At 70.2% G+C, this 56,790-nt stretch carries 48 protein-coding genes and 1 pseudogene (1 of these 49 only partly in view); 25 read left to right on the forward strand and 24 right to left on the reverse strand.

The window, feature by feature from the left end:
• Nucleotides 1-337 precede the first annotated feature (337 nt).
• Complete coding sequence (locus J7E87_RS24335) at nt 338-1,969, reverse strand: protein kinase (RefSeq protein WP_215096649.1); 1,632 nt, start codon at nt 1,967-1,969, stop codon at nt 338-340.
• 371 nt (nt 1,970-2,340) lie between these two features.
• Between J7E87_RS24335 and J7E87_RS24340 the strand changes: the two genes are divergently transcribed.
• Entirely contained in the window at nt 2,341-3,858 is a 1,518-nt protein-coding gene (locus tag J7E87_RS24340; protein ID WP_215096650.1) for a protein kinase, read from the forward strand.
• Between the two features lie 44 nt (nt 3,859-3,902).
• Here the strand turns inward: J7E87_RS24340 and J7E87_RS24345 are convergent, their stop codons facing one another.
• Nucleotides 3,903-4,910 carry a phosphotransferase gene (locus J7E87_RS24345; protein ID WP_215096651.1) on the reverse strand — a complete coding sequence of 336 codons (1,008 nt, stop codon included), beginning with the start codon at nt 4,908-4,910 and terminating at the stop codon, nt 3,903-3,905.
• Between the two features lie 490 nt (nt 4,911-5,400).
• Here J7E87_RS24345 and pdhA point away from each other — a divergent pair, with 490 nt between their 5' ends.
• From pdhA to J7E87_RS24360, 3 genes are read left to right on the forward strand one after another with little or no spacing between them, the layout of a single operon-like run.
• A complete protein-coding gene (gene pdhA / locus J7E87_RS24350; RefSeq protein ID WP_215096652.1) occupies nt 5,401-6,549 on the forward strand; it encodes a pyruvate dehydrogenase (acetyl-transferring) E1 component subunit alpha in 1,149 nt (382 codons plus the stop codon).
• 2 nt (nt 6,550-6,551) lie between these two features.
• Nucleotides 6,552-7,532 (forward strand): alpha-ketoacid dehydrogenase subunit beta, encoded by a 981-nt coding sequence (locus J7E87_RS24355; protein WP_215096653.1) that lies wholly within the window; start codon nt 6,552-6,554, stop codon nt 7,530-7,532.
• 14 nt (nt 7,533-7,546) lie between these two features.
• On the forward strand, nt 7,547-8,959 hold the full coding sequence (locus J7E87_RS24360) for a dihydrolipoamide acetyltransferase family protein (protein WP_215096654.1): 1,413 nt from the start codon (nt 7,547-7,549) through the stop codon (nt 8,957-8,959).
• 108 nt (nt 8,960-9,067) lie between these two features.
• On the opposite strand, the gene J7E87_RS24365 is transcribed toward J7E87_RS24360, so the two are convergent.
• On the reverse strand, nt 9,068-10,000 hold the full coding sequence (locus J7E87_RS24365) for a D-alanyl-D-alanine carboxypeptidase family protein (RefSeq protein ID WP_251017947.1): 933 nt from the start codon (nt 9,998-10,000) through the stop codon (nt 9,068-9,070).
• A 177-nt stretch (nt 10,001-10,177) separates the two neighbouring features.
• On the opposite strand from J7E87_RS24365, the gene J7E87_RS24370 reads away from it, so the two are divergent.
• On the forward strand, nt 10,178-10,819 hold the full coding sequence (locus J7E87_RS24370; RefSeq protein WP_215096655.1) for a GntR family transcriptional regulator: 642 nt from the start codon (nt 10,178-10,180) through the stop codon (nt 10,817-10,819).
• Nucleotides 10,816-12,117 carry a nitrate/nitrite transporter gene (locus J7E87_RS24375; protein WP_215096656.1) on the forward strand — a complete coding sequence of 434 codons (1,302 nt, stop codon included), beginning with the start codon at nt 10,816-10,818 and terminating at the stop codon, nt 12,115-12,117. Before J7E87_RS24370 ends, J7E87_RS24375 begins: the two co-directional genes overlap by 4 nt.
• Before the next feature lie 117 nt (nt 12,118-12,234).
• Here J7E87_RS24375 and J7E87_RS24380 read toward each other — a convergent pair whose 3' ends face one another.
• Entirely contained in the window at nt 12,235-13,059 is an 825-nt protein-coding gene (locus J7E87_RS24380; protein WP_215096657.1) for a maleylpyruvate isomerase family mycothiol-dependent enzyme, read from the reverse strand.
• Nucleotides 13,060-13,226: 167 nt separating this feature from the next.
• On the opposite strand from J7E87_RS24380, the gene J7E87_RS24385 reads away from it, so the two are divergent.
• Nucleotides 13,227-14,078 (forward strand): carbon-nitrogen family hydrolase, encoded by an 852-nt coding sequence (locus J7E87_RS24385; protein WP_215096658.1) that lies wholly within the window; start codon nt 13,227-13,229, stop codon nt 14,076-14,078.
• On the opposite strand, the gene J7E87_RS24390 is transcribed toward J7E87_RS24385, so the two are convergent.
• A complete protein-coding gene (locus J7E87_RS24390) occupies nt 14,075-14,572 on the reverse strand; it encodes an LURP-one-related/scramblase family protein (RefSeq protein ID WP_215096659.1) in 498 nt (165 codons plus the stop codon). The genes J7E87_RS24385 and J7E87_RS24390 overlap by 4 nt on opposite strands.
• Before the next feature lie 40 nt (nt 14,573-14,612).
• Between J7E87_RS24390 and J7E87_RS24395 the strand changes: the two genes are divergently transcribed.
• Nucleotides 14,613-16,385, forward strand: coding sequence for an NHL domain-containing thioredoxin family protein (locus tag J7E87_RS24395; protein ID WP_215096660.1), 1,773 nt, complete (start codon nt 14,613-14,615; stop codon nt 16,383-16,385).
• 119 nt (nt 16,386-16,504) lie between these two features.
• Here the strand turns inward: J7E87_RS24395 and J7E87_RS24400 are convergent, their stop codons facing one another.
• The gene (locus J7E87_RS24400; protein ID WP_215096661.1) at nt 16,505-17,797 is read right to left on the reverse strand and encodes a M18 family aminopeptidase; all 1,293 of its coding nucleotides are present in this window, start codon (nt 17,795-17,797) and stop codon (nt 16,505-16,507) included.
• 98 nt (nt 17,798-17,895) lie between these two features.
• Complete coding sequence (locus J7E87_RS24405; protein ID WP_215096836.1) at nt 17,896-19,722, reverse strand: acyl-CoA dehydrogenase; 1,827 nt, start codon at nt 19,720-19,722, stop codon at nt 17,896-17,898.
• 130 nt (nt 19,723-19,852) lie between these two features.
• Between J7E87_RS24405 and J7E87_RS24410 the strand changes: the two genes are divergently transcribed.
• Together J7E87_RS24410 and J7E87_RS24415 are read left to right on the forward strand one after the other, a co-directional pair.
• Nucleotides 19,853-20,305, forward strand: coding sequence for an SseB family protein (locus J7E87_RS24410; protein WP_215096662.1), 453 nt, complete (start codon nt 19,853-19,855; stop codon nt 20,303-20,305).
• 124 nt (nt 20,306-20,429) lie between these two features.
• Nucleotides 20,430-21,386 (forward strand): pirin family protein, encoded by a 957-nt coding sequence (locus tag J7E87_RS24415; protein WP_215096663.1) that lies wholly within the window; start codon nt 20,430-20,432, stop codon nt 21,384-21,386.
• 60 nt (nt 21,387-21,446) lie between these two features.
• On the opposite strand, the gene J7E87_RS24420 is transcribed toward J7E87_RS24415, so the two are convergent.
• Nucleotides 21,447-22,448, reverse strand: a complete 1,002-nt coding sequence (locus J7E87_RS24420; RefSeq protein WP_374195225.1) for an MASE1 domain-containing protein — start codon at nt 22,446-22,448, stop codon at nt 21,447-21,449.
• A gap of 83 nt (nt 22,449-22,531) precedes the next feature.
• Complete coding sequence (locus tag J7E87_RS24425) at nt 22,532-23,362, reverse strand: PP2C family protein-serine/threonine phosphatase (protein WP_215096664.1); 831 nt, start codon at nt 23,360-23,362, stop codon at nt 22,532-22,534.
• Between the two features lie 252 nt (nt 23,363-23,614).
• Between J7E87_RS24425 and J7E87_RS24430 the strand changes: the two genes are divergently transcribed.
• Nucleotides 23,615-24,637 (forward strand): AI-2E family transporter, encoded by a 1,023-nt coding sequence (locus J7E87_RS24430; protein WP_215096665.1) that lies wholly within the window; start codon nt 23,615-23,617, stop codon nt 24,635-24,637.
• Here the strand turns inward: J7E87_RS24430 and J7E87_RS24435 are convergent.
• Entirely contained in the window at nt 24,580-26,706 is a 2,127-nt protein-coding gene (locus J7E87_RS24435; RefSeq protein ID WP_215096666.1) for a SpoIIE family protein phosphatase, read from the reverse strand. The genes J7E87_RS24430 and J7E87_RS24435 overlap by 58 nt on opposite strands.
• A 139-nt stretch (nt 26,707-26,845) precedes the next feature.
• Between J7E87_RS24435 and aspS the strand changes: the two genes are divergently transcribed.
• On the forward strand, nt 26,846-28,627 hold the full coding sequence (gene aspS / locus J7E87_RS24440; RefSeq protein WP_215096667.1) for an aspartate--tRNA ligase: 1,782 nt from the start codon (nt 26,846-26,848) through the stop codon (nt 28,625-28,627).
• 476 nt (nt 28,628-29,103) lie between these two features.
• Entirely contained in the window at nt 29,104-29,871 is a 768-nt protein-coding gene (locus J7E87_RS24445; RefSeq protein WP_215096668.1) for a L,D-transpeptidase family protein, read from the forward strand.
• A 91-nt stretch (nt 29,872-29,962) separates the two neighbouring features.
• On the opposite strand, the gene metG is transcribed toward J7E87_RS24445, so the two are convergent.
• Nucleotides 29,963-31,573, reverse strand: coding sequence for a methionine--tRNA ligase (metG, locus tag J7E87_RS24450; RefSeq protein WP_215096669.1), 1,611 nt, complete (start codon nt 31,571-31,573; stop codon nt 29,963-29,965).
• A 151-nt stretch (nt 31,574-31,724) separates the two neighbouring features.
• Here metG and J7E87_RS35380 point away from each other — a divergent pair.
• Nucleotides 31,725-31,935, forward strand: a pseudogene (locus tag J7E87_RS35380) (response regulator); the annotation flags it as partial.
• Nucleotides 31,936-32,017: 82 nt separating this feature from the next.
• On the opposite strand, the gene J7E87_RS24455 reads toward J7E87_RS35380, so the two are convergent.
• A complete protein-coding gene (locus J7E87_RS24455) occupies nt 32,018-33,829 on the reverse strand; it encodes a VWA domain-containing protein (protein ID WP_215096670.1) in 1,812 nt (603 codons plus the stop codon).
• A gap of 273 nt (nt 33,830-34,102) precedes the next feature.
• Here J7E87_RS24455 and J7E87_RS24460 point away from each other — a divergent pair, with 273 nt between their 5' ends.
• A complete protein-coding gene (locus tag J7E87_RS24460) occupies nt 34,103-36,169 on the forward strand; it encodes a PhoX family phosphatase (RefSeq protein ID WP_215096671.1) in 2,067 nt (688 codons plus the stop codon).
• 9 nt (nt 36,170-36,178) lie between these two features.
• Here J7E87_RS24460 and J7E87_RS24465 read toward each other — a convergent pair whose 3' ends face one another.
• Both J7E87_RS24465 and J7E87_RS24470 read right to left on the reverse strand, forming a co-directional pair.
• Nucleotides 36,179-37,144, reverse strand: a complete 966-nt coding sequence (locus tag J7E87_RS24465; RefSeq protein WP_215096672.1) for a hypothetical protein — start codon at nt 37,142-37,144, stop codon at nt 36,179-36,181.
• Nucleotides 37,145-37,158: 14 nt separating this feature from the next.
• Nucleotides 37,159-38,634: an APC family permease gene (locus tag J7E87_RS24470; RefSeq protein ID WP_215096673.1), complete on the reverse strand. Its 1,476-nt coding sequence runs from the start codon at nt 38,632-38,634 to the stop codon at nt 37,159-37,161.
• A gap of 219 nt (nt 38,635-38,853) precedes the next feature.
• Here J7E87_RS24470 and J7E87_RS24475 point away from each other — a divergent pair, with 219 nt between their 5' ends.
• Together J7E87_RS24475 and J7E87_RS24480 are read left to right on the forward strand one after the other, a co-directional pair.
• On the forward strand, nt 38,854-39,261 hold the full coding sequence (locus J7E87_RS24475; protein ID WP_215096674.1) for an RNA-binding S4 domain-containing protein: 408 nt from the start codon (nt 38,854-38,856) through the stop codon (nt 39,259-39,261).
• A 148-nt stretch (nt 39,262-39,409) separates the two neighbouring features.
• Nucleotides 39,410-40,765, forward strand: coding sequence for an FAD-dependent oxidoreductase (locus J7E87_RS24480; protein ID WP_215096675.1), 1,356 nt, complete (start codon nt 39,410-39,412; stop codon nt 40,763-40,765).
• Between the two features lie 148 nt (nt 40,766-40,913).
• On the opposite strand, the gene J7E87_RS24485 is transcribed toward J7E87_RS24480, so the two are convergent.
• The 4 genes from J7E87_RS24485 to J7E87_RS24500 all read right to left on the reverse strand — a co-directional run bounded on the left by J7E87_RS24485 (nt 40,914) and on the right by J7E87_RS24500 (nt 45,395).
• Nucleotides 40,914-42,896: an FUSC family protein gene (locus tag J7E87_RS24485; RefSeq protein ID WP_215096676.1), complete on the reverse strand. Its 1,983-nt coding sequence runs from the start codon at nt 42,894-42,896 to the stop codon at nt 40,914-40,916.
• 66 nt (nt 42,897-42,962) lie between these two features.
• The gene (locus J7E87_RS24490; RefSeq protein WP_215096677.1) at nt 42,963-43,208 is read right to left on the reverse strand and encodes a DUF2630 family protein; all 246 of its coding nucleotides are present in this window, start codon (nt 43,206-43,208) and stop codon (nt 42,963-42,965) included.
• A 441-nt stretch (nt 43,209-43,649) separates the two neighbouring features.
• On the reverse strand, nt 43,650-44,669 hold the full coding sequence (locus tag J7E87_RS24495; RefSeq protein ID WP_215096678.1) for an endonuclease/exonuclease/phosphatase family protein: 1,020 nt from the start codon (nt 44,667-44,669) through the stop codon (nt 43,650-43,652).
• Between the two features lie 63 nt (nt 44,670-44,732).
• A complete protein-coding gene (locus tag J7E87_RS24500) occupies nt 44,733-45,395 on the reverse strand; it encodes a TetR/AcrR family transcriptional regulator C-terminal domain-containing protein (protein WP_251017948.1) in 663 nt (220 codons plus the stop codon).
• Nucleotides 45,396-45,533: 138 nt separating this feature from the next.
• Between J7E87_RS24500 and J7E87_RS24505 the strand changes: the two genes are divergently transcribed.
• A complete protein-coding gene (locus J7E87_RS24505; RefSeq protein ID WP_215096679.1) occupies nt 45,534-45,752 on the forward strand; it encodes a hypothetical protein in 219 nt (72 codons plus the stop codon).
• Nucleotides 45,753-45,764: 12 nt separating this feature from the next.
• Nucleotides 45,765-46,574, forward strand: coding sequence for an MBL fold metallo-hydrolase (locus J7E87_RS24510; protein ID WP_215096680.1), 810 nt, complete (start codon nt 45,765-45,767; stop codon nt 46,572-46,574).
• Here J7E87_RS24510 and J7E87_RS24515 read toward each other — a convergent pair.
• Nucleotides 46,543-47,472: a hypothetical protein gene (locus tag J7E87_RS24515; protein ID WP_308313060.1), complete on the reverse strand. Its 930-nt coding sequence runs from the start codon at nt 47,470-47,472 to the stop codon at nt 46,543-46,545. The two genes, J7E87_RS24510 and J7E87_RS24515, sit on opposite strands and share 32 nt — an antisense overlap.
• Before the next feature lie 143 nt (nt 47,473-47,615).
• On the opposite strand from J7E87_RS24515, the gene J7E87_RS24520 reads away from it, so the two are divergent.
• From J7E87_RS24520 to J7E87_RS24530, 3 genes are all read left to right on the forward strand, one after another.
• Nucleotides 47,616-47,996, forward strand: coding sequence for a hypothetical protein (locus tag J7E87_RS24520; RefSeq protein WP_215096681.1), 381 nt, complete (start codon nt 47,616-47,618; stop codon nt 47,994-47,996).
• A 189-nt stretch (nt 47,997-48,185) separates the two neighbouring features.
• Entirely contained in the window at nt 48,186-49,184 is a 999-nt protein-coding gene (locus J7E87_RS24525; protein ID WP_215096682.1) for an ATP-binding cassette domain-containing protein, read from the forward strand.
• The gene (locus J7E87_RS24530) at nt 49,181-50,047 is read left to right on the forward strand and encodes an ABC transporter permease (protein ID WP_215096683.1); all 867 of its coding nucleotides are present in this window, start codon (nt 49,181-49,183) and stop codon (nt 50,045-50,047) included. The genes J7E87_RS24525 and J7E87_RS24530 overlap by 4 nt, the downstream gene beginning before the upstream one ends.
• 124 nt (nt 50,048-50,171) lie before the next feature.
• On the opposite strand, the gene J7E87_RS24535 is transcribed toward J7E87_RS24530, so the two are convergent.
• The 4 genes from J7E87_RS24535 to J7E87_RS24550 form a co-directional block, all read right to left on the reverse strand.
• Entirely contained in the window at nt 50,172-50,804 is a 633-nt protein-coding gene (locus tag J7E87_RS24535; RefSeq protein WP_215096839.1) for an FMN reductase, read from the reverse strand.
• 2 nt (nt 50,805-50,806) lie between these two features.
• Entirely contained in the window at nt 50,807-51,889 is a 1,083-nt protein-coding gene (locus tag J7E87_RS24540; RefSeq protein WP_215096684.1) for an LLM class flavin-dependent oxidoreductase, read from the reverse strand.
• A gap of 165 nt (nt 51,890-52,054) precedes the next feature.
• A complete protein-coding gene (locus tag J7E87_RS24545) occupies nt 52,055-52,840 on the reverse strand; it encodes a DUF4239 domain-containing protein (RefSeq protein ID WP_215096685.1) in 786 nt (261 codons plus the stop codon).
• 45 nt (nt 52,841-52,885) lie between these two features.
• Complete coding sequence (locus J7E87_RS24550) at nt 52,886-53,074, reverse strand: hypothetical protein (RefSeq protein WP_215096686.1); 189 nt, start codon at nt 53,072-53,074, stop codon at nt 52,886-52,888.
• A 570-nt stretch (nt 53,075-53,644) separates the two neighbouring features.
• Between J7E87_RS24550 and J7E87_RS24555 the strand changes: the two genes are divergently transcribed.
• From J7E87_RS24555 to J7E87_RS24565, 3 genes are all read left to right on the forward strand, one after another.
• Complete coding sequence (locus J7E87_RS24555; RefSeq protein WP_215096687.1) at nt 53,645-55,672, forward strand: NADPH-dependent 2,4-dienoyl-CoA reductase; 2,028 nt, start codon at nt 53,645-53,647, stop codon at nt 55,670-55,672.
• Nucleotides 55,673-55,696: 24 nt separating this feature from the next.
• Nucleotides 55,697-56,236 (forward strand): PadR family transcriptional regulator, encoded by a 540-nt coding sequence (locus J7E87_RS24560; RefSeq protein WP_215096688.1) that lies wholly within the window; start codon nt 55,697-55,699, stop codon nt 56,234-56,236.
• Between the two features lie 211 nt (nt 56,237-56,447).
• Nucleotides 56,448-56,630 (forward strand): hypothetical protein, encoded by a 183-nt coding sequence (locus J7E87_RS24565; RefSeq protein ID WP_215096689.1) that lies wholly within the window; start codon nt 56,448-56,450, stop codon nt 56,628-56,630.
• A 74-nt stretch (nt 56,631-56,704) separates the two neighbouring features.
• On the opposite strand, the gene J7E87_RS24570 is transcribed toward J7E87_RS24565, so the two are convergent.
• Nucleotides 56,705-56,790, reverse strand: the 3' end of a protein-coding gene (locus J7E87_RS24570; protein WP_215096690.1) for a phosphoribosyltransferase family protein. The gene runs 1,288 nt beyond the window's last position; 86 of the gene's 1,374 nt are visible here — the last part of the coding sequence; its start codon lies beyond the right edge, outside the window; its stop codon occupies nt 56,705-56,707.

Consider the following 56,790-nt stretch of genomic DNA (forward strand, 5'->3'; position numbering starts at 1 on the left):
GGTGCGGCGGCCGGCGCGGCGGTACGCGCGGCGGCCGGGGTGCGGTCGGGGGCCGCGGACTCCTCGGACTCCTCGGCGTACGCATGAGGCGTGGCCAGCAGTAGGACCGAGGCGACCGCGATCGCGCCCTGTGTGCGGAGCCTTGGAGTCACGGGTGACCCCCTCCCGTGCCGAGTCGCCGAGATGCCGAGATGCCGAGATGCCGGCGAGAGTCGCCGATATCGGACTCAGCGTCACATGCCTTGACACTTCCGGCATCCCGGGAGAGCGGAATGGGGGACGGCCCGGCACGCGCAATGTGTGCCGGGCCGTCCCCGGGGCTGTAATGCGGCTCGCGTTATCCCGACTTGCCGGTGGAAATCTGCAGCTCGAACTCCTGGTTGTTCGGCACCACCGGCTGGCCCTGGCCGGGGTACTGCTCGACCACGGCGTCCTTGGGGTACTGAGGGTTGTCCACCTCGGTCACCTTCCAGGTCCACCCGGCGGCCCGCAGACACTCCTTCACGGACAGAAGGTCCTTGTAGAGGAGGTCGGGGGCCTGGACCTTCGCCGGGTCCGTGCCGTCCTCCGTGGCGTCCGAGCACTTCGTCTTCTCGATCGTCCGGGTGCGGTCCGGAGCCAGCCCCCCGCCCGAGTCGGCCGACTCGCTCGCACTCGGGTCGCCGCCTGTCTTGTCCCCGCCGCCCGGGTCCCTGTTCAGCGCGATCGCCGCGATCAGGCCGCCGACCGCCAGCAACGCCACCACTATCGCGCCCACGACGACCGGCATGTTCCGCTTGCCGCCACCGCCTCTGCCGCCCGAAACCCCCGGCTGGGGCGTCATGTTGTACGGCGGCGGCGTCGAGGCCATCGGCCCAGGGGTCTGGTAGGCGGGAGAGGGCGTGTGCGGGTACCCGTACTGCGGCGCCGGAGTCTGCGGGTGAGCCTGCATGGGCGCCCCGGTCGGCGGGCCGTAGGGACCAGGCTGGTACGGCGTCTGAACGTTCTGCGCCGACGGAGTCGGCTGATCCAGCGGCGGGAACACCGCCGAACCCACCCCCGCGCCGCTCGTCGCCGGAGCGCCGCCGATGATCACCGGCGCGCCCGTCTGCCCGGCGCTCGCCACCCGCGCGCACTCGTCCCGCATGGCGGCCGCGCTCGGAAAACGCTCGTTCGGGTTCTTCTTCAGTGCCCGCGCGACCAGCGCGTCCATCGCCGGAGTGACGGAGCGGTTGATCGTGGACGGCGCGACCGGCTCCTCCTGCACATGCGCGTAGGCGATCGCCAGCGGCGAATCCGCGTCGAACGGGATCCGCCCGGTCAGCAGTTGGAACAGCATGATGCCGACCGAGTACAGGTCGGACCGCGCGTCGACGCCGCGCCCCAGGGCCTGCTCGGGCGACAGATACTGCGGAGTGCCGACCACCATGCCGGTCTGCGTCATCGAGGTGACGCCCGACTGCATGGCGCGCGCAATGCCGAAGTCCATCACCTTGACGATGCCCCGCTTGGTCATCATCACGTTGCCGGGCTTGATGTCCCGGTGGACCAGGCCCATTTCATGGCTGGTCTCCAGCGCGGCCAGCACATCGGCCGTCACCTTCAGCGCCTTGTCGGCCGGCATCGCGCCGTACTGCTGAATGTCCGCCTGCAGTACGGATCCGAGCGGCCGGCCCTCGACGTACTCCATCACGATGTACGGCATCAGCGAGCCGTCGAGCTCGTCCTCACCGGTGTCGAAGACCGAGACGATGTTGGGGTGCGACAGCTTGGCGACCGCCTGCGCCTCGCGCCGGAACCGCTCGCGGAAGGACTGCTCCCGCCCCAGTTCCGTATGGAGTGTCTTGATGGCGACCTGGCGGTCGAGTGCCGAGTCGTACGCCAGATATACGGAGGCCATGCCGCCTTCGCCGAGCAGGTCGCGAAGCTGATACCGGCCGCCCGCTACGGAACCACCCGCATAGCGGCCCTGTGCGCCGTCCTGGCTCATGACTGTGCATCCCCCTCGGCGCGAAGGCCCGATGGCCCGCGTGATTCCCGTTGCTCTGTGTTGCTGTGAGTGTTCTGTGTCCGGATCCGTATTCCGTGATCCGTATTACGTCGCAAGTCTGCCCGAGGGGTCCGGCACGTCAAGCCAGGTGCCCGTTCCGTGACCGTACGCACAGGAAGCGTCTCGGAAGCGTTACAGGAAAAGCATGGAATTTGCGTGGCTGCGCGGGCAGCGGGTTTGATGACCGGTCCACATCGAAAACAGGCCACTCGCGCGAAGGCTGTAGCGTGACGTGGCAGGGGCACCCTGAGGACGACAGCGAACACCCGCAGGCACGGTACGCAGGCGGACAGAAACGACGGCGAGGACTGATGGCACCCGAACCCGAAGCAGGCGGCGGCGGAGTGCCGGATGCGGCGGACTCCTGGGGTATCGGCGGAGTGGTCGGCGACGGCCGCTACCGCCTGACGCACCGTCTTGGACGCGGCGGCATGGCCGAGGTTTTCGCGGCCGAGGACGTACGGCTCGGCCGCACGGTCGCCGTCAAGCTCCTGCGTTCCGACCTCGCCGAGGACCCGGTCTCCAAGGCCCGCTTCACGCGCGAGGCGCAGTCGGTCGCCGGCCTCAACCACCATGCGGTGGTCGCGGTCTACGACTCCGGCGAGGACACGGTGGGCGGCCAGACCGTCCCGTACATCGTGATGGAGCTGGTCGAGGGGCGCACGATCCGCGATCTGCTGCTCAACGCGGAGGCCCCGCCGCCCGAGCAGGCGCTGATCATCGTCTCCGGTGTGCTGGAGGCGCTCGCCTACTCGCACCAACACGGCATCGTGCACCGCGACATCAAGCCCGCGAACGTCATCATCACCAACTCCGGTGCGGTGAAGGTGATGGACTTCGGCATCGCGCGTGCTCTGCACGGCGCGCAGTCGACGATGACTCAGACCGGCATGGTCATGGGCACGCCGCAGTACCTCTCTCCGGAGCAGGCGCTGGGCAAGGCCGTCGACCACCGCTCCGATCTGTACGCCACGGGCTGTCTCCTCTACGAACTCCTCGCGCTGCGGCCCCCGTTCACCGGCGAGACCCCGCTCTCGGTGGTCTACCAGCATGTCCAGGACATCCCGGTGCCGCCGTCCGAGGTCGCGGACGTGGTGCCGCCGGAGCTCGACGGTCTGGTGATGCGCTCGCTGGCCAAGGACCCGGACGACCGGTTCCAGAGCGCGGAGGAGATGCGCGGTCTGGTCCAGTACGGGCTGCAGATGCTGCAGCAGCAGGGCAGCCACAACGGAACCTGGGGCACCGGACCCGTAGAGACGCACGACGGTTTCACCCCGGCGATGGGCATGACCGGGCCGACCGCCATGAACCACCCCGTGCACGGCGAGACCTCGCAGAGCCCGATCCTGCCGCCGATGAACCCGAACGACGGGGGATACGACGGCGGTCACCGGGACGGCCGGGGTGGCAATGGCGGCGGCCGCAAAAAGATGTGGCTGTTCGCCGTGCTCGCGGTGCTCGCGATCGCGGCGGGCGTCGCCTTCGCGGTGGACAGGGCGGGGAACACCGACAACAGCCCGAAGGACAACACCACGATCTCCCAGACCCCGTCGACGCCGGACTCCTCGCCGAGTCCGACCGACGAGGAGACGCAGCAGAGCGAGGAGCCGGCCCCCACGGGCGACGACCAGGAGCCTTCCTGGACACCGTCCGACAAACCCTCGTACACGCCGAGCGATCCGCAGACGCCGACGGACGAACCGACGACGTCGGATCCGACGGATCCGACCGGCGAGCCGACGGACGAACCGACCTCGGCCGATCCCACGCCGAGCGACCCCCCTTCGCAGTCGACGGATCTCCCGGTCGACCCGGGAGCCAACGGCTGACAGGGGCGCCGCGAGGGGGCCTCACGGGGAGAGCTCGCGAGGCCTCACCCCGTGAAGGCCTCGCACACCGCCTCGTACTCCCTCGTCCACCACACCGCCAGGGCCGACGCCGCAGGAAACTGCGGGTCGGCCCTTCGGTCGTGCAGCTGGTAGCGCCAGCGCAGGATCCAGAAGTCGTTGAGCCGCTCCCACCACACCCGGTGCACCGCCGCCGCCAGCTCCGCCGCGTCCGCTCCCGCCGCGCGCCGGTAGGCCCGTGCGTACGCCCGTACCTTCGTCAGCTCCAGCTCGCCGGCCGGCTGGACGAAGAAGATCGCCGCAGCACGTACCGCTTCCTCCGCGCGCGGGTGCACCCCCAGCCGGTCCCAGTCGACGATCGCGGCCGGCTCCGCCCCCCGGTAGAGCAGATTCAGCGGGTGGAAGTCGCCGTGCACCCAGCAGCCCGCGGAGGCCGGCGGCGGTCTGCGGTCGGCATGGCGCTCCAGCAGCTCGCGCCGATCGAGCAGCCGGTGCTCGGCGAGACCGTCGAAGGCGTCCCGGGGCCGCGCACCGCGCGCCAGCCCCAGCAGTTCGTCGATGAGCGCGAAGGTCTCCTCCGGGTCTGCGCTCTCGTACTCCCGGCGCGCCGTGGCATCCACCGCCATGACCCGTTCCAGACAGGTGTGCACGAGGCCGAGAAGTGAGCCGAGCCGCCGTGACTGGAGGGTGGTCAGCTGCGCCCCGTCGCGGTGCCGTCCCTCGACCCAGGGGTGCAGGGCGTAACACCGCCCGCCGATGACCGCGACCGTGTCGCCGTTCGCGTCCTCGACGGGCGGCGCGACCGGCACGCCGAGCGTCTGAAGCCGCTGGGTGGCCCGGTGCTGGCGGGCGATGGCCTCGCGGTCGCCGTCGAGATGGTGCTTGAGGAAGTACGCGCCACGGGTGGTCGCGAGCCGGTAGCCGCGATTGAGGAGCCCTTGAGTGACGGGCTCGCAGGAAACGGGTTCGCCCGGATCCGAATAGCGGCGCAGCAGCGCATCGACAGGTGGGGCAGTTGCAGATGAGCGCGGCACTCGCCAGATGTTAGATCACGCAGCGTGGCCGAGCGGAAGTTCCCGCAGATTACCGGCCCCCGGCCCCTCCGCGGCGATGACGTAGGTCCGGCCGGCGCCTTACGCCGGCCGGACGACCTAGTAGGTATCGAGTAGAAAAGCGCTGATTTTTCACCCTTCGCGCCCGAAAGAGGTCTCGCACATCTACTCTTCCCGTGTCCGGGGTGCCCGGGATAACGTGCCCGTGTTCCGGCGGCCTGCAAGGCTGTGACCAGTGGTTGTTCCCGAATTTCGCGATTTACTTGGAAATCCAAGCAAAATCGCAGGTCAAGTGGGGTTTCGCAGTAATGCGTCCCACTGGGTAACGTGCCTTTGGCAGGGCGCTCGCCGGGGCACCTGTCACGCCTGTTCCCGCCGAGAGGCACCCACCCCGTGCACGGGTGCGGGAAACAGGCGAGCCGCACTGGCCAACCGGCGAACCCGGGGGCCGGACCGACGGAGGAGCACGCACGTGACCGTGGAGAGCACTGCCGCGCGCAAACCGCGACGCAGCAGCAAGCGCGCCAGCGCCGCGAACAAGCCGCAGAGTTCCGAGCCCCAGCTCGTACAGCTGCTGACGCCCGAGGGAGAGCGCGTCGAGCACCCGGAGTACGAGATCGACCTGACCCCCGACGAGCTGCGCGGGCTGTACCGGGACATGGTCCTGACCCGCCGCTTCGACGCCGAGGCAACCTCACTGCAGCGGCAGGGCGAGCTGGGCCTGTGGGCGTCGCTGCTGGGCCAGGAGGCCGCACAGATCGGCTCGGCCCGCGCGCTGCGCGAGGACGACTATGTCTTCCCGACCTACCGCGAGCACGGCGTGGCCTGGTGCCGCGGCGTCGACCCGACCAATCTGCTCGGCATGTTCCGCGGTGTGAACCACGGCGGCTGGGACCCGAGCACCAACAACTTCCACCTGTACACGATCGTCATCGGCTCGCAGACGCTGCACGCCACCGGCTACGCGATGGGCGTGGCCAAGGACGGTGCCGACTCGGCCGTGATCGCGTACTTCGGCGACGGCGCGTCCAGCCAGGGCGATGTCGCCGAGTCGTTCACCTTCTCCGCGGTCTACAACGCCCCGGTCGTCTTCTTCTGCCAGAACAACCAGTGGGCGATCTCCGAGCCGACCGAGAAGCAGACCCGCGTGCCGCTCTACCAGCGCGCCCAGGGCTTCGGCTTCCCCGGCGTCCGCGTCGACGGCAATGACGTGCTCGCCTGCCTGGCCGTGACCCGCTCCGCGCTGGAGCGGGCCCGCCGCGGCGAGGGTCCGACGCTGGTCGAGGCGTTCACCTACCGGATGGGCGCGCACACCACCTCGGACGACCCGACGAAGTACCGGGCCGACGAGGAGCGCCAGGCGTGGGAGGCAAAGGACCCGATCCTGCGGCTCCGTACGTACCTGGAGAACGCGGGCCACGCCGACGAGGCCTTCTTCACCTCCCTCGAGGAGGAGAGCGAGACGCTCGGCAAGCGGGTGCGTGAGGCGGTGCGGGCCATGCCCGACCCGGACCATCTGGCGATCTTCGAGAATGTCTACGCCGACGGGCACGCCCTCGTCGACGAGGAGCGCGCCCAGTTCATCGCGTACCAGGCGTCCTTCGCCGAGGAGGGCAACTAACCATGGCCGTACAGAAGCTCCCCCTCGCCAAGGCGATCAACGAGTCCCTGCGCAAGGCCCTGGAGACCGACCCCAAAGTCCTGATCATGGGTGAGGACGTCGGCAAGCTCGGCGGCGTCTTCCGGGTCACCGACGGACTGCAGAAGGACTTCGGCGAGGAGCGGGTCATCGACACCCCCCTCGCCGAGTCCGGAATCGTCGGCACGGCGATCGGTCTCGCCCTGCGCGGCTACCGGCCCGTCGTGGAGATCCAGTTCGACGGCTTCGTCTTCCCGGCGTACGACCAGATCGTCACGCAGCTCGCGAAGATGCACGCCCGCGCTCTCGGCAAGATCAAGATGCCGGTCGTCATCCGCATTCCGTACGGCGGCGGCATCGGCGCGGTCGAGCACCACTCCGAGTCACCCGAGGCGCTCTTCGCGCATGTCGCGGGCCTCAAGGTGATCTCGCCGTCCAACTCGTCGGACGCGTACTGGATGATGCAGCAGGCCATCCAGAGCGACGACCCGGTCATCTTCTTCGAGCCCAAGCGCCGCTACTGGGACAAGAGCGAGGTCGACACCGAGGCGATCCCCGGCCCGCTCCACACCGCCCGGGTCGTGCAGCCCGGCACCGACCTCACCCTCGCCGCCTACGGCCCGATGGTGAAGGTCTGCGTGGAGGCCGCCGCGGCGGCGCTGGAGGAGGGCAAGTCGCTCGAGGTCCTGGACCTGCGCTCGATGTCGCCGATCGACTTCGACACCATCCAGACGTCGGTGGAGAAGACACGCCGGCTGGTCGTGGTGCACGAGGCCCCGGTCTTCTACGGTTCCGGCGCGGAGATCGCCGCCCGGATCACCGAGCGGTGCTTCTACCACCTGGAGGCCCCGGTGCTGAGGGTCGGCGGCTTCCACGCGCCGTACCCGCCGGCCAGGCTCGAGGAGGATTACCTCCCCGGTCTTGACCGGGTGCTGGACGCCGTCGACCGCTCGCTCGCGTACTGAGGAGTGCCGTGACCATGACTGACACTTCCACTCGCTTCCGTGAGTTCAAGATGCCCGATGTGGGCGAGGGACTCACCGAGGCCGAGATTCTCAAGTGGTACGTCCAGCCCGGTGACACGGTGACGGACGGCCAGGTCGTGTGCGAGGTCGAGACGGCGAAGGCCGCCGTCGAGCTGCCGATTCCGTACGACGGCGTGGTGCACGAGCTGCGCTTCGAGGAGGGCACGACCGTCGACGTCGGCATGTCGATCATCACGATCGATGTGGCGCCGGGCAGCGATGACGTACCGGCCGCGCCGGTGGCCCAGACGTCGGCCGCGCCCGTCGCTCCCGCCGTCGAGGAGGCCGCTCCGAAGGGCCGCCAGCCCGTCCTCGTCGGCTACGGCGTCGCCGAGTCCTCCACCAAGCGCCGCGCCCGCAAGGGGACGGCGGCGGCGCCCGAGCAGGCCGCCGCGGCAGCCGCGGTCCAGGCCGAGATGAACGGGCACGGCGGCACGGCCACGGCCACACCCGCCCGCCCGCTCGCCAAGCCGCCGGTCCGCAAGCTCGCCAAGGATCTGGGCATCGACCTGGCGACGGTCACCCCGACCGGTCCCGACGGCGTCATCACCCGGGAGGACGTCCACGCGGCGGCCGCCCCGGCGGCGGCTCCGGCGGCTGCGCCCGCTCCCGCCCCCCTCGCGCCACAGCCCGTGGCCGAGGCCCCGGCGCCTTTCGCGGCGGGTGCGCGCGAGACCCGTATCCCCATCAAGGGCGTACGGAAGGCCACCGCGGCGGCGATGGTCGGCAGCGCCTTCACCGCGCCGCACGTCACGGAGTTCATCACGCTCGACGTGACGCGGACGATGAAGCTCGTCGAGGAGCTCAAGGCCGACAAGGACATGGCGGGGCTGCGGGTCAATCCGCTGCTGCTGATCGCCAGGGCGCTGCTGGTCGCGATCAAGCGCAATCCGCAGGTCAACGCCGCCTGGGACGAGGCCAATCAGGAGATCGTGCTCAAGCAGTACGTCAACCTGGGCATCGCGGCCGCCACCCCACGCGGTTTGATCGTCCCGAACATCAAGGACGCGCAGGCCAAGACGCTGCCCGAACTCGCCGTGGCACTGGGCGAGTTGGTCTCCACCGCCCGGGAGGGCAAGACGACCCCGGCGGCGATGCAGGGCGGCACGGTGACCATCACCAACGTCGGCGTCTTCGGCGTCGACACCGGTACGCCGATCCTCAACCCCGGCGAGTCCGCGATCCTCGCGGTCGGCGCGATCAAGCTCCAGCCGTGGGTCCACAAGGGCAAGGTCAAGCCGCGCAAGGTCACCACGCTCGCGCTCTCCTTCGACCACCGGCTGGTCGACGGCGAGCTCGGCTCCAGGGTTCTCGCGGACGTCGCGGCGATCCTGGAACAGCCCAAGCGGCTGATCACCTGGGCCTGACCGGCCCGCGTCCGGCCTGAACGCAGCCGCCCCGTTCCGCAGTGCGGAACGGGGCGGTTTGCGTCAGTGCGCGGGTTTACCGCGCGGCTTGCGTCAGGGCGCGGCTGATCAGTCGCGCTCGGCGCCCTGCGGCAGGCTCCGCAGCTGCATCGTCTGCGCGGTGCTCGAACCGAACCCGAAGTCGAGCAGCTTCGCGGCGTCCTTGTAGCGGTCGGCCCCGTTCAGGGTGACCCCGACGAAGGTCTTGTCGCCGCGCGTGGCGGCGAAGACCAGGCAGGGGCCCGCGGCCGTGCCGGTGCCCGTCTTGATGCCGATCGCGCCCTTGTAGGAGCCGAGCAGCTGGTTGGTGTTGTACCAGGTGTACGTGCGCTTGCCGCCCGTGCTGGTCGTCGCGGAGGTCACGTACTTCGGCGCGGCGACGACGGCGCGGAAGTTGCCGTTCTTCATCGCGTAGCTTGCGATCTTGGCGAGGTCGCGCGGCGTCGTGTAGTTGTTGCCCGCCTTCGAAATGCCGTCGAAGGAGTCGAACTTGGTGTTCTTCAGGCCGAGCGAGGTGGCCGTCTGGTTCATCTTGGCGATGAACGACTGCGTGCGTGCGGCCTGGGTGGTGCCCTTGCCGAGGAGGTCGGCGAGGGCGTACGCGGCGTCGCAGCCGGAGGGCAGCATCGTGCCGTACAGCAGCTGACGGACGGTCACCTTGTCGCCGGTCTTCAGATCGGCGGTGCTGGCGCCCTGCCTGACCACGTAGTCGCGGTAAGACTGCTTGACGGTGACCACGTGGTTCAGGTTGATGCCCTTGGTGTGCACCACCACCGCGGCAGTCATGATCTTCGTCGTGCTGGCCATCTGCCGGCGGGTGTCCGGGGTCTTGGTGTAGACGGCTGTGCCGGTGGCGTTGTTGACAAGGATCGCGCCCTTGCTCGCGATCGGCGGTACGGGGACCGCATGAGCGGGCGCGGCCAGGGGCGAGACGGTCAGCAGCGCGCCGGTGGTGAGGACGACCACGGCGGCTTTGCGTACGCCCGGAAGGCTGGTTCTCAAGAATCGCTCCGAGTTCGCGAATGCATCGAAAAAGGTCGAAGTGGGACCCGAGTGGAACAAGGTCCCGATACAAGACTGTTGAGCGCCCCGAAGGATGTACGCGGCGGCCACATCAGTTCTGTTTTGCATCGTGGACGCGGCTTTCTGATGCACCTGTGTTGTATCTAAGCTGTGCGCATGCCCGCCGCCGCCCCAGCCGCCGAACGCGTCTACGCCCACATCAAGCAAGCCGTCCTCGACCGCCGCTACGAGGGCGGCACCCTCCTCACCGAGGGTGAACTGGCCGACGCCGTCGGCGTATCGCGCACCCCCGTCCGCGAGGCGCTCCTCAAACTCGAGGTCGAGGGGCTGATCAAGCTCTATCCGAAGAAGGGCGCGCTCGTCCTCGCCGTCTCCGCGCAGGAGATCGCCGATGTGGTGGAGACCCGTCTGCTCGTCGAGGAGCACGCCGCCCGCAAGGCCGTACCGGCGTCGCCGCAGCTCGTCGCCCGGCTCGAAGAGCTCCTCGAGCAGCAGAAGCGGCAGGGCGAGGCCGGCGACCTGGCGGCCGTCGCCGTCACCGACCGCTGCTTCCACGCCGAGATCGTGCGCAGCGGCGGCAATGCGATCCTCTCCCGCCTCTACGACCAACTCCGCGACCGGCAGCTGAGGATGGGTGTCGCCGTGATGCACGCCCACCCCGACCGGATCGCCAAGAACGTCGTCGAGCACAGCGAGATCCTTCAAGCCCTGCGCGCCGCGGACCCGGACGCGGCGGCCGCTCTCGTGCACCGGCACGTCGGCTGGTTCAGCAACCTGGCGCGGGGCGAGGTCCGATGAGCGCCACCGCCGTCGCCCTGCCGGGCGATCCACCCGGCGGACGGCGCGCCGCCGCGGTCTGGGGCATCGGCGTCGCCGTCTACTTCGTCGCCGTCATCTTCCGTACGTCGCTCGGGGTCGCCGGCCTCGACGCCGCCGACCGCTTCGACATCAACGCCTCTGCCCTGTCCACCTTCTCCATACTGCAGCTGCTGGTGTACGCGGGAATGCAGATACCCGTCGGCCTGATGGTCGACCGGCTCGGCACCAAGAAGATGCTCACCCTCGGCGTGGTCCTGTTCACCGTCGGGCAGCTGGGCTTCGCGTTCTCCCCCTCGTACGGCGCGGCCGTCGCCTCGCGGGCGCTGCTCGGGTGCGGCGACGCGATGACCTTCATCAGCGTGCTGCGGCTGGGTTCGCGCTGGTTCCCGGCCCGGCGCGGGCCGCTCATCGGGCAGGTCGCCGCGCTCTTCGGGATGGCGGGCAATCTCGTCTCGACCATATTCATCTCGCGGCTGCTGCACGGCGTCGGCTGGACCGCCACCTTCGCGGGCAGCGCGGCGGCCGGACTGGTCGTCCTCGTACTGCTGTCGCTCTTCCTGAAGGACCACCCCGAGGGCCACGAGCCCCCGCCCGCCCAGCACGCCGGATCGGCGTTCGTACGCAAGCAGATCGCCCGGTCCTGGCGGGAGCCCGGCACCCGGCTCGGGATGTGGGTGCACTTCACCACCCAGTTCCCCGCCATGGTGTTCCTGCTGCTGTGGGGGATGCCCTTCCTGGTCGAGGCGCAGGGACTGTCCCGGGAGACCGCGGGCTCGCTGCTGACGCTGGTGGTGCTCTCCAACATGGTGGTGGGGCTGGTGTACGGGCAGGTCATCGCCCGCCACCACGCGGCCCGGGTGCCGCTCGCCCTCGGCACGGTCGGGGCGACCGCGCTCCTGTGGGCGTCGACCATCGCCTACCCCGGGGACCAGGCACCGATGTGGCTGCTGATCACCATGTGCACGGTGCTCGGGGCGTGCGGTCCCGCGTCGATGATCGGCTTCGACTTCGCCCGCCCGGCCAACCCCCCGGAGCGGCAGGGGACGGCGTCGGGAATCGTCAATATGGGCGGTTTCGTGGCCTCGATGACGACACTGCTGGCCGTCGGGGTGCTGCTGGACGCGACCGGGGACAACTACCGGATCGCGTTCTCGTCGGTGTTCGTGCTGGAGGCGCTGGGGATCGCCCAGATCCTGCGGCTGCGGGCGCGCACGGTGCGGCGCGAGCGGGAACGGCTGGTGGCGAGCCGAGTGGAGGCCGTGCACGTACCGGCGTGAGGGCACGCTCCCGGTAGCCGCCGTCGAGCGCGGACGACGCCGAACGGCGGCGCGCCGGGGGACCCGCCGGGCCCACGGCGTGAATCGCTACGGCGTGAACCGCCACAGCGTGAACCGCTACGGCGTGACCGCGAACTCCCGCAGGATCGCCTCCGCCAGATCGGCGTCCCCGTCCACCTTCACCCGGTCGCGCACAGCCGCCGCCCGCACCCGGCCACACGCCAGCCGCAGGAACGTCTCCCAGTCCATGCCGAGGGTCACGATGGGCCCCAGCGAGGGCGCGCCGTCGACCGTGCCACGGCCGTCCGCGTCCACCCGGACCGTACGCAGGAACTCCACCGGACCGTGCACATCGAGGACGACCGCGGAATTCGCGGGTGCGCCCGCTTCCTTGGCGACCACCTTCGGCAGGGCTTCGAGCAGACAGTCCCGGGTGATGTACGCGCCGGGGGAGTCGAGGTTGCCGGGCTTGCCGAGCGCCACGCGCAGATCCTGCTCGTGCACCCAGGTGTCGAACGCGCGCATACGCATGGCCAGTTCCAGGGTCTGCTCGGCGCCGAGCGGGGCGCGGACCATGGTGTCGGGGGCGCGGGTCTCGTTGCGCAGCTGACGGGCCCGGCGGATGATCGTGTACTCCAGCTCGGAGGTCATCTCCGGCGCCGTGTGGTGCCGGCGCACATCGACCTGCATCTCCATATAGCGGGTGAACTCGCTCCGCACATGGTAAAGATCACGCGGCAGGCTGTGGATGGGCCGGGGATCGCCGAGCATCTCGCACTCCATGCCGATGACGTGCGAGACGACGTCACGCACGGACCAGCCAGGGCATGGCGTTCGCCGGTTCCACTCGCCCTCGACGAGCGGCTGCACCAGCTCGGCTATCGACTCGATGGAGTGGGTCCAGGCGTCGGCGTAGGTCTGGAGGCTGGGATGGACGGTCACGGGACCCCTCGGCGGTTCTGCGGTACGCGGGCTGGCTGGGCTGCTGACTGCTGGGCTGCGTGGGAGGCTCGGCAGTTAAGTTACGCTGCCGGGCGGCACCCCGGCAGTGCTTTCGTGTGACGATCGTAGGCCCGTGTAGAAGGCTCGAATGCCAGGACGGTGGTAGTGTGCGCGCCTCGCTCATCCAGATCGCAGTAGACCCGGACGAATCGGTCAATTCGCGCAGGCAGCGCGCTGCCGCACTCGTACGGGAGCAGCGGGGCGCCGATCTGGTGGTCCTCCCCGAACTGTGGCCCGTCGGAGCTTTCGCCTATCAGTCCTACGCCGAAGAGGCCGAATCACTGGACGGACCTACGTACGACGTCATGGCGAAGGCCGCGAGCGACGCGGGAGTCTGGCTGCACGCGGGCTCCATCGTCGAGAAGGCCGCCGGCAGCGGCTCCGCCGAAGGCTCCAGCACCCTCTACAACACCTCCCTCATTCTCTCCCCCGCGGGTGAACTGGTCAGCACCTACCGGAAGATCCACCGCTTCGGCTTCGACGAGGGCGAGGCGGTGATGATGGGCGCGGGCGACGAGCTCGTCACCGTCCCGCTGCCCGGGACCGTGACAGGGACCGGCGCCGGAGCCGGGTTCACTCTGGGCCTCGCCACCTGCTACGACCTGCGCTTCCCCGAGCTGTTCCGCGGCCTGGTGGACGCGGGCGCGCAGGCGTTCGTCGTCCCGGCCGGCTGGCCCGCCCGCCGCCGCGAACACTGGACACTGCTGGCCCGCGCCCGCGCCGTGGAGAACCAGGCGTACGTTCTGGCCTGCGGCACCGCGGGCACCCACGCCGGCGTCGAGCAGGCAGGCCACAGCATCGTGGTCGACCCCTGGGGCGAGGTGCTCGCCGAGGCGGGCCCGGACGAAGAGGTCCTGACGGTCGAGCTCGACCCGGCGAAGGTGGCGACGACTCGGGAGCAGTTCCCGGCCCTCAAGGACCGCCGCCTGGGCCTGGCCGACCCGCGCCGCGACTGCTAGTCGTCGCCGTCGCGCTCCTTCTCCGCCATCCGGATCACACAGACCGCGACCGCGATCATGAGCGCCGCATCCGCGTCCTCGCGTACGACATTCACGGCGTACGTCTCCCGTACCCGCAACCACTGCCGGGAGATGTGCGCCAGCAGCTCGCCGTCGTACTCGACCCCGAACTCCCGGTCCAGGATCCGGCCGCTGACATCGAGTTCCGTTCCCTCGGCGAGCGTCACGCGGTAGTGATTGCGCACCAGCGAAAGCCGCTTATTGCGGATGGTGGCGAGCGGCTCGCCGTCCCGCTCAATGGTCATCGCGTCCCGCAGGCTGAACATCTTCTTGCGCAGCGTGATCAGGACAAGCCCCGTCGGATCCTTGAACTCCAGGGTGTCGCGCAGCCGCAGCGCCTTTCCGTCCACGAGGAAGGCGCGACGCCCGTGCTCGTCCTCGATCCAGTAGTCGTCGCCGATCGCGAAGATTTTGTCGCGTACCAAATACTTCATGGCGGAATGCGTACCCGGATCGGTGAGGTTGGATGGAGGTATGGCTACACGTGCACGCGTTCGGGCCCCCGAGCTGATCGGCAAGGGCGGCTGGCTCAATACAGGCGACCACCAGTACACCCTCGCTGACCTGCGAGGACGCATCGTCATTCTCGACTTTTGGACATTTTGCTGTGTGAACTGTCTGCATGTCCTGGACGAGCTGCGCGAGCTCGAGGAGAAGCACCGCGACACCGTGGTGATCATCGGGGTCCATTCGCCGAAGTTCGTGCACGAGGCCGAGCACCAGGCCGTCGTCGACGCCGTCGAGCGCTACCAGGTGCACCACCCCGTGCTGGATGACCCCGAGCTCGCCACCTGGAAGCAGTACGCCGTACGGGCCTGGCCCACCCTCGTAGTCATCGATCCCGAGGGATACGTCGTCGCTCAGCACGCGGGCGAGGGGCATGCGCACGCCATCGAGCAGCTCGTCGGCGAGCTGGTGGCCGAGCATGCCGCGAAGGGCACACTGCGGCGTGGCGACGGCCCCTATGTCGCGCCCGAGCCCGTCGCCACCGATCTGCGCTTCCCCGGCAAGACCGTGCTGCTGCCGTCGGGGAACTTCCTCGTCTCCGACTCGACCCGCAACCAGCTCGTCGAGCTGGCGCCGGACGGCGAGAGCGTCGTACGGCGCATCGGCGACGGAGAGTTCAACGAGCCGCAGGGACTCGCGCTGCTGCCCGACGGCAGGATCGCCGTCGCCGACACCGTGAACCACGCCATCCGTGCGTACGACCCCGGGAGCGGCGCGATCGAGACGCTCGCCGGCACCGGCAAGCAGTGGTGGCAGGGATCGCCGACCAGCGGCCCGGCCCTCGACGTGTCCCTCTCCTCGCCGTGGGACGTGGCCTGGTGGGGCGAGCGGCTGTGGATCGCGATGGCGGGCGTCCACCAGCTGTGGACGTACGACCCGGCGACAGGGACGGTCGAGGTCGCGGCCGGGACCACCAACGAAGGGCTGGTCGACGGCCCCGCGGCCGAGGCGTGGTTCGCCCAGCCGTCCGGGCTCGCCGCCACCGAGGACCGGCTGTGGATCGCCGACTCCGAGACCTCCGCGGTGCGCTGGATCGACCGCGATCTGGTCGTGCACACGGCTGTGGGCACCGGGCTCTTCGACTTCGGGCACCGCGACGGGGCGGCCGGACAGGCCCTGCTCCAGCACCCGTTGGGCGTCACCGCGCTGCCCGACGGATCGGTGGCCATCAGCGACACGTACAACCACGCACTGCGCCGGTACGATCCGGCCGCCGGCCAAGTCACCACGTTGGCCACCGACTTGCGCGAACCCTCCGGCGCCGTCCTCGTCGGCGACGACATCGTGGTCGTCGAGTCGGCCAGGCACCGGCTGACCCGGCTGCGACTGCCGGAGGAGGCGGTACGGGTCGAGTCCGTCGCCCACCGGACACAGCGTGCCACAACCGAAGTCGCGGCGGGGAAGCTTCAGTTGGACGTGGTCTTCCAGGCCCCGGCCGGCCAGAAGCTCGACACCCGGTACGGGCCATCCACCCGGCTGCTCGTCTCCTCGACCCCGCCCGAGCTGCTGATCGGCGGGGACGGCGCGGGGACCGACCTCTCGCGCGAGCTGGAGATCGACCCGGCGGTCGGCGAGGGCGTGCTGCATGTCTCGGCGATGGCGGCGTCCTGCGACGACGACCCCGAGATCGAGTACCCGGCCTGTCACGTCCACCAGCAGGACTGGGGGGTTCCGGTGCGCGTGAGCGCGGACGGGGCCGCGCGGCTGCCGCTCGTACTGGCCGGGATGGATCAGGGGTGACAGCGGCGGACTGAAGAAGGCTGGTGCAGCAGCCCCTGCCGCTCGGGCGGCAGCCCTCCACAGGCCCGGGTTGTACGACGCCCAGATGTTTTCGCAACAGGCCGCCCGGTGAAGGGACTTCAGCCCTCCAGGAACGCCGTCATCGCGTTCGCCAGCAGATACGGGTCGTCCACACCGCACAGTTCACGCGCGCTGTGCATCGACAGGATCGCCACGCCGATGTCCACGGTCTGGATGCCGTGCCGGGCGGCGGTGATCGGGCCGATGGTCGTGCCGCACGGCATCGCGTTGTTCGACACGAACATCTGCCACGGCACCCCCGCCTTCTCGCAGGCCGCGGCGAACACCGCGCGTCCGCTGCCGTCGGTGGCGTACCGCTGGTTCACATTGACCTTGAGGATCGGGCCGCCGTTCACTCGCGGGTGGTGCGTCGGATCGTGCCGCTCCCCGTAGTTGGGATGCACGGCGTGACCGGTGTCCGAGGACAGACAGACCGTCCCGGCGAACGCGCGCGCCCGGTCCTCGTAACTGCCGCCGCGCGCGAACACCGAACGCTCCAGCACCGAGCCGAGCAACGGACCCTCCGCGCCGGTGTCCGACTGCGAGCCGTTCTCCTCGTGGTCGAAGGCGGCGAGCACCGGGATGTAGGGCAGATCCCGGCCGGCCACGGCCACCAGCGCCGCCGTCCCGGCGTGCACGGACAGCAGATTGTCCATCCGAGGTCCGGCCACCAGCTCCCTGTCCCGGCCCAGGTAAGCGGGCGGCTCGATGGAGTGCACCATCAGGTCCCAGCCGGTGACCTCGCCCTCCGCGATCCCCGCCTCCTCTTCCAGGAAACGGATCAGATCGCCCTCCACGACATCGCCGAGACCCCAGATCGGCTGCATGTGCTTCTGCCGGTCGAGCTTCAGACCGTCGTTGGCCTGCCGGTCGAGGTGGATGGCGAGCTGCGGCACGCGTAGCAGCGCCCGGTCCACATTCACCAGCCGGTGCGAACCGTCCCGCAGGCTGAGCCGCCCGGCCAGCCCCAGATCACGGTCGAGCCAGGTGTTGAGCAGCGTCCCGCCGTACACCTCGACGGCGATCTGCCGCCAGCCGTGCGAACCGGTGTCGGGCAGCGGCTTGACCCGCAGATTGGGCGAGTCGGTGTGCGCGCCGACGATCCGGAAGGGGGTGTGCGCGCGGGTGCCCTCGGGCACGTACCAGGCGATGATCGCCCCACCGCGCAGCACATACTTGCCGCCGGTCGTCCTGTCCCAGACATCGGTCTCCAGCACCTGCCGGAAGCCGGCTTTCTCCAGCCGCTCGGCTGCGGCGGCCACGGCGTGGTACGGAGAGGGCCCGGCCGCCAGGAAGGACATGAGGTCGTCGGTGTGTCCGCGATCGAAGCGGGCGGGTGTGCTGCTGCTCATGGGGTCACCCTAACGAGGGTCGTACGCAGGGGGCACAGACGGATGCGGCCCGCCCCCGGCGAGGGGGGCGGGCCGCATCCGTCGATGGTGCGGGGCGACTAGAAAGCCGCCTCGTCCAGGTCCATCAGCGAACTGTCCACGGTCTCGGCGAGCGCGCGCTCGGCCGAGACGCCCGGCAGGATGTTGGCGGCGAAGAACTTCGCGGCCGCGATCTTGCCCTGGTAGAACGGCACATCCTTGGCGGACGCGGTCTCGAGCTTCTCCGCCGCGACGGCCGCTCCGCGCAGGAGCAGGTAGCCGACGACCACATCGCCCGAGGCCATCAGCAGGCGGGTGGTGTTGAGGCCCACCTTGTAGATGTTCTTGACGTCCTCGCCGGTGGCTATGAGGTCGGTCGTCATCGTGCCGACGATCGCCTCCAGGTCGACCGCGGCCTTGGCGAGCGTGTCGCGGGCCGGGGCCAGCTCGTCGCCGCCGGTGCCGACCGCCAGGAACTTCTTGATCTCCTCGGAGAGGGTGTTCAGCGCCTGGCCCTGGTCGCGGACGATCTTCCGGAAGAAGTAGTCCTGACCCTGGATCGCCGTGGTGCCCTCGTAAAGGGTGTCGATCTTGGCGTCCCGGATGTACTGCTCGACCGGGTACTCCTGCAGATAGCCGGAGCCGCCGAAGGTCTGCAGCGACTGGGCGAGCTGCTCGTACGACTTCTCCGAGCCGTAGCCCTTCACGATCGGCAGCAGCAGGTCGTTCAGCGCGACGAGGGCCTTGGCTTCCTCGCCGGCGGTCTCCTTGACGGCGATTTCGTCCTGGACGGACGCCGTGTACAGCACGAGGGCGCGCATGCCCTCGGCGTACGCCTTCTGCGTCATCAGTGCGCGGCGCACGTCCGGGTGGTGCGTGATGGTGACCTTGGGTGCGGTCTTGTCCGCGAAGTTCACCAGGTCCTGGCCCTGGACGCGCTCCTTGGCGTACTCCAGCGCGTTGAGGTAGCCGGTCGACAGGGTCGCGATGGCCTTCGTGCCGACCATCATCCGGGCGAACTCGATGATCATGAACATCTGGCGGATGCCGTCGTGCTTGTCGCCGATCAGCCAGCCCTTGGCGGGGTGCTGGTCGCCGAAGGTCATCTCGCAGGTGTTGGAGGCCTTGAGGCCCATCTTGTGCTCGACGTTCGTGGCGTACACGCCGTTGCGCTCGCCCAGCTCGCCGGTCTCCCAGTCGAAGTGGAACTTCGGCACGAGGAAGAGCGACAGACCCTTGGTGCCGGGGCCGTTGCCCTCGGGGCGGGCCAGCACGTAGTGAAGGATGTTCTCCTCCATGTCGTGCTCACCGGAGGTGATGAAGCGCTTCACACCCTCGATGTGCCAGGAGCCGTCCTCCTGCTGCACGGCCTTGGTGCGGCCGGCGCCCACGTCCGAGCCGGCGTCCGGCTCGGTGAGGACCATGGTGGAGCCCCAGCGCTTCTCGACGGCGATCTCGGCGACCTTCTTCTGCGCCTCGTTGCCCTCCTCGAAGAGGATGCCGGCGAAGGCCGGGCCGGAGGAGTACATCCAGATGGCCGGGTTCGAGCCGAGCAGCAGCTCCGCGTAGGACCAGATGAGGGAGCGGGGCGAGGTGGTGCCGCCGATCTCCTCGGGCAGGCCGAGACGCCAGTACTCGGAGTCCATGAAGGCCTGGTAGCTCTTCTTGAAGGACGCCGGAACGGGCGCGGTGTTGGTGGCGGGGTCGAAAACCGGCGGGTTGCGGTCGGCATCCGCGAAGGATTCGGCCAGCTCGTTCTCGGCGAGGCGGGCGATCTCTTCGAGGATCGACTTGGCGGTGTCGACGTCCATCTCCGCGAACGGGCCGGTGCCGTACAGCTTGTCGCGCCCGAGGACCTCGAAGAGGTTGAACTCGATGTCGCGGAGATTCGACTTGTAGTGCCCCATGGCGACGGCTCCGTAAAGATCGGGAGGCGGATTTCTCATCCACGTACCAGTAAGTAGCTTCGATGATGCTACCCGTCGGTAATAAGATGCAACCCCCAAGGGGCATCTGTGACTCAGTACTCTTGCGGGCATGTACGGCTATGACCAGACCCCGGGCGCTCAGCAGCAGCAGTACGTGCCGCAGCAGCCTTCGTACGGCGAGCAGCCGCTGTATCCCGAGCCGTCGCCGCCCTCGCTCGCCGACGCGGTGCGGGCCTTCACCACCGCGTCCCTGTCCGCCGAGGACTTTCAGCAGGTCTTCGCGACGTCGAAGGTCTACTGCCCGCGCGGCGACAACCCCGGTTTCCTGGCGCTGCACAACACCCAGCAGCCCGTCATCCCGATGTTCACCACGCTCAAGGAGTTGCGCAGGTACGCGGGCAAGGAGTCCAAGTACTTCGTGATCACCGGGGCCGAGGTGATCGACCTGCTGCCGACCGGGTACGGCTTCGTCCTCGACATGGAGGGCGATCACCGGATGGTCTTCGACGCGAAGGCCGTGGAGCAGATGGTCGACTTCGCGATGCGGCGTATGTACGGCTAGCCGCGGCCGGTGACTCGCAGGCATGTATGAAGGGCGCCCGGGGGGAATTCCTCCCGGGCGCCTCGCGTTCCAGTGGCAAGAAGTTCAGCCTTCAACTAAACTGGACGCACAAGGAGGTCCCGTCATGCCTGCAGTGACTGTCGAGAACCCGCTCACCCTGCCACGCGTAACCGCGCCGGCCGGGGCTGTGCCGCGCCCCGTGCTCGCCGTGACCACGGCGCCGGCCGGGTTCGAGGGGGAGGGCTTCCCGGTGCGACGTGCGTTCGCCGGGATCAACTACCAGCACCTCGATCCGTTCATCATGATGGACCAGATGGGCGAGGTGGAGTACGCGCCGGGTGAGCCGAAGGGAACGCCCTGGCATCCGCACCGCGGCTTCGAGACCGTCACGTATCTGATCGACGGGACGTTCGTCCACCAGGACAGCAACGGCGGCGGCGGGACCATTCAGAACGGCGACACCCAGTGGATGACGGCGGGCTCCGGCCTGCTCCACATCGAGGCGCCGCCGGAGTCGCTCGTCACGTCCGGCGGGCTCTTCCACGGGCTCCAGCTGTGGGTGAACCTCCCGGCGAGCGACAAGATGATGGAGCCCAGGTACCAGGACATCCGCGGCGGCCAGGTCCAGCTGCTGACCTCGGCGGACGGCGGGGCGCTGCTGCGGGTCATCGCGGGTGAGCTGGACGGGCACGAGGGGCCGGGCATAACGCACACGCCGATCACGATGGTCCACGCGACGCTGCGCCCGGGCGCGGAGATCACGCTGCCGTGGCGGGAGGACTTCAACGGCCTCGCGTACGTCCTGGCGGGCCGCGGCGCGGTCGGCACGGACCGGCGGCCGGTCCGGATGGGCCAGACGGCGGTGTTCGGGACGGGCGGATCGCTGACGGTCCGCGCGGACGAGTCCCAGGACTCGAACAGCCCGGACCTGGAGGTCGTGCTGCTGGGCGGGCGTCCGATCCGGGAGCCGATGGCGCACTACGGGCCGTTCGTGATGAACAGCCGCGCGGAGCTGCAGCAGGCGGTGGAGGACTTCCAGGCGGGACGCCTCGGCACGATCCCTGCCGTGCACGGCATGTGAGTACGTCAGACGGCATGTGAGTACGTCAGTACGAAGGGCGGGTCGCATCTCCCGGGTACGTCACCCGGGAGACGCGCCCCGCCCTTCGTCGTTCTCGGGCGGCGGCCATCGGTAGGTGGCCGGGCGTGGCTCCATCTGGGCCACCATCTCGGAGAGCTGTACGACGACCCGCCTGATTTCTTCCTGGGTTCGGTTCCGCTCGATGATGACCGCCGAGAGCAACAGCGCCGTAAACGCCGCGGCGCCGTTGAATGCCTGGAGCGTGACCATGATCGCGAAAAGGTCCTGATGGGCGAACGGGCCGATCTGGCGGGCTGCGGCAAGGATCGCCAGCGTCGAGACGCCCAACGCGCATGGCGCCGCGCCGGCCAGCTGGAAGCGGAACGCGGCCCAGATCAAGAACGGGAAGGCGAGGAAGAGCAGCGACGAGATGCCGGTATTCGTCGCCAGATACATGACAGCCAGGGTGCCCGTCAGGAGCGCCGTCGCCTCGGCCCACCGGCTGAGAGGGGCCCGGGGCCAGCGGGCCGTGCGGACGACGAGCAGAAACGGCGCGACGACGAGCACGCCCATCGCGTCCCCCGTCCACCACACCGACCAGGTCGGCCAGAAGTCGCTCGGCTGCAGCGCGCCGGCGAGCACCAGCACGCCGCTGCCCACGGTCGAGCTGATCAGCATCGCGCCCAGGGCGCCGAGGAAGATCAGCGCCAGCGCGTCCCGCAGCCGGTCCAGTGCGTTGTGGAACCCCACACGTCGCAGCAGCAGGTAGGCGCAGACGGGGGCGAGCGTGTTCCCCGCGGTGATGATCAGTACGGCGGGGAGCGACGGCCCGAGGGAGACGTTGACCAGGAAGGCGCCGAGCGCGATTCCCGGCCAGATCCGCAGACCGAGGAGGAGCAGGCCGGCCACTGCCACGCCGGTCGGTGGCCACAGCGGAGTGACCTGGCCACGGACCACTTGCTGGAGGAGCCCCAGCTTCGCGGCTCCGTAGTAGACGGCGGCGACAGCAAGGATCTGAAGCGCGGCGGAACCGTAACGCCGCATGTCCTCGTTGCGTACCACGCCAGTCACTGAGCCAGCTTATGTATCTCCGCCCACACGCGCCGCTGCGACTGCGCCGTCCGGCAGCGTCGCGGCGGCGGGGGCTATGCCGCCGCCGGGATTCCGCTGTAGCGGGCGACAAGGACGGCGGCATCGTCACTGTGACCGGTCAGGTCGGCCACTTTGACCACTTCGGCGGCCAGGGCGTCGGGGTCGTCGCCGAATCCGGCGCAGACCAGCCGGGCCACCTCTGCCAGCCCTTCCTCGATCGGGTAGGTCGGTCCTTCCACGACTCCGTCGGTGAGCAGGACAAGCGATCCGGCCGTCAGCAGCCGTAGGCGGGACACCGGATACCGCTCGCCGGACACGACGCCGAGGGGCGGGCCACCATGGTCGAGGGCGACGTCGGAGCTTCCGTCGGCGCAGGCCCAGACAATCGGAACGTGGCCGGCGCGGGAGATGGCAAGATCGCCGCTGATCGGGTCGAAACGCAGGAAGCAGCAGGTTGCGAAGCGTTCGCAGCCCATGGAAAGCAGCAGGTCATTGGCGTGGCTCAGCACCTCACCAGGATCTGTGGTGGGGCCGGCGAGGGCCCGCAGGCTGGTGCGGACCTGACCCATGAAAGCGATTGCTTCCACATCATGGCCCTCCGCGTCCCCGATGGTGATCCCGACCGTCCCGTCCGTCATCAGGAAGGCGTCGTACCAGTCTCCGCCGACGTCGAGGCCGTTCTGAGATGGCGCGTACCGGGCCGCGAGCTGCAGGCCGGGCAGGGTGGGCAGCGTGGGCGGGAGCATGTGGCGCTGCAGGGCGATGGCCAGCTCCACCCGGGCCCGCTGGAACTTGATCCGGTCCAGGGCGTCGTCGACGAGACGCCCGAGGTTGATCAGGAGTTCCTGGGCACTGGCGGGCGGGGGAGTGCGGCGTTCACGCATGACCGCTCCGGGGGATTCCCATGTGTTCCTTATGACGCTTTGTTCCTTAATGTCACCTTAACCCCCCGCCTCACCAGGCCGGCCTCGCTCGCCGGCCCTCCGTACGGACGCGGGCGCGCCCAGGAATTCTGACGAGGCGTCACCCGCCTGGCCCCGGTGGACGGGGCGGAACGGCGGGTGCTGTGGTCGGGTGGGAGTGTGCAGACCCTTCTTCCCGAGCCAGTGAGGCGGCTTGCCGCCTGGTGTGGGGTCATGCTGCTGCTGGCCGGGGTGGTCGCAGTCGGCGTGTGGCTGGTCGTGACGCTCAAGACCGCCGTGACGCCCGTGCTGCTCGCGCTGCTCGGGACCGCCCTCCTCGGGCCCCTGAACCGGTGGCTCGTCAAGATGAAGGTGAATCGCTCGCTCGCGGCCGCGCTGACCTGTGCGGCCGTCGTCGCCGTCGTCGGCGGAGCCATGTACATCATCGTCAACGCGCTGATCGAGACCGGCGACCAGATCATCTCCTCGCTGCGGCTGGCCGCCAAGGATCTCGCCAAGTACTTCGGGGCCGCCGGGACCTCGCTCGACGACGTTGCCGGCAATGCGAAGGAACTCCTGGGGAAGTTCGGCGGGACCGCCGCGTCCGGGGTGATCACCGGGCTGAGTGTGGTGGGCGAGCTGATCGCCACCGCCGTGCTGGCGCTGCTGTTCAGTTTCTTCTTTCTGCGGGACTCGGACAGGGCCGTAGGCGCTCTGCGCTCCCTCGTGCCCGGTACGAGCGGCGACGTCGCCGTGGCCATGGGTCGGCGGGCCTTCGGGGCCGTCGAGGGGTTCATGCGCGGGACGACGTTCATCGCGCTCATCGACGCGGTCTGCATCACCGTCGGGCTGCTGATCCTGCGCGTCCCCGGGGCCATCGGGCTCGGCGCGCTCGTCTTCGTCGCGGCGTACATCCCCTATCTCGGGGCCTTCCTCTCCGGCGCCGTCGCCGTGCTCGTCGCGCTCGCCGACCGCGGGTTCGTGATCGCGCTCTGGGTGCTGGGCGTGGTTCTCGCCGTGCAGGTGCTGGAGGGGCATGTGCTCCAGCCCATGATCCAGAGCCGTATGGTGCGGATGCATCCGGCGGTCGTGATACTGGCGATCACCGCGGGGGCGTCCGTCGCCGGCATTCTCGGGATGCTCCTCGCCGTACCGCTCACTGCCGCCGCCTTCGGCGTGCTCAGCGAGCTCAGGACGCGTTACGCGGGCGAATCCGGGTCCGGGTCCGGACCCGTCTCCGGGGCAGCGGACTCGTAGAGCTCGAACCAGATCGACTTGCCCTCGCCCCGCGGATCCACCCCCCACGCGTCCGCGAGCATTTCCATCAGCAGCAGGCCACGCCCCGACGAAGCCAACTCGCCCGGCCACCGCCTGTGCGGCAGCTCGTCGTCGGCGTCCGCGACCTCCACGCGCAGCCGCCGATCCGCATCCCCGCAGGTCACCTCCGCCACCAGCAGCGCGTTCCGGTCCGTGTGGACCAGCACATTGGTGAGCATCTCGGAGACCATCAGCACGGCGGCGTCGATCTGCTCCCTGTCCGTCCAGTCGTGCAGAAGCTCCCGCATTTGCTGCCGGGCGGCCGCGATCCGCTCGGGCTCCGCCTGGGCCACGCCCATCGCCGTGCGCCGCGGGGCCCGAGGCGTCGGTGTGCCGTCCCGGGAGATCAACAGGACCGCGATGTCGTCCTCGCGCCGGTCGGCGAGCGGCCCGGTGGTGGAGTGCGAGGCGGGGCCGTGCACCGCGTGGACGAGGGTGTCGGCGAGCTCCTCCAGGGATTGGTCCGCATGGTCCTCCAGGACCTTGCGCAGCCGCGCCCACCCCGTGTCCAGATCGTGCCCGCCGGTCTCCAGGAGACCGTCCGTACAGATCATCATCGTCTCGCCGGGCTCCAGCACCAGCCGCGTCGTCGGATAGTCCGTGTCCGGGTCGATGCCCAGCGGCAGTCCGCCTTCGGCGGGGCGCACCAGCACCGTGCCGTCGGAGGTCCGCACTACCGGCTCGGGGTGGCCGGCCCGGGCGATCTCGATGCGGCCGGTGGGCGGGTCGACCTCCAGATAGAGGCAGGTCGCGAAGCGCGGGCTGGAGTGGTCGCCCTCCTCGTACGCATCCGCCCCGGAAAAGTCATGCAGCCCGTGCAGAAAGCGGGAGGCGCGGGAGAGCACCGCGTCGGGCCGGTGCCCCTCGGAGGCGTACGCGCGCAGGGCGATCCGCAGCTGGCCCATGAGTCCGGCGGCGCGCACATCGTGGCCCTGAACGTCGCCGATGACGAGGGCGACGCGTCCGGTCGGCATGGGGATCATGTCGTACCAGTCACCGCCGACCTGGAGGCCGCCGCCCGTCGGGATGTACCGCGCGGCGACCGACATGCCTGGGACCTCGGGCCCGAGCACCGGCATCATCGAGCGCTGCAGGCCGAGGGACAGCTCGCGCTCGGAGTCGGCCACCTCGGCGCGGGCGAGGGCCTGCGCCAGCATCCTGGCGACCGTGGTCAGCACGGACCGTTCGTCGGGGGTGAAGGCGACCGGGTGCTTGAACGCGGCCATCCAGGCACCCATCGTGCGCCCGGCGACGATCAGCGGCAAAAAGGCCCACGACTGCCGGCCGAAGTCCTTCGCCAGCGGCCAGCTGGTGGGGTAGCGGCGGCGGTACTCCAATGGCGTCGGCAGATAGGAGGCCCGGCCGGTGCGCACCACCTCGGCGGCCGGGTAGTCCGCGTCCAGCGGCATGTCGCTGAACGGGTGGTCGTCCCCCGGCTTGTGCCCGTGGTGGCCGACGATCGTGAGCCGGTCGCCCGCCACCCCGAAGACGGCCAGGCCGTCCGGCGAGAAGCCCGGCATGGACAGCGACGCGGCGACCCGCAGCACCTCCGCGGTCGAGCGGGCCTCGGCCAGCGCCCGGCCCGCGTCCAGCAGGAACGCCTCGCGTGAGCGCCGCCAGTCGCCGGTGATCGGACTCTGCGCGGCGGTCGTGCCCGGCTGCGGCTCGGCGACCTCCTGGAGCGTGCCGACCAGTTCCAGGTCGGTGCCGCGCATCAAGGGCTTGGAGCGGCTGCGTACGGTACGGAGCACATGGCCGGCCTCGTCGACGACCCGCAGTCTGGCCTCGGCGAGGGTTCCCTCGGCGACCGCGAGATTGACGATGCCGTTGATCTCGTTCCAGTCGACCGGGTGGAAACGGGAGCGCACGGCGGACTGGGGGAAGCCGCCCGATTCGCCCGGCATCCCGAGCAGCCGGGCGGCCTCGGCGTCGAGGGTCACCGTCCCGGATGCGTTGTCCCACCGCCATAGGCCGGTCGCGATCGCGGCCAGGACGTCCTCGGTGCGCATTGCCTCACTTTATTCCGATCTTCATTGCGACGACCTGCCGGGGCCCCTGGCATGTGTATGTCAATGAGGTGTGCGGGTGCAGGCCGGTACCCTTGACGGGCCCACCTCTCTCAAATTTGCTAAGACTGGATGAACGACGATGCATCGGTACAGGTCCCACACCTGCGGCGAGCTCCGCGCCTCTGACGTCGGAACCGACGTCCGGCTGAGCGGCTGGCTGCACAATCGTCGAGACCTGGGCGGCATCCTCTTCATCGATCTGCGCGACCACCACGGCATCACGCAGCTCGTCGCCCGCCCCGGCACCCCCGCCTACGAGACTCTCGACAAGGTGAGCAAGGAGTCGGTCGTCCGCGTCGACGGCAAGGTCGTCTCGCGCGGCGCCGCGAACGTGAACACCGATCTGCCCACCGGCGAGATCGAGGTGGAAGTCTCCGACGTCGAGGTGCTCGGCGCGGCCGCGCCGCTGCCCTTCACCATCAACGCCGACGACGGCGTGAACGAGGAGCGGCGTCTGGAGTACCGCTTCCTCGACCTGCGCCGCGAGCGCATGCACCGCAACATCATGCTGCGTACGGCCGTGATCTCCGCCATCCGGCACAAGATGACGGCGCTCGGCTTCAACGAGATGGCGACCCCCATCCTGACCGCGACCTCCCCCGAGGGCGCGCGCGACTTCGTGGTCCCCTCCCGGCTGAACCCCGGCAAGTTCTATGCGCTGCCGCAGGCCCCGCAGCAGTTCAAGCAGCTGCTGATGATCTCCGGCTTCGACCGCTACTTCCAGATCGCGCCGTGCTTCCGCGACGAGGACGCCCGCGCGGACCGTTCGCCGGGCGAGTTCTACCAGCTCGACGTCGAGATGAGCTTCGTCGAGCAGGAGGACGTCTTCCAGCCGATCGAGAAGCTGATGACCGAGCTCTTCGAGGAGTTCGGCGACGGCCGGCACGTCACCTCGCCGTTCCCGCGGATCCCGTTCCGCGAGGCGATGCTCAAGTACGGCACCGACAAGCCGGACCTGCGCGCCCAGCTGGAGCTCGCCGACATCACTGACGTCTTCGAGGGCTCGGAGTTCAAGGCCTTCGCCGGAAAGCACGTACGCGCGCTGCCGGTGGCGAACACGGCTTCCCAGCCGCGGAAGTTCTTCGACGGCCTGGGCGACTTCGCCGTCGAGCAGGGCGCGAAGGGCCTGGCCTGGGTGCGCGTGGGCGAGGACGGTGCGCTGACCGGCCCGATCGCGAAGTTCCTCACCGAGGAGAACGTCAAGGTCCTCACCGAGCGGCTCTCCCTCGCGCCCGGCCACGCGGTCTTCTTCGGCGCCGGCGACGTCGAGCAGGTGTCCAAGATCATGGGCGCGGTCCGCGTCGAGGCCGCCAAGCGCGCCGGCCACTTCGAGGACGGCGTCTTCCGGTTCTGCTGGATCGTCGACTTCCCGATGTACGAGAAGGACGAGGAGACCGGCAAGATCGACTTCTCGCACAACCCGTTCTCGATGCCCCAGGGCGGCCTCGAGGCCCTTGAGACCCAGGACCCGCTGGACATTCTGGGCTGGCAGTACGACATCGTCTGCAACGGCGTCGAGCTGTCCTCCGGTGCGATCCGGAACCACGAGCCCGAGATCATGTTCAAGGCGTTCGAGATCGCGGGCTACTCGAAGGAGACCGTCGAGCACGAGTTCTCCGGCATGCTCCGCGCCTTCCAGTACGGCGCCCCGCCGCACGGCGGCATCGCGCCGGGCGTCGACCGCATCGTGATGCTGCTGGCCGACGAGCCGAACATCCGCGAGACGATCGCCTTCCCGCTCAACGGCAACGCGCAGGACCTGATGATGGGCGCGCCGACCGAGCTGGACGAGTCGCGGCTGCGCGAGCTGAACATCGCGCTCCGCAAGCCGGTCGCGGACAAGGACAAGCCTGCCAAGTAGCCAAGTAGTACGTACGCCGAGGGGGCCCCGGACCGGAAGGTCCCGGGGCCCCCTCGGCGTTCCCCCGCTCCGGATGGCTCGACTCCGCGAGGGTCGCTCCGTGCTGAGGGGCGTTCAGGCCTCGCTCACCCTCGGCGTCGGCCCGGACGAGGCGCACGAGGGCACCGGCTGACGTGCACCCCTGATCGAAGGGCCCCGGAACCGAGCGGTTCCGGGGCCCGTCCTGCGTGCCGCGGGCAAATCCGACAGGCGCGCCACCGTGTTCCACGCCCCGCGCTGATCGGCGGAGTCCCGGCCGCCCCCGGACTCAGTGATCTTCGTCAGCCTCTGTGTCTCCGGCGACGCCTCACGCGTTGTGACCGAAACGCGACAGATGATAGTACATGTCCGATTCGATGTCCGGGCGCCGAGGTCGTCCCCAGCCCGACCGCGACCCCGAAGCAGCACATCAAGCCGTCGAACTGAAAGGCCCGCCCATGTCCTTCCGCACAGGACCGTTCCAGGTGGTCGCACTGACCGTCGCTGGTCTGCTGCTCACCGGCTGCGCGGGCGATGCCGGCAATGCCGGGCCCCCGGCCGCCAGGAGACCCGCGAATGACGCCAGGCCCGGCCCTGTCGGGCAGCTCGGCTCCAGGGCGCAGGTCGTCCCGGCGCTGGAGATCCCCTCCCTCGGACCACGGACCCGCGCCAAGATCACCGCGGCGAACCGGCAGGCGGTCGTGGTCGTCGGCAACCACCCCAACTCCAACCAGTCCGTCGCCATGCTCTACGAGCGCGAAACCGTAGAGGGCTGGAAGCCCGTTGCCGGCCCCTGGTCGGCGCACAACGCCCTGCTCGGCTGGACCGACGACCACCGCGCGGCCGACAACCGATCGCCCATCGGGGTCTTCGGCCTCACGGACGCGGGCGGCAGACTGCCCGACCCCGGCACGAAGCTCCCGTACGACCAGGAACCCGCCTTCGACGCGCCCGGCACCGGCTTCCAGGGGGAGTCTCTCGAGGGGTCCTTCGACCATGTCGTGGCCATCAACTACAACCGCGAGCCAGGGAACACCCCGCTCGACTGGACACGGCCGCTCGGCGCGGAGAAGGGCGGCGGCATCTGGATCCACGTGGATCACGGGGGGCCCACGCAGGGCTGCGTCTCGCTGCCGCTCGCCCGGATGAAGGAGCTGCTGCGGTGGCTGGACCCGGCGAAGCAGCCGGTGGTGGTGATGGGCGACGCCGCGGCGCTGGGACGCTGACACGCGGGAAGGACCTACACACGTCAAATGGGGCCCCGGACCAGGTCCGGAGCCCCATTCGTACGCCTGACTACGCGGGTCGTACGCCTGACTACGCGGGCTTCTCCTCCAGGCGCGGGAACAGCACCGCACCCTTCGTCACCGTCACGCCCGCCGGGAGCCTGCCCCACTGCCCGTCCTGGACCCGCTGGTCAGCGAGGGCGCCCAGCGACGCCTCCGCGCCGAGCGAGTCCCACAGGGCCTGCGAGGTCTCGGGCATGACCGGGTTCAGCAGCACCGCGACCGCGCGCAGCGACTCGGCCGCCGTGTACAGGATCGTCGCGAGACGGGCCTTGCCCTCCTGCGAGTCGTCCTTGGCGACCTTCCACGGCTCCTGCTCCGTGATGTAGCCGTTGACCTGCTTCACGAAGTCGAAGACCGCCAGGATGCCGCCCTGGAAGTCCAGCTCGTCGCCGATCTTCCGGTCGGCCTCGGCCACCGCCTTCGCCAGTCCGGCCTGGACCGCCTTCTCCGCCTCGCCGGACGCCGTCGCCTCCGGCAGCGCGCCGCCGAAGTACTTGCCGACCATCGCCGCGACACGGGACGCGAGGTTGCCGTAGTCGTTGGCGAGCTCGCTGGTGTACCGGGCGGTGAAGTCCTCCCAGGAGAACGACCCGTCCTGGCCGAACGCGATCGCGCGCAGGAAGTACCAGCGGTACGCGTCCACGCCGAAGTGCGAGGTGAGGTCCTGCGGCTTGATGCCCGTCAGGTTCGACTTCGACATCTTCTCGCCGCCGACCATCAGCCAGCCGTTCGCGGCGACGCGACCGGGCACCGGCAGGCCGTTCGCCATCAGCATCGCGGGCCAGATGATCGCGTGGAAGCGCAGGATGTCCTTGCCGACCAGGTGCACATCGGCGGGGAACGTCTCTTCGAACTTCGCCGGGTTCTCGTTGTAGCCGACCGCCGTCGCGTAGTTGAGCAGCGCGTCGATCCAGACGTAGATGACGTGCTTGGGGTCCCACGGCACCGGGACGCCCCAGTCGAACGTCGAGCGCGAGATCGACAGGTCCTGCAGGCCCTGCTTGACGAAGTTCACGACCTCGTTGCGGGCGGACTCGGGCTGGATGAAGCCGGGGTTGGCCTCGTAGTACTCCAGCAGCTTCGGGCCGTACTCGCTGAGCTTGAAGAAGTAGTTCTCCTCCTTGAGGATCTCCACCGGCTTCTTGTGGATCGGGCAGAGCTTCTGCCCGGCGTACTCGCCCTCGCCGTCGAGCAGATCGGCGGGGATCTTGTACTCCTCGCAGCCCACGCAGTACGGGCCTTCGTACCCGCCCTTGTAGATCTCGTCCTTGTCGTACAGGTCCTGCACAAACTCCTGCACACGGTCCGTGTGCCGCTTCTCCGTCGTACGGATGAAGTCGTCGTTCGCGATGTTCAGGTGCTCCCAGAGGGGCTTCCAGGCCTCCTCCACGAGCTTGTCGCACCACTCCTGCGGGCTGACGCCGTTCGCCTCGGCAGTGCGCATGATCTTCTGACCGTGCTCGTCCGTGCCGGTGAGGAACCACACCTTCTCGCCGCGCTGACGGTGCCAGCGTGTGAGCACGTCGCCTGCGACGGTCGTGTAGGCGTGGCCCAGGTGAGGAGCGTCGTTGACGTAGTAAATGGGGGTCGAGACGTAGTACGCCTTCGCCCCCTGCTTCTCGGATCCAGTGGCCGCCATGGTCGAAATCCTAACGGCCCGCGGAAGGTCCACTCACCCGCATAAAGACGGTGGAGAGCTCTGCGAAACATCTCGTCCTGCAAAAAGGCGCATCCTGGCCCCGGATGCGGGCGCGGCGGGTGCGTGGAGATGGGGAGCGGGGGACGGCGATATGCGGGTACTGGTCGCCGGGGACGAGGAAGTCCTGGCGGGGCTGGTCGCGACCGGGCCGCGACGAGCCGGATTCGCCGTCGACACCGTGTGCAGCGGAGACGCCGCGCTCGCGTATCCGGGCTGCACGACTACGACGTCGTCGTCCTGGACCGCGATCTGCCGCGGGTCCACGGGGCGACGTGGGGCGCAAGCCGGTCGCGACCGCGTCCCGCGCTGACGCCCACGGCGGCACAGTGACGGCCGAGCCCGGACCTGAGGGCGGGCTCGGCCGTCACTGACGCTGCCGGTGACCTAGCTCTGCCAGCGGGCGAGCAGCCCCTCGTACAGCTCGGCGTCGGGGAGCTCGCGCGGGGCGGGGCCGGCGTGGAAGAAGCCGGTGTTGGCCGTGGCGCTGTCGGCGGTGAGCTTACGGAGGTAGTCGAAGGCCTTCGCGTCGTGCTCGCCGAACGCGACGAACTGCCAGAAGACCCCTGCCGATTTGGCGGCGGCCGCGGCGAGGGCGGCGGTGGCGGCGGTCTTGGACTCGGGCGCACCGTCGGTCTGGAAGATCACGAACGCGGGCGCGTCGGCGTCGGCCTTCGCGTGCAGGGCCAGGACCTCTTCGACGGCGAGGTGGTAGTTCGTACGCCCCATCCGGCCGAAGGAGTTGTGGAGCTCGTCGATCCGTCCTTGGTGGGCGGGGAGGGTGAGCTCGCCGGTGCCGTCGATCTCGGTGGAGAAGAAGACGACGTTGACGGTGGCGTCGTCGTCCAGATGCGCGGCGAGCGCGAGGGCCTGCTCGCCGAGGCGCTGGGCGCTGCCGTCCTTGTAGTAGGCCCGCATGGACCCGGACCGGTCGAGCACGAGGTAGACCCGCGCACGGGCCCCGGCGAGCCCACGCTTGCCGAGGGCGGCGCCGGCGGCGGCGTAGTGGGGGGCGAGGCGGGGCGGAATGTCCGCGTCCGCGTCTGCGTCGGCGTCTGCGTCGGCCTTCGGCTCGACATCGCCGACGGCCGCGGCGACGGGCTCGGGCGCGTGTGCCTTGGGCTCGGGCGTGCTGGTCCCGGCCGGGGCGGCCTCCGGCTCGGCGGCGGGAGCGTCAGCGTCGGGCTCTGCGTCGGCGTCGGGCGCCTCAGCCTTCGATTCGGCGTGGACGTCTGCCTCGGCCTCCGTCTTGGCTGCGGGTGCGTCGGCCTCCGGGGTGGCCTCCGGCTCGGCGGGAGCCTCAGCGGCCTCATCCGCCACGGGCTCGCCCGTCTCGTTCTGCGGCTTCGCCGGAGCGACGTTCGTCTCTGCGGGGGCAGAGGCTGCGTCGGCGGCAGGTGCCGGGGCGCTCTCTTTGGCTTCGGCGTCCGCCGTGACGTCGGCAGGGGCCTCGGTCTCCGCTTCGGCGACTGCGGCCTCCGGCGCGGGCGCGGTTCCGGTCTCGGCGGCCGGGGCGACCTCCGGCTCGGTGGCGGCCGGGGGCTCGGTGACCTCCGGCTCGACAACCGCCTCGGCGGCCTCATGCACCACGGGCTCGCCCGTCTCGTTCTCCGGCTTCACCGCGGCGGCGGGCTCGGTCTCCTCGGCCAGGGCGGTCGACGCCTCCGCCTCGGCGGCAGGCGCGTCAGCCTTGGACTCGGCGTCTCCGTCTGCATTGGCCTCCGCCTCGGCGGCAGGTGCCGGGGCGCTCTCTTTGGCTTCGGCGTCCGCCGTGACGACCGCAGGGGCCTCGGCCTCCGCTTCGGCGACTGCGGCCTCCGGCGCGAGCGCGGTTCCGGTCTCGGCGGCCGGGGCGACCTCCGGCTCGGTGGCGGCCGGGGGCTCGGTGACCTCCGGCTCGACAACCGCCTCGGCCGGAGCCGCGGCGGCCTCATCCGCATCCGCCGCCGTCCGCTTCGGCGAGGCCTTCTCCGCCGACGCCTGTGCCGGGACCGACGCGCCCCCGCCCTTCTGGGCAGGGTTGTCGAAAGCCGCCGACACCAGATCCGCCGCCGCCCGTTCCGCCGGGGACGGAGCCGGGACCGACGCTGTGGGCGGCTCCGTGTGACCGGGCTGGGGCGGGACGGAGGTTGTCGTCGACTCGTCGAACTCCGAACGGTCGCGTCCAAACACCTTGCGCAGCAAGCTCCGAATGCCCATGGGCGAGGCCTTTCGCATGAGTGAGTGCGTGAATGTCCGCACTTGGGCCGGGCGTCTTCAGGGTGTCCTGGCCAGGGCGGACACGTCAGGTTACCGGCCAACAGGCCCTGACCCCTGCAGGGGCATGCCCTCGCTGTCAACCCCGCCCCGTCCGCGCCGGATTCATCCCCCGTTCACGCCACGGCTTCCGCATTGCACGTGTACACCCTTAACGTCGCGGCGGAACATATTTCCGACACCATGTCGGCGCAGGCTGCGCCGTAGGAGGACGAAGTGCGCAAATTGCTGCCGCTGTTGAACTCGAACCCCCACGCGGGCGGACGTTCCGCTCTCACCTGCCGATACCGCTGCGGCGACGCCTGCTTCCACGAAGTGCCCAACACCAGCGACAACGAATACGTCGGCGATGTCATCGCCGGCGCGCTCTCGAGACGATCGATGATGCGCACCGCCGCTGTCGTGACCGTCGCCGCTGCCGCCGGCTCCGCCGCCGTCATGGGCCCGGGCGGCGAGCAGGCCGTCGCCGCGCCCGCGGCCACGGACAGTTACGGAAACACGCCCGGCAGGACCGACGGCGCCCGCGGGCTCCGCTTCGCCGCCGTCGCGCCCAACAAGGACGACAAGGTCACCGTCCCCGAGGGCTACTCCCAGAACGTCGTCATCCGGTGGGGCGACCCGATCCTCCGCGGCGCCCCCGCCTTCGACGCCGACAATCAGACCGCCAAGGCGCAGGCGGGCCAGTTCGGTTACAACAACGACTTCCTCTCCCTGCTCCCCCTCCACGGCGAGCACGGGCGGCAGATCCTCGTCGCCAACCACGAGTACACGGACGAAATCCTGATGTTCCGTGGCTACGACGCGGCCAAGCCGACCCGCGAGCAGGTCGAGATCGCCTGGGCCGCGCACGGCCTGTCCGTCGTCGTGGTCCAGGAGGAGCACCGCAGCGGCAAGCTCACCCCGGTGGGCCGCCACCCGCTCAACCGCCGCCTCACCGCGACCAGCGAGTTCAAGGTCACCGGCCCGGCCGCGGGCAGCGCCCTGCTGCGGACGAGCGTCGACCCGACCGGCACCAAGGTCCTCGGCACGCTCAACAACTGCGCCGGCGGCACCACCCCCTGGGGCACCACGCTGCACGGCGAGGAGAACTTCAACCAGTACTTCGCCAACGGCTCCAGCGCCACCGACAAGCGCTACGGCATCGGCACCGCCGCGACCGAGCGCAAGTGGGAGCTCTTCGACAAGCGCTTCGACCTGAAGCAGGAGCCCAACGAGGCCCACCGCTTCGGCTGGGTCGTCGAGCTCGACCCGTACGACCCCGACTTCACCCCGCGCAAGCGCACCGCACTCGGCCGCTTCAAGCACGAGGCCGCGCAGCCCCGCCTGACCGACGACGGCCGCCCCGTCGTCTACATGGGCGACGACGAGCGCTTCGACTACTTCTATAAGTTCGTCTCGTCGAAGCAGATGAAGAAGGGCAACAGCCGCTCCGCCCGCGAGCACAACCGCACGCTCCTCGACGAGGGCACGCTGTACGTCGCCAAGCTCACCGGCGACAGCCCGGCGGCCGAGATCGACGGCACCGGCAAGCTCCCGAACGACGGCGAGTTCGACGGCAGCGGCATCTGGATCCCGCTCGCCAGTGGCGACAAGTCGTTCGTCCCCGGCATGTCCGCCGAAGAGGTGTACATCTTCACCCGCCTCGCCGGTGACAAGGTGGGCGCCACCAAGATGGACCGCCCCGAGGACGTCGAGCCGTCCCCGCGCACCGGCCGCGTCTACGTCGCGCTGACCAACAACACCGACCGCGGCAAGCCCGGCAAGGCCGCCGCGGACGAGGCCAACCCGCGCAACCTCAACAAGCACGGTCAGATCCTGGAGCTCGCCGAGAACTGGGACGACCCGGCCGGCGACGGCTTCGCCTGGCGGCTCTTCCTCGTCGCGGGCGACCCGAACGACCCGTCGACGTACTTCGCGGGCTTCCCGAAGGACAAGGTCAGCCCGATCTCGTGCCCGGACAACGTCGCCTTCGACCCGTACGGCAACCTGTGGATCTCCACGGACGGCAACCAGCTCGGCTCCCACGACGGCCTGTTCGGCGTCGCGACCCACGGTGAGCGGCGCGGTGAGCTCAAGCAGTTCCTGACCGTCCCGTCCGGCGCCGAGACCTGCGGCCCGATAATCCAGGACCGTCGCGTTCTGGTCGCGGTGCAGCACCCGGGCGAGCTCGACGGCGCGTCCGTCGAGAAGCCCGCGAGCGTGTGGCCGGACGGTCCGGGCAAGATCGTCCGTCCGTCGGTCGTCTCCGTCTGGCGCAAGGACGGCCGCGACATCGGTGTGTAAGCCGTAGCTTCACGAGGTGGCGCGTACGTGTGCGCGCCACCTCGTGAATTCCTCCGTCGCGTCGCCCGTGTACGACCACGGCACACGCGTCGCCCGCGTCCCGAGCAGCTCGAACAGCAGCCGGGCCTCTTCGCTCAGCCCGGCATAACAGGCCGCGTGCGCCAGGTAGTTGAGCTCACCGATCTCCTCCGGGGCGGCAGGGCCCTCGGCCCGGCCGTCGATCCAGCGCTCCCAGGTGCGCCGCACCTCGGTCACTGCGAGCTCGTGGTGCCAGTGCCGCCCGAAGTCCCGTACCGGCGCCCTGCCCAGCACGCCCTCGGTGGCATAGCGGTACTCCTCCACCCGCGCGATCTGCACCAGCACCGGCAGCGGCGACCCGGGCGGCGCGGCGCCCGCCGCGTCGCGGGCGAAGTCGTACATCCTGCCGTGCGTGCCGTGCCAGCGCGCCGAGTAGTAGCGCAGCAGCTGCACATGCCCCTCGGTGTTGAAGGGGTCGCGGCGGCGCAACTCGTCGAACCAGGAGCGCAGTTCGCGCCGCGATATCCCCGCCTCGTACAGCCGGGCCACAGTCAGCAGCGACACCCACGGCATCGGGTCGGCCGGCCGCGCGTCGGCCGCGCTCAGACAGGCCATCACCGCCACATCGAGCCGCGCCTCGTCGAGCCCGACGCCGCGGCCCGCCTCGATCGCCTGGTGGAAGACCCGTACGACCTCTGTCGCCGCCCGCAGTACCGCCGCGTCGGGGTTGTCGGGCTCCGCCGCCCGCCAGGTCTCCACCGCCGACGAGCCCGCCGCCGCGTGCGAGAGCAGCCGCAGCCGGTGGGTGCGCAGCGGCCAGTCGTCGCCGGTGGCGCGCAGCAGATCCCGTACTCCCTGCCAGCGGCCGATGACGATGTCGTGGACGGCGTCGGCGAGCGGCCGGTCCCCGAGGGCGGGATCGAAGTCCGGCATGAAGCGGCGGCGGGCTGCGGCCATCTGCGGCACTTCCCTCAGAAGTCCGTGGCCGGCGACTTGTCGGCGTAATCGGTACGTTGAGACGCGGAGTTGGCGTAGTGCTCTTCGGCGGCGACGGCGCGGGTCGCGTCCAGCCGGGCGGGGCGGTAGTACGAACTCCCCCGCCGCCAGTACCGGATCATCGGCACCAGACCGGCGGCGAGGCCCCCGATGCCGATCGCGATCGAGGCCGCGCTCAGCTCGCTCAGCGCCTCGACGAAAATCCAGAACATGAACAACGCCCCGAGCAGCGGCCACAGGCCGCCGAGAACGAAGTCGCGTACGGATGTCAGCAGCATTCCGCGGTACGCGACGACGGCGGCGATGCCCGCGAGCCCGTAGTAGAACGCGATCTGCAGGCCGATGGCGGCGACCGCGGCGGACAGCACATCGCCGATCGAGCCGAGCGCGGTGGAGGCGACGAACATCGCGAGCGCCACCGCGCCGACGACGGCGACCGCGACCCAGGGGGTGTTCCACCGGCGGTGCACGGTGCCGAGCGCGGCGGGCATCGTACGGTCCCGGCCCATCGCGAAGAGCGACCGCGTGACCTGGATCAGGGTGGTCTCCAACGTGGCGACTGTGGACAGCAGCACGGCCACCACCAGCAGTTTCCCGCCGACGCCGGGCCAGACCGCATCGCCGAGCAGGCCGAGGACGTTGGCGCCGTCGGCCTTGATCTCCGAGGCGGTCAGGAGCACGTTCACCGCGATCGTGAAGGCCTCGAAGAGGAGGAAGACGACTCCTACGCCGACGAGCGCGGCGAGTCCGGCGGTGCGGCGGCTGTCGCGCGTCTCCTCGCTGAGGTTGCTGGTGACGTCCCAGCCCCAGTAGTAGAAGGCGGCGACCAGCGCGCCGGAGGCGAATCCCGCCGGTCCGTCGAAGTGCGAGAAGCCGAACCAGGACCAGTCGAAGGCGGCGGCGGATCCGTTGTGCAGCAGGGCGGCGAGGATGAAGGCCAGCAGGATCAGCAGTTCGACGCCCGACATGAGGAGCTGCGCCCGTACGGTCAGCCGCGCCCCGCCGAGTACGACGAGCAGCATCGTCAGAAACCAGGCGGTGCCGACGGCCGTCGCGAGGAAGGTGTTCTCGGCGAGCGCGGGGTCGAAGAGCGCGAGCGTCATCGCACCGGCCGGCAGCGAACCGGCCACCATGAAGATCGTCGCGGAGACCACCAGCGCCCAGCCGGACAGAAAACCGAGGAAGGGATGGAGAGTACGACCCACCCAGGAGTAGCTGGCGCCCGCGTTGACATCGATCCGGCCGAGTCTGCTGAAGGCCAGGACGATGCCGAGCATGGGTATCGCGCAGTAGAGCAGCGCGGCGGGTCCGGCGAGGCCGACTGATGCGACGAGTACGGCGGTGGTGGCCGCGATGGAGTAGGCGGGAGCGCTGCCTGCGATTGCCATCACGATGGTGTCGAACGTGCCGAGGACATTGGGCTGAAGCCCTCTGCCGGAGCTGTTGCGCATGGGATTCTCCGAACGCCCTTGTGCTGAATGCCCGTGTGCCGCACGACATATGTCGGCATCTCAGAAACGAACGCCCGCTGCGGAGCAAAGGCCTCCGTAAAGGGGGAACGAGCGCATCGTAGTCGGATGCGCGTCGGCCGGGTGAGGGGGTGGGGCTGACCCCGCCCCGGGTCCGCTCTGGATCTGCGGCGCGGGCGGAAAGAATCGTAGAGTCGGGGTATGGCTGCAGAGGTTTCGGACGAGGGGACCGTACGGATCGACGCATGGATCTGGTCGGTCCGGCTCACAAAGACCCGCTCGCAGGCGGCATCGGCCTGCCGGGCCGGACATGTCCGTGTGAACGGCGAACGGGTCAAGCCGGCGCATGCGCTGCGGGCGGGGGACCAGGTGCGGGTGTTCCACGCGGGCCGTGAACGCCTGGTGGTCGTCTCCAAGATCGTCCGCAAACGGGTGGGCCCCACGGTGGCGGTGGAGTGCTACGTGGACAACAGCCCGCCGCCGCCCCCACGGGAATTCACGGCGCCGGTGGCGGTCAGGGAACGGGGGGCGGGCCGCCCGACGAAGAGGGACAGGCGGGAGCTGGAGCGCCTCCAGCGCGCGAACCTGACGGGACCTGACGGGACCTGACGGGACGCGGCGGTGCGGTCCGGCCAGCCCGGCGGGTGGGGCTATCCGGGGCTGGTCGCTCCCTCGGACGGGTCTGATCCTCCTCGGTTGGGTGACCCGCCGGGCGCGACGGCTCGCGGGCGGGAACGCTGCACCCCGGAGGTGAGCCATGGAACGCCGGGATGCGGACGTGTGCGTGGTAGGTGCGGGTTTCGCGGGTCTGGCCGCCGCGCGGCAGCTGGCACAGGCCGGTCGCGAGGTGGTGGTGCTCGAGGCCCGGGACCGGGTCGGCGGGCGGGTGTGGAACCGCGAGCTGCCCGAGGGCCCGGTGGTCTCGGCGGGCGGCTCCTGGCTGGGCAAGGGCCAGGAGCGGATGTTCGACCTCTGCCGGGAGGTCGGCCTGGAGGTGTACCCGCAGTACGAGCAGGGTGATCAGATCCTGCGCCTGGACGGCGTCAATCACCGCTACCGGGGGCTGATCCCCAAGATCGGACCGGCGGCGGTCGCCTCCCTCGGCGTGGCGTTCATGCGCCTGGACAGGATGGCGCGGCGGCTCCCGGCCGACGCCCCCTGGCAGGCAAAAGGCGCCCGGGCACTGGACGCCGGCACGCTCGAGCAGTGGCTCTCCCACCCGCTCAACCTGCCATCGGAGACGGCCCGCACCCTGGCCAGGGCCTCGATGAACCTGGTGTTCTGTGCCGACCCGGCGGAAGTCTCGCTGCTGGGGGCGCTGGTCCTGGCCCGGGGCGGCGGCGGCTTCACCTATTACACCGACAGCCGGAAGACCGAGACCCACCTGGTGGACGGCGGGGCGCCGGAGCTGGCCCGCCGGATGGCCAAGCGTCTGGGGGAGTCGGTACATCTGTCCTGCCCGGTCCGGCAGATCACGCACAACGGGACGGACGTGCAGGTCCGCTGCGAAGCGCTCACCGTGCGGGCGGGGCGGGTGATCGTGGCGACGCCGCCCCTGCTGGCCGGCCGGATCGCCTTCGATCCGCCGCTGCCCGCCGACCACAGCCACCTCCTGCAACGGGTGGTGCCCGGGGCGGTCATCCGGGTGCACACGATCTACCCCGAGCCGTTCTGGCGGGAGCAGCGCCTGTCGGGTCAGACGCTGGCGCCCCGGTCTCCCGTCCCGGTCACCATCGACCAGACGCCGCGCTCGGGACGGCCGGGGGTACTCAGCAGCTTCGCGTTCGGCCCCGGCGCCCTGGAGATGGGCCGCTTGGAGGCCAAGGAGCGGCGGGACGTATGGCTGAACGCGCTCGCCGAGCGGTTCGGCCCGCAGGCTCACTCCCCAAGCGGCTACCTGGAAACCGACTGGTCCGCCGAACCGTGGTCGCTGGGCGGGATGGTGGGCCACTTCCCGCCCGGGGTCCTGACCAACTACGGCCCGGCACTGCGCCGGCCGGTGGGCCGGATCCACTGGGCGAGCACCGAGACGGCGACGCTGATGCACGGGCTGATGGAAGGGGCTGTGCGCTCGGGCGAGCGGGCCGCCCGCGAGGTGCTGGCAGCCCTGTGATCGGCCACGCCCGCTGTGACAGCCGTGGCTCCCGATACGCCTGGTGGGTCTGCCCCCGGTCGCCGCGAACACCCCCGCCACTCTGACCGCCCGGTCGCCGCGAACACCCCCGCCACTCCGACCGCCCGGGTGATCCCGAACGACCCCCTCACCCCGGGCTGTCCGGGGAGGCGATCGACCTTGCCGCCAGTACCTCCTGGCGCAGGGGGGCCAGCACCCCCTCCTCGTCCCCCTCCAGCTCCGCCCGTACTTCCACCAGCACCTCGCTCGCCCGCAGCCCCTCCGCCAGCTCCCGCAGCTGCTGCTCGATCGCCGCCACCTCCGCCCGCGCCGGGGGTGCCGCGCCGTGGTCGACCCGGACCCTCGCCGCGGTCGTCGCGTCCACGACGCGTTCGACGGCGACGACCAGCGGCCACCACGCCGCCGCCCGCGTACCCGTCGGCGGCGGTTCGGTCAGGGCCCGCTGGAACTCCAACCGGACCGACGAGAGGTCGCGGTAGATCCGGCGCCGCCTTCGCACCCGCTCCCCCTGGTCCTCCGCCTCCGCGCCGAACGCGCTCGCCACATATCGCGCCGCGTCCTCCACCGCGGTCGCCAGCCGGTCGCCGATCCGGGTGTGCCAGCTCTCCGGCCAGAGCAGATAGCCCGCGACCAGTGCGATCGCGCAGCCGATGAGGCTGTCCACCAGACGCGACGGGACCAGGCCGAGGCCCTGGTGGCTGAGGATGTCGGAGAGCAGCAGGATCACCGGGGTGATCGCCGCCGTCTGGAAGGCGTACCCCTTCGCGGAGAACGCGGGGATGAGCGCCGCGAGGAGCATCATCACCGGCACGTCCCACCAGCCGCGCGGCACCTGCGCGAGCACCGCCGCCGCGACGACCAGCCCCGCCGCCGTGCCCAGTGCCCGCAGCACCGCGCGGGAGAAGACCGAGCCGAAGTCCGGCTTGAGGACGAAGGTGACGGTGAGCGCGACCCAGTACGAGCGCTGCACCGGCACCAGCGACACCAGCGACTGCGCGAGGCCGATGCACAGCGCGAGCCGCAGCCCGTAGCGCCAGGAGGGCTCGGAGAACAGCGCGCTTCGGGTCGCACGCCGGGCCCGGATGCTCAGTGCCGCCGGCCGGCCGAGCCGGTCGTCGACGTTGTCGGGGTCGGGCTCGGCACTGTGCACGACCACAGCGGCGTGCCGCAGCGCACTCTCCACGGCGCGGTCGGCGGGACCCTCCGGCTCCGGCAGCACCAGATCGGGCACGTCGCCGCGGCCGCTCTGGTCGACCACGTCTGCCAAGTCCCGTACGGCGGCGGCGATTTCGGGCTGCCGGGAGGCCCGCCCGTGCAGATGCGCGGCCGCGGCCGCCTCAACGAGCGGGATGAGCACATTGAGCTGTGAGAGCAGCCGTACGAGCGGGCTGCGCCGCCCATGGTCGCGGGCCCGCAGGGCGAGGATCAGGTCGTAGGAGGTGTTGAGGGACTGCGTGACGGCCTGGCGTTTGTCGTCGTACGCCGCCGTGCCCGCGGCCCCCAGCAGATCGGCGACACTGCGATACGTCTCCGCGACCGCGGTCCGCTCCGCTGTCCGCCCGCGCAACGGCCAGGCCAGCAGCGTCAGCACGAGGACGAAAAGCCCGCCGAGCGTGAGCAGCAGCGGCGCCCTCCACCACGGTTCCGGCATCGGAAGGCCCGCGCCCACCACCGCGTTGAGCAGGAGCAGCAGCCCGCCCACGGAGGCCACCGCGCCGATCGACGAGATCATCCCGGAGACCAGGGCGACGAAGGTCAGCGCGGCGACCGCGAGCCAGCCCTCCCCGTACACGAGGGTGCCGAGCGTGACGCCGACCGCGCCGAAGAGCTGCGGGACCGCGATATTGAAGATCCGCATGCGGTACGCGTCGGCGGTGTCGCCGATGACGCCCGACAGCGCGCCCATCGACACGAGTGCCCCGTACTGGGGCTGCCCGGCGGCCAGCCCCACCGCGAGCGGTGCGGCCAGCGCGACGGCAGCGCGGGCGCAGGCCGCCCAAGGGACGGGCGCGGTCTGCGGCCGCAGGCCCTTGAGCAGCCACTCCGGCGGGGACAGCCGTCCCGCTCGTGTCCCTGATCCGGAGGAATTCCCGCCCACGTCTTCGCCCATGGTCATCAACAGACCTCGAAGTCGCCCTCCGGCGCAACTCCCCCGCGGGACGGCAGCGCGGGGCGGTCAGCCCAGGTAGCCCTCGACTTCGTCGGCGGGCTGCACCCTCGCCGTGTTCGGGTCCTCCCCGAACTCCGCCTTGGCGCGCCTGCGGCGCAGCAGGTCCCAGCACTGGTCGAGCTGGACCTCGAGGGCGCGCAGCCGCGCGAGTTCGTCGGAGTCGAGGCCGTGCTGCTGGGAAGACCGCTCCCGCAGTGCGCGTTCCTCGGCGACGAGATCGTTGATGCTGCCGATTATCTGATCGTTGTCCATGACACCTGCTCTCGGAGTACGCGGAGTACGAACGCGGCGTACAAACCCAGCGTACGAAGTCGGAGTACGAAGACCGTCCTGCCGCGTGCCCCGCCCGCCCGGTTCTGCGCGAGCGCGTCCGGCGCGTTGTCCAGCGGGTACTCGGCGTCCACCGGAACATCGGGGGAGCCGTCCGCGGCCGCCGCCAGGGTGTCCAGCAGGGCGGACGAGGCCTTGAGACGGAGGTCGACGCCCGTCGGCGGCTCGCCGGTCGAACGGGTTCAGCGCCGCGTACTCGGCCTTCACCAGCACCTCGCCGGCACCGGGCTCCGGTTCGGGGACCTCGGTCAGTCCGGACTCGGCCCTGAACGCCTCGACAGCGACGGCGCGCATCCGGAACGCCTCCCGATGGACGGCCCCCCGCTCTGGCCACCTCGACCCCACTCTTACCCGGGCGGGCGGTCAGCGCACGTCGTGCAGTTCGAGTTCGACCAGCAGCGACCGGTGGTCGGTGTCCGCCAGATCCAGGAAGCGTGCCCCGCGCACCGAGAAGTCCTCGCTGATCAGTACGTGGTCGATCTGGGCACCCAGCGGCCGGCGTGCCATGGCAGGCCAGGACGGCGTGCGGGCCGCGCCCGCGAGGGTGGCGCTGTCGCGCAGATCGCCCGCGTCGAGCAGCCGGCGGAATGCGGCGTGGTCCTGGGTGGCGTTGAAGTCGCCGGCGATGACGGTCGGCCGCCCCTTGGTTCCGGCGGCGTACGCACGCATCAGGCCGAGCTCCCGCTGCCAGTCGTCCACCCCGCCGGGGATGGGCGGCAGAGGGTGCGCGAGCTGCAGATTCACCGGGCGTTCGCCGACCATGGCGACCGCGCCCGGCATCGCGAGCGTGGCCTCGATCCCCGGGGCCGAGCGCAGCGGATGCTTGCTGAGTACGGCCGAGCCGGAGGCCGAGTAGCCCTCGACGACATTGCGGTACGGGTAGTCGCCGCGGGGGATGCGCGCCGCGAGCGCGTCCGAGCAGGTGTGGTCGCATTCCTGGACGAAGACCAGGTCGGGCTGCTCACGGCGGATGGCGGCGAGCAGCCCCTCGGTGGCGTTGCCGAACTCGACGTTCGATGTGAGTACTTCGAGGCGGGCGACGACCCGGCCGGGCGGCTCGTCGGTGAGCCCGGTGTCGTACGGCCTGACGTACCACCCGGTGACGGCGAGCACCGCGAGGGCACAGACCATGCCGGTGCGCCACCGCGCGAGGAGAGCCAGCAGCAGGGCCGTCCCGGCGGGCAGCAGGAGCCAGGGCAGGAACGCCAGCAGCTGGGGGACGGGCGTGATGCCATCGGTGTCCGCAACCCGGCAGGCGGCGACCACGCCGGGCACGATGAGCAGCAGGCCGGCCAGCCAGGCGGCGGCGCGGCGGCCGCCCGACGGGCGAAGGGGGGCGTCCTGCGCGGGGGCCGGGGCCGCCGTCGAGATGGCGCTGTCCATACCGGCCTCCTAGCCGCGGGATGTCGGTGGATGTTCGTAAGAAGTCTGTAGGGGATGAGGACGTCAGTCCCGGTGAGTTTGTTGCGTCTGCGGAGCGTACGCACGGAGCGCGCCGATCAGCAGCTCGAGTCCGAAGGTGAACTCCGCCTCGTGGTCGATCACCGCCAGCCTGGGCGCCAGCTTGGCCACCGCCCCGAACCCCGAACCCTCCAGACGCGCTCTGCGCTCTTGCACCGCCGACTCCTCCTCCCCCTTGAAGGCGGGGGAGTGGAACTCCCGTAGCAGGGAACCGACCTGGAAGGAGATGAGCAGCCGCAGGGCGTGGACGGCGGCGGCCTCGTCGAAGCCATGGTCGAGCAGGACGGTGAGGGAGCAGTTGATCGTCGGGAGCGCGTGGGGGGAGGAGAGCTGGCGGGTGAGGACCAGTTCGCAGGCCCGCGGGTGACGCAGCGAAGCCCGCCTGAATCCGTGCGCGACCGAGCGGATGCCGTCCTCCCAGCCGCCCTCGGTGTGCCTGGGCAGCTGCATGTCCTTGGTGATGAACTCCGTGACCCCGTCGAGGACGTCCGCCTTGCCGTCCACATGGTTGTACAGCGACATCGCCTGGACGCCGAGGGCGGCGGCGAGGCGGCGCATGGAGAGGGCGTCCACGCCCTCCTCGTCGATGACCCGGAGGGCGGCACCGACGATCCGCTCGCGGGACAGCGGGGTGCGGGTGTCGGACATGGACGGCTCCAGTTTTCGCCGGACTCTTCTCGTCGTACTCCTTGACGGCTTACAGCGTAAGTGCTTCCCTCTGTCTCGCTTACACCGTAAGTGAAACGTGTGAGCAACTCGCATCAACTGGCCTGGAGGGCCCGGCAGATGACGAAGGAAAAGCGCGAAGTTCCATTCCCCCAGCACCTGGAGAGCGAGAACCGGCACGACTTCGACGGCAGGGAACCGGGCTTGCCGCGGCAGGTGGATGACGTGGCGTCAGCCGAGTCCGGCCTGCCGCGCACGCACTCGCGCTTCAACACCGCGACGATCCTCGCCCAACCGGGTCCGGTCCCGTCCCTCCCCTTCCCCACCCACCCCGCGTAAGCCGGAGCACGCATGACTGTGCCCACAATCCACCACCTCGACTGCGCCCCGATGCACCCGGTCGGCGGCGCCCCGCTGGTCGCCCACTGCCTGCTGGTTGTCACCGGCAGCGGACTGGTCCTCGTCGACACGGGCCTGGGCGCCGCGGACGTCCGGGACCCGCGGCGGCTCGGGGCGTTCTTCCGGCGGACCATGCGGCCGACGCTGGATCTGGCCCGTACGGCGGCTTATCAGATCCGGGCGCTCGGTTATGACCCCTACGACGTCCAGGACATCGTGCTGACCCACCTCGACCTGGACCACGCGGGCGGTCTGGCCGACTTCCCGGACGCGCGGGTCCATGTGATGGCGGACGAGTACCGCGCGGCGATGCGCCGCGACACCCGCCTCGACGCCGGCCGCTATGTCACCGCGCAGTGGGCTCACGGCCCGCGCTGGATCGTCCACGACACGGCGGACTCCAACTGGCACGGCTTCGCCGCGGCCCGGGTCCTGCGTTTCCCCGACATTCTGCTGGTCCCCCTGCCGGGCCACACCCGCGGTCACTGCGGGGTGGCTGTCCAACAGCCGGACCGCTGGCTGCTGCACGCGGGCGACGCGTACTTCTTCCACGGCGAAATGGACCTGCGCCGCCCCCGCTGCCCCCGCCCGCTGGCGCTCCACCAGCGCCTCACGGCGGACAACCACGGCCAGCGGATGACGCAGGTGGAACGGCTGCGGGAGCTGCGCCGGGCGGACCCGAGGCTGATCCGGATCTTCTCGTCCCACGACGCGCATGAGTTCGCGCAGTTCAGCGAGGAAAGGGTCGGTCCTCTGCGGTGACCTCGTGGCGGGGTGGGGGGCTCGCCGGTTCCGGCCGCTCCCGCGCCCCGCCCGGCCGCCCCGCCGGCCACGCGCCGGCCGCCAGGACAAGGCCCGCCCCCAGGACCCACCAGGCCGTTGTGCGCAGCGTCGCCGTCAGGGCGTCGTACACCGCGCCCGCCGCCGCGCGGTCCAGGTCCGGGGGGAGGTCGTCGAGGGCGAGGCCGCGGCCGAGTGTGACCGCGATGCGCAGCAGCACACCGCCCACTGCGAGCGCGATGCCGAGTCCGATCAGGGCGCGGGCGATGAGGGCACGGCGGGGGCGGCCCCTTCGGACGGCCAGGAGCACCGCGGCCGCCGCCACCAGCAGGGTCGTGACCGGCAGCCACACCCCCGCGATCCGCAGGCCGTCGAAAATCTCGCGTGCGACGCCGAGCTTGTCGGATTCCAGGATCGTGATCCGGGTCCGCTCGACCGGGATCTGGTCCGCGAACGGCAGCCCCTCCGCGCTGAGCTGCTGTTTCACCTCCTCGATCACTGGTGCCAGATCCATGTTGACCGAATTCCCGGTGTCGCTGGTCAGCGCCTGCTCGACGGCGGTGTGGGCGGCCCTGTTGACCGTGTTCCACGCGTTCTTGTAGGAGTCGGTGCCGGAGAAGGAGATCACGGCCTCGTACAGCAGATTCCGTACGCCCTCCTGGAAGGGACCGACGTCGATCTTCTGCATGACCTCGTCGGTGATCCGTACGGCGACCGTGTTGCGCACCGCGGGGTCCGACGCGAGGGGCGCCATCGCGGCGACGTAGCCGTCCGTGTCGCCGATCTCCCGGTCGGCCCAGACCGCGAGCGCGCTCAGCGGCGTCAGAACGGCCACGAGGACGATCAGTACCGCCGACACCGCTGAGAGGAAGCTCCGCACTCCTCAAGGGAACGTGGCCCGCGGGCCGGGCGCGAGCGCTGCTCCGCCGACCGGGCGTGCTCTGGAAGAGCCGTGTTCCGACTTGCCAGGCGGTCGGTGCGGGTGTGCCCTGAAAAGGGGGACGAGGGAAGGAGTTCTCGGCCATGGCACACGCAGCGGTGCCGGTAGGGCACCACGGTTCCCGCGCTTCTCGCGCCTGGGCAGTGCCCCTCACCCTGGGCGTGGCCTACGGCTTCTACGCGGGGTTCCTCCGCCGCACCGGCCGCGACGTCAACTGGGGCGATGTCCTCTTCGGCGTCGTCTGCGGCGTCATCGTCGCGGCTCTCGCCTTCGCGCTGGGCCGGATCCAGCAGTCACTGTCGCACGAGCTGCGGGCCGCCGCGTACGCAACGCTGTTCGGCGGGGCCATGGGCTATCTGTACAGCCAGACCGGGGAGAGCGTGCTCAAGTCGTGCGGCATGGGATTGATCCTCGGCGGGGCGATGTTCGTCTCCGCGTTCTACGTCTTCCACACCAGGGAGTAGTGCTGCCGGACTCCTCAGCGCGCGGCCGCCAGATCCGATCCGGCGGCCGCGCGTCGCGGTCTCGCGCCCCGCACCCCTGGTCCTGGAAACTTGGGGGACCCTGCGCTCCACCGATGACTTCACCCGACCGCCCGAGTCAATCCCTGGACCGTCCAGCAGGGCTCCCAGAAGGATCAGAAGGAACTGACGATGAGTACAGATCTGGCAATCGAGACCACGGGCCTGGTGAAAGTCTTCGGTGAGAACCGGGCCGTCGACGGCGTCGACCTCAGCGTGCCCGCGGGCATGGTCTACGGCCTCCTCGGCCCGAACGGCGCCGGAAAGACGACCACGGTACGGATGCTCGCCACGCTGCTGCGGCCGGACGGCGGCCAGGCCCGGGTCTTCGGCAAGGACGTGCGGAAGGATGCCGACGCCGTCCGCAGCAGGGTCAGCCTCACCGGTCAGTACGCCTCGGTGGACGAGGATCTCACCGGCGCCGAGAACCTGGTGCTGCTCGGCAGGCTGCTCGGCCACTCCAAGCCGGCCGCGCGGGAGCGTGCCGCGCAGCTGCTCGACGCCTTCGGGCTCTCGGAGGCGGCCGAGAAGCAGGTGAAGAACTACTCGGGCGGCATGCGGCGCCGCATCGACATCGCCGCGTCCATCCTGAACACCCCGGATCTGCTCTTCCTGGACGAGCCGACCACCGGCCTCGACCCGCGCAGCCGCAATCAGGTCTGGGACATCGTGCGGGCGGTCGTCGCGCAGGGCACGACGGTGCTGCTGACCACGCAGTATCTGGACGAGGCGGACCAGCTCGCGTCCCGTATCGCCGTGATCGACCACGGCAAGGTGATCGCGGAGGGCACCAAGGGTGAGCTGAAGGCCTCGGTCGGGTCCGGCGCCGTACATCTGCGGCTGCGTGATCCGGGCCGGCGGCCGGAGGCCGAGCGGGTGCTCGCTGCGGCGCTCGGCGCCGATGTGCTGCTGGACCCCGATCCGGTCGCGCTCACCGCCCGGGTCAACGGCCATGGCACCGAGCAGGGCGCGGCCGAGCAGGCCGCGCGGGCGCTGGCCGAGCTGGCCCGCTCCGGAATCACGGTGGACAACTTCGCGCTGGGCCAGCCCAGCCTGGACGAGGTCTTTCTGGCACTGACCGACAAGAACGACAAGAACGACAAGAACGACAAGAAAGGGACGGCGGTATGAGCACCGCGACCACCACCAAGTCCACCAAGGACATGGCCGATCTCGTCCTCGAAGCGCCCAGGGCGGAGGATCTCGCGGCGCTGCTGGTGAGCAAGGACCGCCCGCCGCGGCCCAGCGCGCTCTCCGCGTCCTTCACCTTCGGCTGGCGCGCCATGCTCAAGATCAAGCATGTGCCGGAGCAGCTCTTCGACGTGACGGCGTTCCCGATCATGATGGTTCTGATGTACACGTACCTCTTCGGAGGGGCGCTGGCCGGCTCGGTCTCGGCGTACATCCAGTTCCTGCTCCCCGGCATCCTCACCATGAGCGTCGTGATGATCACGATGTACACGGGCGTCGCGGTCAACACCGACATCACCAAGGGCGTCTTCGACCGGTTCCGTACGCTGCCGATCTGGCGGCCGGCGCCGATGGTCGGGTATCTGCTCGGCGATGTGGTCCGCTACTTCATCGCCTCCGTGGTGATGCTGGGCGTCGGCATGATCATCGGCTACCGCCCGCACGGCGGGCCGCTGGGCGTGGTCCTCGGAATCGCGCTGCTGATGGTCTTCTCGTTCGCCTTCTCCTGGATCTGGACGATGTTCGGCCTGCTGCTGCGCACCGAGAAGTCGGTGATGGGCGTCAGCATGATGGTGATCTTCCCGCTGACCTTCCTGAGCAATGTCTTCGTCGACCCGAAGACCATGCCGGGCTGGCTGCAGGCCTTTGTCAACAACAGCCCGGTGACCCATGTGGCCACGGCGGTGAGGGAGTTGATGGTGGGCAACTGGCCGACCGCCGACATCGCCTGGTCGCTGGGGTGGGCCGGACTGCTGGTACTGGTCTTCGGCTCGGTGACGATGCGGCTCTACAACCGCAAGTGAGCGGTGCGGTGCGCGAGGCTGAGCGGTCAGGGCGCCCCCGGCTGGTCCGGAGGCGCTCCTGACCGGCTGCCTCGGTCTTCGCCTCGAAGGAGGCCCGGCGCCGGGCCCGTGTACGACCGGTGCCCTAGGCGATACGGGCTGCGGGCACCAAGCCGTCGGCCTCGACGGCCCGGCCCGCGCCGACGCCCCCGCCGGTCATCAGTCCCGCGAGCTCACCGCCCGCGCGCTCGATCCGGACCGGCAGCGTGTCGGTGAGCGCGTCACCGGTACCGCCCCAGTCCTCCGACGCCGCGTACACCGCCGTCGGCACGACCAGCGCCCGCAGATACGCGAAAAGCGGACGCAGCGCGTGCTCCAGCACCAGCGAGTGCCGGGCCGTGCCGCCGGTCGCCGCGATCAGCACCGGCTTCCCGGCGAGCGCGTCGGGCTCGATCAGGTCGAAGAAGGACTTGAACAGCCCGCTGTACGAGGCCGTGAAGACCGGCGTGACCGCGATCAGGCCGTCCGCCTCCGTCACCGCCTCGATCGCCTCGCCGAGTGCCGGCGCCGGAAAGCCGGTCACCAGGTGGTTGGCGATCTGCACAGCGAGCTCGCGCAGTTCGACGACCCGTACCTGCACGTCCGTGTCGGTGGCCCGCTCGTCGGCCCGCTCGACGAGCCGGCTGCGTACGGACTGGGCCAGCCGGTCGGCCAGCAGCCGGGTCGACGAGGGCACGCTCAGTCCGGCCGATACGGCCACCAGCTTCAGCGTCCGCATGGTCATGCCTCCTTCGTACGTGCGGTGACGGCGGGGTGCAGCGGCGCGGTCTCCGGCACACCGGCGGGCCGCAGGCGGGCGAACTCCTTGCGCAGGACGGGCACGACCTCCTCACCGAGGATGTCGAGCTGCTCCAGCACGGTCTGCAGGGGCAGTCCCGCGTGGTCCATCAGGAAGAGCTGGCGCTGGTAGTCGCCGACGGCCTCGCGGAAGCCGAGGGTGCGCTCGATGACTTCCTGCGGGGACCCGACCGTCAGCGGGGTCTGCTCGGTGAAGTCCTCCAGGGAGGGGCCGTGTCCGTAGACGGGCGCGTTGTCGAAGTAGGGCCGGAACTCCGCGATCGCGTCCTGCGAGTTCTTGCGCATGAACACCTGCCCGCCGAGGCCGACGATGGCCTGCTCGGGCGTGCCGTGGCCGTAGTGGGCGTAGCGCTCGCGGTAGAGCTCGACCATCTTCCTGGTGTGTGACATGGGCCAGAAGATGTTGTTGTGGAAGAAGCCGTCGCCGTAGTACGCGGCCTGTTCGGCGATCTCGGTGGAGCGGATGGAGCCGTGCCAGACGAACGGCGGTACGCCGTCCAGCGGCCGCGGCGTGGCGGTGAAGCTCTGCAGCGGGGTGCGGAACTTGCCCTCCCAGTCCACTACGTCCTCGCGCCACAGCTTGTGCAGCAGGGCGTAGTTCTCGATGGCGAGCGGTATGCCGTGGCGGATGTCCTTGCCGAACCAGGGGTAGACCGGCCCGGTGTTGCCGCGGCCCATCATCAGGTCGACGCGGCCCTCGGCAAGGTGCTGCAGGACGGCGTAGTCCTCGGCGATCTTCACCGGGTCGTTGGTGGTGATCAGCGTGGTCGAGGTGGACAGGATCAGGTTCTCGGTGCGCGCCGCGATGTGCCCGAGGAGCGTCGTCGGCGACGAGGGGACGAAGGGCGGGTTGTGGTGCTCGCCGGTCGCGAAGACATCGAGTCCGACCTCCTCGGCCTTGAGAGCGATGGCGACTGTCGCCTTGATGCGCTCGTGCTCGGTCGGCGTACGGCCCGTCGTCGGATCGGTTGTCACATCGCCGACCGTGAAGATGCCGAACTGCATGGAGGCCACCTTTCGGGGAGGGATCGAAATCCTGTTTGGTTGAATCTTGAACCAAACTCTACAACCGAGACCCCGGCCGCCCTATTCCGGGTCCTCGTCCCCTTGTGCGGGACGAGGGCCCGTGACGCATGTACGGACCGGCTGGAGGCAGCCGGCTGGGTCCCGCTAGCCCATTCCCGCGGCGTTCGCGAACAGCTGGCGGAAGGCGTCCGCCGACTCCGTGCCCGACCGCCCGAAGGGTGCGTCGAAGTCCCAGACCAGGAAGAGCAGAAACGCGATCAGGGCGCTGAAGAGACCGGCCAGCAACAGCTCCCTGGGGGTGCGGCCGATCTGCAGCGTGAAGATCAGGCCGACCGTCACCAGTGCCCCGGTGATCAGGCCGAACCACACGACCCCCGGCAGCGTCTCCCCGGCGTTCTGCGCCCGCGCGTTGCGCGCGTCGTCGGCGACGGCGACCTGGTCGAGCATGGGCTGGTACGCCTGCGTCTGAAGCTCGCCCGCCGGTGTCCGGTGTGCGATGTGCGCGCGCAGGTCGCCGAGCAGTTCCGCTCCCCGCCCGGAGAGCTCGTTGCGGTCGATCATCCTCGGCCACTCCTGGTGGACGACGTGGGAGACGTAACGGTCGATGTCAGTGCGGAGCTGCTCCTGGAAGCCGGCGGGGTAGACCGCGGCTCGCTGGGTGACCTCGTGCAGCGCCTGCGCCTCGCGGCGTACATCGTCCTGCGCGGCGCTGCGCGCCTCCCAGACGCCGGCGATGGCCAGGCCGAGCACGATCGCGTACACGACGCCGACCATCATCGTCATGTACTCGAGGACGTCGGGGGTCTCGGGAGCGTCGTCTTCCTCCTTCGCCCCGGCCCTGCTCAGCCGGTACTGCCTGAACAGGGTGATGACGAGGACGACGGCACAGGCGGCGGCCATCGCGACGGCCAGGACCAGCCATTCCGACATGAGGGTTCTCCGAATGGGGTGCGGGGAGAGCGGCGAGGGTGTGGATCAGGCGCGGCCGCGCCCGGCGGCGGACCGCGAGCGGGGTCGCAGCAGCGCCGCGGCGAGCACGGCCGGGGTGGTGGTGACCAGCATCAGGACCACGAGGGGAGTCCCCTCGTCCTTCGGCTTCCCGGTCGCGCGGCGGTAGTTGCGTACGGCGACGACGTGCCGCCGCTCGGGCCCCGGATCGGCCACGGGTGCGGGGGGCGTCTCGGGAGCCGGCTCGGGGGCCTTGTCCGCAGGGGGCTCCGGGGCGGCCTGCGGGGGCGGCGGCTGGGTCCGTTCGGCAGGTGGTGCGGCCGGCGCCGTCGGCGCGGCCGGTGTGGGAGGCGCGGAAGGAGGCGGCGGCGTGGGGGGAGGCGGCGTCGGAGTGCCGGGCGGCGTGGGAGCCGGCGGCTCGGGCTGTGCGGGCGGCGGTGGTGGTGTCGGCGTTGGCGTTGGCGGCGGGGCCGGAGCCGGCCTGCAGTCCTCGAAATGGACCGACACCGACACCGACGCGGACACCGTCACGGACACCGATGCCCCGACCCCCTGTGAGCCGAGAATCGCCGCGACCCCAAGTGCGCTCAACTGCTCCCATCCCGCCACATGGCCACGCTATGGGCACATGACCTGGGCGGAGGGCCGATATCACCCGTACGACTGATCAGCACACTTGTCGGACAGGCGACGGCAGAGACTGGAGAACTGTTTTGCACCTTGTTGCATAATCGCTTCGGGGCGGCTACAACTGGACCGTCGACCCCTGCCCGAGGAGGCGCCCCGATGAGCCCGACCCCGTACCCGCATCTGCTGAGCCCGCTCGACCTCGGGTTCACCACCCTGCCCAACCGGGTCCTCATGGGCTCCATGCACGTCGGCCTCGAAGAGGCTGAGCGCGGCTTCGAGCGGATGGCCGCCTTCTACGCCGCGCGCGCCCGCGGCGGCGTCGGCCTGATCGTCACGGGCGGCATCGCCCCCAACGACCGTGGCCGGCCGTACGAGGGCGGCGCCAAGCTCACCACCGAGGCCGAGGCGGAAGGCCACCGGACCGTCACCGCCGCCGTGCACGCCGAGGGCGGCAGGATCGCGATGCAGATCCTGCACTTCGGCCGGTACGCGTACCACGCGGACCTCGTCGCGCCGAGCGCCATCCAGGCCCCCATCAGCCCGTTCGTACCGCACGCCCTGACCGACGCCGAGGTCGAGGAGACCATCGACGACTTCGTACGGGCCGCGCAGCTGGCGAAGTCCGCCGGGTACGACGGCGTCGAGATCATGGGCTCCGAGGGCTACTTCATCAACGAGTTCATCGCGAGCGCCACCAACCACCGCACCGACCGCTGGGGCGGCTCGTACGAGAACCGGATCCGGCTCCCGCTGGAGATCGTCCGCCGCACTCGCGAGCGGCTCGGCCCGGACTTCATCCTGATCTACCGGCTGTCCATGCTGGACCTGATGCCCGGCGGCTCCTCGCTGGAGGAGGTGATCACGCTCGCCAAGGAGATCGAGGCGGCCGGCGCGACGATCATCAACACCGGGATCGGCTGGCACGAGGCCCGTATTCCCACCATCGCGACGTCGGTGCCGCGCGCCGCGTACACCTGGGTGACGAAGAAGCTGATGGGCTCCGTTTCCGTGCCCCTGGTGACCAGCAACCGCATCAACACCCCCGAGATCGCTGAGCAGTTGCTCGCCGAGGGGCGCGCGGACATGGTGTCGCTGGCCCGCCCCTTCCTCGCCGACCCCGACTTCGTCGCCAAGGCGAAGGCGGACCGCGCGGAGACCATCAACACCTGCATCGGCTGCAACCAGGCCTGCCTGGACCACACCTTCAGCGGGAAGATCACCTCCTGCCTGGTCAACCCGCGGGCCTGCCACGAGACCGAGCTGGTCCTCTCGCCGACCCGGCGGCGCAAGCACGTCGCGGTGATCGGAGCGGGTCCGGCGGGGCTCGCCTGCGCGGTCTCGGCCGCCGAGCGCGGCCACGAGGTCACGCTCTTCGACGCGGCGGACGAGATCGGCGGGCAGCTGAACGTCGCCAAGCGGATCCCGGGCAAGGAGGAGTTCAACGAGACGCTGCGCTACTTCCGTACGCAGCTCGAACTGCACGGTGTCCAGGTGCGTCTCGGCGCCCGCGTCACCGCCGAAGACCTCTCATCTGCCACGTACGACGAGATCGTCGTCGCCACCGGGGTCACGCCCAGGACCCCCGAGATCCCGGGCGTCGACCACCCGAGCGTCGTCAGCTACCTCGATGTCCTGCGCGACGGGGCGCCGGTCGGCGAGCGGGTCGCGGTGATCGGCGCGGGCGGCATCGGCTTCGACGTCGCGGAGTTCCTGACGGACGGCGGCGAGGGCGCGAGCCTGGACGCGGCGACATACTTCCGGCAGTGGGGCGTCGACATGGACTACAGCGCCCCCGGCGGCCTGACCGCCCCCGAGCGCCCGAAGCCGCCGCGTACCGTCCACCTTCTCCAGCGCAGGACGAGCAAGGTCGGCGCGGGCCTGGGCAAGACGACGGGGTGGATCCACCGTACGGAGCTCAAGCACCGCGGGGTGACGATGACGGCCGGGGCGACGTACGAGCGGATCGACGACGAGGGCCTGCATCTGAGTGTCGACGGGGCGAGCAGGGTCCTGCCCGTCGACACGGTCGTGCTGTGCACCGGGCAGGAGCCGCAGCGCGGGCTGTACGACGAGCTGAGCGCCGCGGGCCTGCCGGTGCATCTGATCGGCGGGGCGGATGTGGCGGCGGAACTGGACGCGAAGCGGGCGATCGACCAGGGCACGCGCCTCGCGGCGACGCTCTGATGCCTCCTGCCTAGGATGCTGGCCATGTCCCTCCCGCACGCGATCCTCACCGCCCTGCTCGAAAAACCCTCGTCCGGGCTGGAGCTGACGCGTCGTTTCGACAAGTCGATCGGCTACTTCTGGTCGGCCACGCATCAGCAGATCTACCGCGAGCTGGGGAAACTGGAGCGGGCGGGCCAGATCCGCGCCCTGCCCTCCGCGCAGCCGACCCGCGGGCAGAAGAAGGAGTACGAAGTCCTGCCCGCGGGCCGCGAGGAACTGACCGCGTGGGTCGCGCGCTCCGAGGACCCGAAGCCGGTCCGCGACCCGCTGCTGCTGCGGCTGCGCGCGGCGGGGGTGGTCGGCAGCGCGGGCCTGGAGGTGGAGCTCGAACGTCATCTGGCGCTCCACCAGCGGCAGTTGGCGCAGTACGAGGCGATCGAGGCGCGCGACTTCCCGCCGGAGCGGCAGTCGACGGAGCAGGACAGGCTCCGGCATCTGGTGCTGCGGGGCGGGATCGAGCTGGAGACGTTCTGGACGAAGTGGCTGACGGATGCGCTGACCGGCCTGAGGCCCGGGACCTGACGGATCGAGAGTTCATCGAAAGGCCCTGGAAAGGCCATGGAAAGCCCTGGGCATGCCGCGCTCCCGGGCCTGGCGGACGAGATGACTCCGTCCCCGCCGGGACGCAGCAGGCCGTCCGCGCTTCCGGGCGGGGCGGAGGGCGTGACTCTGTCCCCGCCGGGACGGAGTAGGCCGACATGCGACACCTGACGGCCCGTGAGATTGTCGCGGCGTGACGGATTCCTTGATCGCCGCGTTCAGCGCGGCCGCGCTCGCCCTGCTCCTGATGTCTGTCTTCGGCCTCTGCCGTGCGGGCAGCACCGACCCGTCCGCGGAAGCCCACTCCGTAAGGCTGGCGCTGTACGGATGCGGCCTCGCCGTGCTGACGCTGGGTCTGTTCATCGGCCTGGCGTGAGGTGACGGCCGCTGCCCTGGCGTGAGGTGACAGCATCGCCCCTGCGTGAGGTGACGGCCGCTGCCCCAGGCACCTCACCGCATGGAGCGGCTCGCCGCCAAGTGGCTGGTGAACCAGTCCCGGGCCAGGATCGCGACCTGCTCCAGGGCGCCCGGTTCCT

Source organism: Streptomyces sp. ISL-1 (genome assembly GCF_018614585.1).
In the GTDB taxonomy this organism is placed as follows: Bacteria; Actinomycetota; Actinomycetes; order Streptomycetales; family Streptomycetaceae; genus Streptomyces; species Streptomyces maoxianensis.

Bases quoted from the DNA above. Each gene is read 5' to 3' on its own strand.
- J7E87_RS24335 (WP_215096649.1), bottom strand. From the start codon at position 1,969: ATGAGCCAGGACGGCGCACAGGGCCGCTATGCGGGTGGTTCCGTAGCG.
- J7E87_RS24340 (WP_215096650.1), top strand. From the start codon at position 2,341: ATGGCACCCGAACCCGAAGCAGGCGGCGGCGGAGTGCCGGATGCGGCG.
- J7E87_RS24355 (WP_215096653.1), top strand. From the start codon at position 6,552: ATGGCCGTACAGAAGCTCCCCCTCGCCAAGGCGATCAACGAGTCCCTG.
- J7E87_RS24360 (WP_215096654.1), top strand. From the start codon at position 7,547: ATGACTGACACTTCCACTCGCTTCCGTGAGTTCAAGATGCCCGATGTG.
- J7E87_RS24370 (WP_215096655.1), top strand. From the start codon at position 10,178: ATGCCCGCCGCCGCCCCAGCCGCCGAACGCGTCTACGCCCACATCAAG.
- J7E87_RS24375 (WP_215096656.1), top strand. From the start codon at position 10,816: ATGAGCGCCACCGCCGTCGCCCTGCCGGGCGATCCACCCGGCGGACGG.
- J7E87_RS24390 (WP_215096659.1), bottom strand. From the start codon at position 14,572: ATGAAGTATTTGGTACGCGACAAAATCTTCGCGATCGGCGACGACTAC.
- J7E87_RS24395 (WP_215096660.1), top strand. From the start codon at position 14,613: ATGGCTACACGTGCACGCGTTCGGGCCCCCGAGCTGATCGGCAAGGGC.
- J7E87_RS24400 (WP_215096661.1), bottom strand. From the start codon at position 17,797: ATGAGCAGCAGCACACCCGCCCGCTTCGATCGCGGACACACCGACGAC.
- J7E87_RS24405 (WP_215096836.1), bottom strand. From the start codon at position 19,722: ATGGGGCACTACAAGTCGAATCTCCGCGACATCGAGTTCAACCTCTTC.
- J7E87_RS24410 (WP_215096662.1), top strand. From the start codon at position 19,853: ATGTACGGCTATGACCAGACCCCGGGCGCTCAGCAGCAGCAGTACGTG.
- J7E87_RS24415 (WP_215096663.1), top strand. From the start codon at position 20,430: ATGCCTGCAGTGACTGTCGAGAACCCGCTCACCCTGCCACGCGTAACC.
- J7E87_RS24425 (WP_215096664.1), bottom strand. From the start codon at position 23,362: ATGCGTGAACGCCGCACTCCCCCGCCCGCCAGTGCCCAGGAACTCCTG.
- J7E87_RS24430 (WP_215096665.1), top strand. From the start codon at position 23,615: ATGCTGCTGCTGGCCGGGGTGGTCGCAGTCGGCGTGTGGCTGGTCGTG.
- J7E87_RS24435 (WP_215096666.1), bottom strand. From the start codon at position 26,706: ATGCGCACCGAGGACGTCCTGGCCGCGATCGCGACCGGCCTATGGCGG.
- aspS (WP_215096667.1), top strand. From the start codon at position 26,846: ATGCATCGGTACAGGTCCCACACCTGCGGCGAGCTCCGCGCCTCTGAC.
- J7E87_RS24445 (WP_215096668.1), top strand. From the start codon at position 29,104: ATGTCCTTCCGCACAGGACCGTTCCAGGTGGTCGCACTGACCGTCGCT.
- metG (WP_215096669.1), bottom strand. From the start codon at position 31,573: ATGGCGGCCACTGGATCCGAGAAGCAGGGGGCGAAGGCGTACTACGTC.
- J7E87_RS24455 (WP_215096670.1), bottom strand. From the start codon at position 33,829: ATGGGCATTCGGAGCTTGCTGCGCAAGGTGTTTGGACGCGACCGTTCG.
- J7E87_RS24465 (WP_215096672.1), bottom strand. From the start codon at position 37,144: ATGGCCGCAGCCCGCCGCCGCTTCATGCCGGACTTCGATCCCGCCCTC.
- J7E87_RS24470 (WP_215096673.1), bottom strand. From the start codon at position 38,634: ATGCGCAACAGCTCCGGCAGAGGGCTTCAGCCCAATGTCCTCGGCACG.
- J7E87_RS24475 (WP_215096674.1), top strand. From the start codon at position 38,854: ATGGCTGCAGAGGTTTCGGACGAGGGGACCGTACGGATCGACGCATGG.
- J7E87_RS24480 (WP_215096675.1), top strand. From the start codon at position 39,410: ATGGAACGCCGGGATGCGGACGTGTGCGTGGTAGGTGCGGGTTTCGCG.
- J7E87_RS24485 (WP_215096676.1), bottom strand. From the start codon at position 42,896: ATGGGCGAAGACGTGGGCGGGAATTCCTCCGGATCAGGGACACGAGCG.
- J7E87_RS24490 (WP_215096677.1), bottom strand. From the start codon at position 43,208: ATGGACAACGATCAGATAATCGGCAGCATCAACGATCTCGTCGCCGAG.
- J7E87_RS24495 (WP_215096678.1), bottom strand. From the start codon at position 44,669: ATGGACAGCGCCATCTCGACGGCGGCCCCGGCCCCCGCGCAGGACGCC.
- J7E87_RS24500 (WP_251017948.1), bottom strand. From the start codon at position 45,395: ATGTCCGACACCCGCACCCCGCTGTCCCGCGAGCGGATCGTCGGTGCC.
- J7E87_RS24505 (WP_215096679.1), top strand. From the start codon at position 45,534: ATGACGAAGGAAAAGCGCGAAGTTCCATTCCCCCAGCACCTGGAGAGC.
- J7E87_RS24510 (WP_215096680.1), top strand. From the start codon at position 45,765: ATGACTGTGCCCACAATCCACCACCTCGACTGCGCCCCGATGCACCCG.
- J7E87_RS24520 (WP_215096681.1), top strand. From the start codon at position 47,616: ATGGCACACGCAGCGGTGCCGGTAGGGCACCACGGTTCCCGCGCTTCT.
- J7E87_RS24525 (WP_215096682.1), top strand. From the start codon at position 48,186: ATGAGTACAGATCTGGCAATCGAGACCACGGGCCTGGTGAAAGTCTTC.
- J7E87_RS24530 (WP_215096683.1), top strand. From the start codon at position 49,181: ATGAGCACCGCGACCACCACCAAGTCCACCAAGGACATGGCCGATCTC.
- J7E87_RS24535 (WP_215096839.1), bottom strand. From the start codon at position 50,804: ATGCGGACGCTGAAGCTGGTGGCCGTATCGGCCGGACTGAGCGTGCCC.
- J7E87_RS24540 (WP_215096684.1), bottom strand. From the start codon at position 51,889: ATGCAGTTCGGCATCTTCACGGTCGGCGATGTGACAACCGATCCGACG.
- J7E87_RS24545 (WP_215096685.1), bottom strand. From the start codon at position 52,840: ATGTCGGAATGGCTGGTCCTGGCCGTCGCGATGGCCGCCGCCTGTGCC.
- J7E87_RS24555 (WP_215096687.1), top strand. From the start codon at position 53,645: ATGAGCCCGACCCCGTACCCGCATCTGCTGAGCCCGCTCGACCTCGGG.
- J7E87_RS24560 (WP_215096688.1), top strand. From the start codon at position 55,697: ATGTCCCTCCCGCACGCGATCCTCACCGCCCTGCTCGAAAAACCCTCG.